This window comes from Enterovibrio coralii (genome assembly GCF_001559595.1).
GTDB classification, from domain to species: Bacteria; Pseudomonadota; Gammaproteobacteria; order Enterobacterales; family Vibrionaceae; genus Enterovibrio; species Enterovibrio coralii.
In genome coordinates this window covers 1-56,853 of record NZ_LNTY01000036.1, presented here as the reverse complement: position 1 = coordinate 56,853, position 56,853 = coordinate 1, and the positions used below count along the sequence as shown (strand labels likewise).

General features: G+C 47.9%; 58 protein-coding genes and 10 pseudogenes. 42 read left to right on the top strand and 26 right to left on the bottom strand.

Translation table 11 applies throughout. From position 1 onward, the window contains the following. Positions 1 to 11 precede the first annotated feature (11 nt). Positions 12 to 497 carry an acyl-CoA thioesterase gene (locus ATN88_RS15695; RefSeq protein ID WP_067417896.1) on the top strand — a complete coding sequence of 162 codons (486 nt, stop codon included), beginning with the start codon at positions 12 to 14 and terminating at the stop codon, positions 495 to 497. 170 nt (positions 498 to 667) lie between these two features. Next, a complete protein-coding gene (locus ATN88_RS15690) occupies positions 668 to 1,591 on the top strand; it encodes a DMT family transporter (RefSeq protein ID WP_067417893.1) in 924 nt (307 codons plus the stop codon). Between the two features lie 40 nt (positions 1,592 to 1,631). Here the strand turns inward: ATN88_RS15690 and ATN88_RS15685 are convergent, their stop codons facing one another. The 10 genes and pseudogenes from ATN88_RS15685 to ATN88_RS15640 all read right to left on the bottom strand — a co-directional run bounded on the left by ATN88_RS15685 (position 1,632) and on the right by ATN88_RS15640 (position 10,556). Continuing rightward, positions 1,632 to 2,522, bottom strand: coding sequence for a DMT family transporter (locus ATN88_RS15685; protein ID WP_067417890.1), 891 nt, complete (start codon positions 2,520 to 2,522; stop codon positions 1,632 to 1,634). A 198-nt stretch (positions 2,523 to 2,720) separates the two neighbouring features. Next, positions 2,721 to 3,170: a flagellar export protein FliJ gene (gene fliJ, locus ATN88_RS15680; protein WP_067417887.1), complete on the bottom strand. Its 450-nt coding sequence runs from the start codon at positions 3,168 to 3,170 to the stop codon at positions 2,721 to 2,723. Positions 3,171 to 3,179: 9 nt separating this feature from the next. Further along, positions 3,180 to 4,527: pseudogene (locus ATN88_RS15675) on the bottom strand (FliI/YscN family ATPase). Beyond that, positions 4,520 to 5,257, bottom strand: a complete 738-nt coding sequence (fliH, locus tag ATN88_RS15670) for a flagellar assembly protein FliH (RefSeq protein ID WP_067418052.1) — start codon at positions 5,255 to 5,257, stop codon at positions 4,520 to 4,522. The pseudogene ATN88_RS15675 and the gene fliH overlap by 8 nt, the downstream one beginning before the upstream one ends. Before the next feature lie 18 nt (positions 5,258 to 5,275). Next, positions 5,276 to 6,293, bottom strand: a pseudogene (locus tag ATN88_RS15665) (flagellar motor switch protein FliG). Further along, positions 6,256 to 8,004, bottom strand: a complete 1,749-nt coding sequence (gene fliF / locus ATN88_RS15660; protein WP_067417884.1) for a flagellar basal-body MS-ring/collar protein FliF — start codon at positions 8,002 to 8,004, stop codon at positions 6,256 to 6,258. Before fliF ends, ATN88_RS15665 begins: the two are co-directional and overlap by 38 nt. A gap of 3 nt (positions 8,005 to 8,007) precedes the next feature. After that, positions 8,008 to 8,370 carry a flagellar hook-basal body complex protein FliE gene (locus ATN88_RS15655; RefSeq protein WP_067417881.1) on the bottom strand — a complete coding sequence of 121 codons (363 nt, stop codon included), beginning with the start codon at positions 8,368 to 8,370 and terminating at the stop codon, positions 8,008 to 8,010. A gap of 12 nt (positions 8,371 to 8,382) precedes the next feature. Next, positions 8,383 to 9,713, bottom strand: a pseudogene (locus ATN88_RS15650) (sigma-54-dependent transcriptional regulator). Beyond that, positions 9,710 to 9,991: an OmpA family protein gene (locus ATN88_RS15645; protein ID WP_198158391.1), complete on the bottom strand. Its 282-nt coding sequence runs from the start codon at positions 9,989 to 9,991 to the stop codon at positions 9,710 to 9,712. Before ATN88_RS15645 ends, ATN88_RS15650 begins: the two are co-directional and overlap by 4 nt. Continuing rightward, positions 9,936 to 10,556, bottom strand: coding sequence for a hypothetical protein (locus ATN88_RS15640; protein ID WP_067417875.1), 621 nt, complete (start codon positions 10,554 to 10,556; stop codon positions 9,936 to 9,938). The genes ATN88_RS15645 and ATN88_RS15640 overlap by 56 nt, the downstream gene beginning before the upstream one ends. A 550-nt stretch (positions 10,557 to 11,106) precedes the next feature. Here ATN88_RS15640 and ATN88_RS15635 point away from each other — a divergent pair. The 21 genes and pseudogenes from ATN88_RS15635 (at position 11,107) to corA (ending at position 28,694) form a co-directional block, all read left to right on the top strand. Next, positions 11,107 to 11,910 carry a FliM/FliN family flagellar motor switch protein gene (locus ATN88_RS15635; RefSeq protein ID WP_067417872.1) on the top strand — a complete coding sequence of 268 codons (804 nt, stop codon included), beginning with the start codon at positions 11,107 to 11,109 and terminating at the stop codon, positions 11,908 to 11,910. A gap of 19 nt (positions 11,911 to 11,929) precedes the next feature. Next, complete coding sequence (gene fliN / locus ATN88_RS15630) at positions 11,930 to 12,289, top strand: flagellar motor switch protein FliN (protein WP_198158393.1); 360 nt, start codon at positions 11,930 to 11,932, stop codon at positions 12,287 to 12,289. 11 nt (positions 12,290 to 12,300) lie between these two features. Then, positions 12,301 to 13,059, top strand: a complete 759-nt coding sequence (gene fliP / locus ATN88_RS15625; protein WP_067417866.1) for a flagellar type III secretion system pore protein FliP — start codon at positions 12,301 to 12,303, stop codon at positions 13,057 to 13,059. 8 nt (positions 13,060 to 13,067) lie between these two features. Then, complete coding sequence (gene fliQ / locus ATN88_RS15620; protein ID WP_067417863.1) at positions 13,068 to 13,337, top strand: flagellar biosynthesis protein FliQ; 270 nt, start codon at positions 13,068 to 13,070, stop codon at positions 13,335 to 13,337. Then, positions 13,337 to 14,113, top strand: a complete 777-nt coding sequence (fliR, locus tag ATN88_RS15615; RefSeq protein ID WP_067417860.1) for a flagellar biosynthetic protein FliR — start codon at positions 13,337 to 13,339, stop codon at positions 14,111 to 14,113. The genes fliQ and fliR overlap by 1 nt, the downstream gene beginning before the upstream one ends. Beyond that, positions 14,110 to 15,236: pseudogene (gene flhB, locus ATN88_RS15610) on the top strand (flagellar biosynthesis protein FlhB). The gene fliR and the pseudogene flhB overlap by 4 nt, the downstream one beginning before the upstream one ends. 29 nt (positions 15,237 to 15,265) lie before the next feature. Then, complete coding sequence (gene flhA / locus ATN88_RS15605) at positions 15,266 to 17,359, top strand: flagellar biosynthesis protein FlhA (RefSeq protein ID WP_067417857.1); 2,094 nt, start codon at positions 15,266 to 15,268, stop codon at positions 17,357 to 17,359. 19 nt (positions 17,360 to 17,378) lie between these two features. Continuing rightward, on the top strand, positions 17,379 to 18,206 hold the full coding sequence (locus ATN88_RS15600; RefSeq protein WP_067418048.1) for a diguanylate phosphodiesterase: 828 nt from the start codon (positions 17,379 to 17,381) through the stop codon (positions 18,204 to 18,206). A gap of 143 nt (positions 18,207 to 18,349) precedes the next feature. Further along, on the top strand, positions 18,350 to 19,192 hold the full coding sequence (gene lafA / locus ATN88_RS15595) for a lateral flagellin LafA (protein WP_067417853.1): 843 nt from the start codon (positions 18,350 to 18,352) through the stop codon (positions 19,190 to 19,192). A 60-nt stretch (positions 19,193 to 19,252) separates the two neighbouring features. Beyond that, entirely contained in the window at positions 19,253 to 20,566 is a 1,314-nt protein-coding gene (locus ATN88_RS15590; RefSeq protein WP_067417850.1) for a 6-hydroxymethylpterin diphosphokinase MptE-like protein, read from the top strand. After that, entirely contained in the window at positions 20,559 to 20,816 is a 258-nt protein-coding gene (locus ATN88_RS15585) for a hypothetical protein (protein ID WP_067417847.1), read from the top strand. The genes ATN88_RS15590 and ATN88_RS15585 overlap by 8 nt, the downstream gene beginning before the upstream one ends. 274 nt (positions 20,817 to 21,090) lie before the next feature. After that, a pseudogene (gene fliD, locus ATN88_RS15580) lies at positions 21,091 to 22,427 on the top strand (flagellar filament capping protein FliD). Between the two features lie 10 nt (positions 22,428 to 22,437). Continuing rightward, positions 22,438 to 22,824: a flagellar export chaperone FliS gene (fliS, locus tag ATN88_RS15575; RefSeq protein ID WP_067417845.1), complete on the top strand. Its 387-nt coding sequence runs from the start codon at positions 22,438 to 22,440 to the stop codon at positions 22,822 to 22,824. After that, complete coding sequence (locus ATN88_RS15570; protein WP_067417842.1) at positions 22,808 to 23,128, top strand: hypothetical protein; 321 nt, start codon at positions 22,808 to 22,810, stop codon at positions 23,126 to 23,128. Before fliS ends, ATN88_RS15570 begins: the two co-directional genes overlap by 17 nt. Continuing rightward, the gene (locus ATN88_RS15565) at positions 23,122 to 24,153 is read left to right on the top strand and encodes a flagellar hook-length control protein FliK (RefSeq protein ID WP_067417839.1); all 1,032 of its coding nucleotides are present in this window, start codon (positions 23,122 to 23,124) and stop codon (positions 24,151 to 24,153) included. Before ATN88_RS15570 ends, ATN88_RS15565 begins: the two co-directional genes overlap by 7 nt. A gap of 20 nt (positions 24,154 to 24,173) precedes the next feature. After that, a complete protein-coding gene (locus ATN88_RS15560; RefSeq protein WP_067417836.1) occupies positions 24,174 to 24,674 on the top strand; it encodes a flagellar basal body-associated FliL family protein in 501 nt (166 codons plus the stop codon). Between the two features lie 10 nt (positions 24,675 to 24,684). Continuing rightward, positions 24,685 to 25,413 (top strand): FliA/WhiG family RNA polymerase sigma factor, encoded by a 729-nt coding sequence (locus tag ATN88_RS15555; protein ID WP_067417833.1) that lies wholly within the window; start codon positions 24,685 to 24,687, stop codon positions 25,411 to 25,413. Between the two features lie 9 nt (positions 25,414 to 25,422). Then, positions 25,423 to 26,280, top strand: coding sequence for a flagellar motor stator protein MotA (gene motA / locus ATN88_RS15550; RefSeq protein ID WP_067417830.1), 858 nt, complete (start codon positions 25,423 to 25,425; stop codon positions 26,278 to 26,280). Beyond that, positions 26,280 to 27,256, top strand: a pseudogene (locus tag ATN88_RS15545) (flagellar motor protein MotB). Before motA ends, ATN88_RS15545 begins: the two are co-directional and overlap by 1 nt. 109 nt (positions 27,257 to 27,365) lie before the next feature. Continuing rightward, positions 27,366 to 27,647, top strand: coding sequence for a hypothetical protein (locus ATN88_RS15540; protein WP_067417827.1), 282 nt, complete (start codon positions 27,366 to 27,368; stop codon positions 27,645 to 27,647). 180 nt (positions 27,648 to 27,827) lie between these two features. Next, positions 27,828 to 28,694 (top strand): magnesium/cobalt transporter CorA, encoded by an 867-nt coding sequence (gene corA, locus ATN88_RS15535; protein WP_232313297.1) that lies wholly within the window; start codon positions 27,828 to 27,830, stop codon positions 28,692 to 28,694. A 38-nt stretch (positions 28,695 to 28,732) separates the two neighbouring features. On the opposite strand, the gene ATN88_RS15530 is transcribed toward corA, so the two are convergent. The 12 genes and pseudogenes from ATN88_RS15530 to flgB all read right to left on the bottom strand — a co-directional run bounded on the left by ATN88_RS15530 (position 28,733) and on the right by flgB (position 38,797). Then, positions 28,733 to 29,773 (bottom strand): flagellin, encoded by a 1,041-nt coding sequence (locus ATN88_RS15530; RefSeq protein ID WP_067417824.1) that lies wholly within the window; start codon positions 29,771 to 29,773, stop codon positions 28,733 to 28,735. 17 nt (positions 29,774 to 29,790) lie between these two features. After that, positions 29,791 to 30,689: pseudogene (flgL, locus tag ATN88_RS15525) on the bottom strand (flagellar hook-associated protein FlgL). Positions 30,690 to 30,704: 15 nt separating this feature from the next. After that, positions 30,705 to 32,078, bottom strand: a complete 1,374-nt coding sequence (flgK, locus tag ATN88_RS15520) for a flagellar hook-associated protein FlgK (RefSeq protein ID WP_067417821.1) — start codon at positions 32,076 to 32,078, stop codon at positions 30,705 to 30,707. Beyond that, positions 32,079 to 32,690 (bottom strand): rod-binding protein, encoded by a 612-nt coding sequence (locus ATN88_RS15515; RefSeq protein WP_067417817.1) that lies wholly within the window; start codon positions 32,688 to 32,690, stop codon positions 32,079 to 32,081. Between the two features lie 11 nt (positions 32,691 to 32,701). Then, positions 32,702 to 33,823, bottom strand: coding sequence for a flagellar basal body P-ring protein FlgI (locus ATN88_RS15510; protein ID WP_067417813.1), 1,122 nt, complete (start codon positions 33,821 to 33,823; stop codon positions 32,702 to 32,704). Further along, complete coding sequence (gene flgH, locus ATN88_RS15505; RefSeq protein ID WP_067417810.1) at positions 33,823 to 34,491, bottom strand: flagellar basal body L-ring protein FlgH; 669 nt, start codon at positions 34,489 to 34,491, stop codon at positions 33,823 to 33,825. Before flgH ends, ATN88_RS15510 begins: the two co-directional genes overlap by 1 nt. A 48-nt stretch (positions 34,492 to 34,539) precedes the next feature. Further along, positions 34,540 to 35,325, bottom strand: a complete 786-nt coding sequence (gene flgG / locus ATN88_RS15500; protein ID WP_067417807.1) for a flagellar basal-body rod protein FlgG — start codon at positions 35,323 to 35,325, stop codon at positions 34,540 to 34,542. Between the two features lie 26 nt (positions 35,326 to 35,351). Next, a complete protein-coding gene (flgF, locus tag ATN88_RS15495) occupies positions 35,352 to 36,086 on the bottom strand; it encodes a flagellar basal-body rod protein FlgF (protein ID WP_067417804.1) in 735 nt (244 codons plus the stop codon). An 11-nt stretch (positions 36,087 to 36,097) separates the two neighbouring features. After that, positions 36,098 to 37,294, bottom strand: coding sequence for a flagellar hook protein FlgE (flgE, locus tag ATN88_RS15490; protein ID WP_067417802.1), 1,197 nt, complete (start codon positions 37,292 to 37,294; stop codon positions 36,098 to 36,100). 24 nt (positions 37,295 to 37,318) lie between these two features. Beyond that, on the bottom strand, positions 37,319 to 37,999 hold the full coding sequence (gene flgD, locus ATN88_RS15485; RefSeq protein ID WP_067417798.1) for a flagellar hook assembly protein FlgD: 681 nt from the start codon (positions 37,997 to 37,999) through the stop codon (positions 37,319 to 37,321). Continuing rightward, positions 37,999 to 38,433 carry a flagellar basal body rod protein FlgC gene (flgC, locus tag ATN88_RS15480; RefSeq protein WP_067417795.1) on the bottom strand — a complete coding sequence of 145 codons (435 nt, stop codon included), beginning with the start codon at positions 38,431 to 38,433 and terminating at the stop codon, positions 37,999 to 38,001. The genes flgD and flgC overlap by 1 nt, the downstream gene beginning before the upstream one ends. A gap of 2 nt (positions 38,434 to 38,435) precedes the next feature. Continuing rightward, a pseudogene (gene flgB / locus ATN88_RS15475) lies at positions 38,436 to 38,797 on the bottom strand (flagellar basal body rod protein FlgB). A gap of 78 nt (positions 38,798 to 38,875) precedes the next feature. Between flgB and flgA the strand changes: the two are divergent. The 13 genes and pseudogenes from flgA to ATN88_RS15420 all read left to right on the top strand — a co-directional run bounded on the left by flgA (position 38,876) and on the right by ATN88_RS15420 (position 47,547). Further along, a complete protein-coding gene (gene flgA / locus ATN88_RS15470) occupies positions 38,876 to 39,670 on the top strand; it encodes a flagellar basal body P-ring formation chaperone FlgA (RefSeq protein WP_232313295.1) in 795 nt (264 codons plus the stop codon). A 113-nt stretch (positions 39,671 to 39,783) separates the two neighbouring features. Beyond that, positions 39,784 to 40,314 carry a YbhB/YbcL family Raf kinase inhibitor-like protein gene (locus ATN88_RS15465; protein ID WP_067417789.1) on the top strand — a complete coding sequence of 177 codons (531 nt, stop codon included), beginning with the start codon at positions 39,784 to 39,786 and terminating at the stop codon, positions 40,312 to 40,314. 12 nt (positions 40,315 to 40,326) lie between these two features. Further along, a pseudogene (locus tag ATN88_RS15460) lies at positions 40,327 to 41,093 on the top strand (helix-turn-helix transcriptional regulator). 197 nt (positions 41,094 to 41,290) lie between these two features. Further along, positions 41,291 to 41,572: a flagellar biosynthesis anti-sigma factor FlgM gene (flgM, locus tag ATN88_RS15455; RefSeq protein WP_067417787.1), complete on the top strand. Its 282-nt coding sequence runs from the start codon at positions 41,291 to 41,293 to the stop codon at positions 41,570 to 41,572. 24 nt (positions 41,573 to 41,596) lie between these two features. Further along, complete coding sequence (flgN, locus tag ATN88_RS15450; protein ID WP_067417784.1) at positions 41,597 to 42,031, top strand: flagellar protein FlgN; 435 nt, start codon at positions 41,597 to 41,599, stop codon at positions 42,029 to 42,031. A 4-nt stretch (positions 42,032 to 42,035) separates the two neighbouring features. After that, positions 42,036 to 42,740, top strand: a complete 705-nt coding sequence (locus tag ATN88_RS15445) for a lytic transglycosylase domain-containing protein (protein WP_232313293.1) — start codon at positions 42,036 to 42,038, stop codon at positions 42,738 to 42,740. Between the two features lie 282 nt (positions 42,741 to 43,022). Further along, on the top strand, positions 43,023 to 43,748 hold the full coding sequence (locus tag ATN88_RS15440; RefSeq protein ID WP_067417781.1) for a basic amino acid ABC transporter substrate-binding protein: 726 nt from the start codon (positions 43,023 to 43,025) through the stop codon (positions 43,746 to 43,748). Positions 43,749 to 43,822: 74 nt separating this feature from the next. Further along, positions 43,823 to 43,972 carry a hypothetical protein gene (locus ATN88_RS26185; protein WP_198158389.1) on the top strand — a complete coding sequence of 50 codons (150 nt, stop codon included), beginning with the start codon at positions 43,823 to 43,825 and terminating at the stop codon, positions 43,970 to 43,972. Positions 43,973 to 43,977: 5 nt separating this feature from the next. Then, entirely contained in the window at positions 43,978 to 44,499 is a 522-nt protein-coding gene (locus tag ATN88_RS15435) for an amino acid ABC transporter permease (RefSeq protein WP_198158388.1), read from the top strand. Next, complete coding sequence (locus tag ATN88_RS15430) at positions 44,492 to 45,217, top strand: amino acid ABC transporter ATP-binding protein (protein ID WP_067417777.1); 726 nt, start codon at positions 44,492 to 44,494, stop codon at positions 45,215 to 45,217. Before ATN88_RS15435 ends, ATN88_RS15430 begins: the two co-directional genes overlap by 8 nt. A 151-nt stretch (positions 45,218 to 45,368) precedes the next feature. After that, the gene (locus tag ATN88_RS28640; protein ID WP_332308915.1) at positions 45,369 to 45,869 is read left to right on the top strand and encodes a DMT family transporter; all 501 of its coding nucleotides are present in this window, start codon (positions 45,369 to 45,371) and stop codon (positions 45,867 to 45,869) included. An 85-nt stretch (positions 45,870 to 45,954) separates the two neighbouring features. Continuing rightward, positions 45,955 to 46,212, top strand: coding sequence for a hypothetical protein (locus ATN88_RS28635; protein ID WP_332308914.1), 258 nt, complete (start codon positions 45,955 to 45,957; stop codon positions 46,210 to 46,212). 198 nt (positions 46,213 to 46,410) lie between these two features. Beyond that, positions 46,411 to 47,547, top strand: a complete 1,137-nt coding sequence (locus ATN88_RS15420) for an SPASM domain-containing protein (RefSeq protein WP_067417774.1) — start codon at positions 46,411 to 46,413, stop codon at positions 47,545 to 47,547. 74 nt (positions 47,548 to 47,621) lie between these two features. Here ATN88_RS15420 and ATN88_RS15415 read toward each other — a convergent pair. From ATN88_RS15415 to ATN88_RS15405, 3 genes and pseudogenes are all read right to left on the bottom strand, one after another. Continuing rightward, positions 47,622 to 48,783 (bottom strand): annotated as a pseudogene (locus ATN88_RS15415) (diaminopropionate ammonia-lyase). 73 nt (positions 48,784 to 48,856) lie between these two features. Further along, positions 48,857 to 49,249, bottom strand: coding sequence for a RidA family protein (locus ATN88_RS15410; RefSeq protein ID WP_067417771.1), 393 nt, complete (start codon positions 49,247 to 49,249; stop codon positions 48,857 to 48,859). A gap of 25 nt (positions 49,250 to 49,274) precedes the next feature. Continuing rightward, the gene (locus tag ATN88_RS15405; RefSeq protein ID WP_067417768.1) at positions 49,275 to 49,946 is read right to left on the bottom strand and encodes a helix-turn-helix transcriptional regulator; all 672 of its coding nucleotides are present in this window, start codon (positions 49,944 to 49,946) and stop codon (positions 49,275 to 49,277) included. 338 nt (positions 49,947 to 50,284) lie between these two features. On the opposite strand from ATN88_RS15405, the gene ATN88_RS15400 reads away from it, so the two are divergent. The 5 genes from ATN88_RS15400 to ATN88_RS15385 all read left to right on the top strand — a co-directional run bounded on the left by ATN88_RS15400 (position 50,285) and on the right by ATN88_RS15385 (position 54,664). Beyond that, positions 50,285 to 51,451: a M24 family metallopeptidase gene (locus tag ATN88_RS15400; protein WP_067417765.1), complete on the top strand. Its 1,167-nt coding sequence runs from the start codon at positions 50,285 to 50,287 to the stop codon at positions 51,449 to 51,451. A 75-nt stretch (positions 51,452 to 51,526) separates the two neighbouring features. Then, complete coding sequence (locus tag ATN88_RS15395) at positions 51,527 to 52,366, top strand: maleate cis-trans isomerase family protein (RefSeq protein WP_157490730.1); 840 nt, start codon at positions 51,527 to 51,529, stop codon at positions 52,364 to 52,366. Positions 52,367 to 52,491: 125 nt separating this feature from the next. After that, positions 52,492 to 52,929, top strand: coding sequence for an EamA family transporter (locus tag ATN88_RS28945; RefSeq protein ID WP_232313290.1), 438 nt, complete (start codon positions 52,492 to 52,494; stop codon positions 52,927 to 52,929). After that, positions 52,896 to 53,453 (top strand): DMT family transporter, encoded by a 558-nt coding sequence (locus tag ATN88_RS28940; protein WP_232313288.1) that lies wholly within the window; start codon positions 52,896 to 52,898, stop codon positions 53,451 to 53,453. The genes ATN88_RS28945 and ATN88_RS28940 overlap by 34 nt, the downstream gene beginning before the upstream one ends. A 59-nt stretch (positions 53,454 to 53,512) precedes the next feature. Beyond that, positions 53,513 to 54,664, top strand: coding sequence for a M20 aminoacylase family protein (locus ATN88_RS15385; protein WP_067417761.1), 1,152 nt, complete (start codon positions 53,513 to 53,515; stop codon positions 54,662 to 54,664). A gap of 82 nt (positions 54,665 to 54,746) precedes the next feature. On the opposite strand, the gene ATN88_RS15380 is transcribed toward ATN88_RS15385, so the two are convergent. After that, positions 54,747 to 55,424 (bottom strand): helix-turn-helix transcriptional regulator, encoded by a 678-nt coding sequence (locus ATN88_RS15380; protein WP_067418041.1) that lies wholly within the window; start codon positions 55,422 to 55,424, stop codon positions 54,747 to 54,749. A gap of 370 nt (positions 55,425 to 55,794) precedes the next feature. Here ATN88_RS15380 and ATN88_RS15375 point away from each other — a divergent pair, with 370 nt between their 5' ends. Continuing rightward, positions 55,795 to 56,763 carry a DMT family transporter gene (locus ATN88_RS15375; protein WP_067417757.1) on the top strand — a complete coding sequence of 323 codons (969 nt, stop codon included), beginning with the start codon at positions 55,795 to 55,797 and terminating at the stop codon, positions 56,761 to 56,763. Positions 56,764 to 56,853 lie beyond the last annotated feature (90 nt).

Here is a 56,853-nt window from a genome sequence, read left to right as displayed (position 1 = left end):
GTTTCATCATCATGAGTCAGGGAAAAAGAGACATTACGCTGCGCTTCTTGGCAGAGCCTGGAGATGTAAATTTCGGCGGTAAAGTGCATGGTGGTGCCGCCATGAAATGGATTGACCTTGCAGCTTACGCCTGTGCCGCAGCATGGAGCGGTAAATACTGCATCACGGCTTATGCAGGCGGTATTCGGTTCGTAGCCCCGATTCACGTTGGTAATTTGGTCGAGGTAAGTGCCAAGGTTATTTATACCGGAAAAACGTCCATGCACATCGCCATTGACGTTCAAGCAAGCGATCCGAAAGTGTTGAAAAATCGCCTCACCACGCATTGCATCGTCATCATGGTCGCAGTCGATGAAGAAGGCAACCCGACATCCGTGCCGAAATGGGTGCCAGACACTGACGAAGATATCGAACTCGAACAGTCAGCCATTCGTCTAATGAACATGCGAAAACAAATTGGCGAAGAGATGGAAGCGCATGTGAAATACTTGAAGTAGCATTCGCCAACACGGTTGCGGCAAGTTTTAGTCTAAATAAACTTGCCGTGATTGATTTATTCAAACGTAACTTCCGTCCTCTTAGACAAACATACCGTCCTTTCTGCACAAAAAAACTCTCCTATTTCGTTAGCATAAATCCTAATCGAACTTGGCAGGACACAAACGACATGAGAGCAGCCCTTTTATCCATGGACACCATGCTACAAGGTAGCTTGGCGATTCTCTTCTCTTCTGTTTTATGGGGAACAACGGGCACGGTTGCTAGCTTCGCGCCACAGGTAAGCCCGTTGGCTGTTGGTGCCTTTGCGATGGGTGTTGCTGGCTTGCTTCTTGGTGTCATGTACCGAAACGCCATCAAATCCGATTGGTATGTACTGAAAAACAGCCCACTACTATTAGCAGTAGGTGCCGTCTCTTTGGCGATATATCCCCTCGCGTTTTATTCGTCGATGCGAATGGCAGGGGTTGCAGTGGGCACTGTCATCTCTATTGCAAGTGCGCCCTTTTTTGCAGTGCTCATTGAGCAAATATTTGGACGAAAGCAAACACTCTCCACTCGCTGGCTGATCAGTGCCGTGGCAGGTACCGCTGGCATCATCATGCTTACGCTTGCCGAAACCGCGCATAGCAAAGGAGCAGCTGAAAATGACCAACTTATTCTGGGTGTGATATTGGGACTGGTTGCAGGCTTAACTTACACACTCTACGCATGGGTGGCGAAACAATTCATCAACCAAGGTGTCGAGTCAAAATCGGCCATGGGTGCCATTTTCCTCCTTGGCGCGTGTATCTTGCTGCCAAGCCTTTATTTCACCGGCAACAACCTGTTCTCAACCATGGAGAATACCCTTGTCGTCACCTACATGGCTCTCGTACCTATGTTTCTTGGGTACGTCGCATTTGGCTTCGGTCTGAAGTTTGTTAACGCCAGTAAAGCCACATTGCTCACCCTGTTTGAGCCTGTTGTTGCTGCCGTACTAGCCATAGTGGTGGTAGGTGAATTGATATCGCCAATAGGTTGGTTAGGCATGGCGTTGATTTCTGTTTGTTTGCTGTTGCAGGCAAGCGAGAAAGGCGAAACCGCACAATAAAAAAAGCAGAGCCGTTGCTCTGCTTTTCTAGCATGATTTCTTAGCGGTGTGCCTTTTTCCTCAACCACATTCTTAGCGGTTGCGCGCCACGGTAAATCAGAAGCGAAGCCAGAATCAGTGCGCATCCCATGATTTTATGGGCTGGCATGGCTTCGTGATACCAAACCACACTGAGTACAACCGTCCAAACTGGTTCCAAAATCATGATGATTGCCGCATTGGCAGGGCTTGCACCTTTCTGCCCCAACGTCTGCATCAAATAACGCAAACTTGTCGCTACCAGTACACTCAACGCGAACCATACCCAAATTTCCATCGGGATAGACGCTGGCCACGTTTCCTTGAGCAGCGACGCAATGGAGGCAATCACGCCTACAGAGAAAAGCTGTACACAAGTCAAAACGAGTGCTGGAATACGCTGCGCATACCGGCTGTTCACATTGAAATGCAATGCCAAGAAAACCGCAGCCAACAAGAACCAAATTTGGCTAGGCGACAACTGCCAGCCAACGCCGCCTAAAGACAGCATGGCAAGACCACATACAGCAATCGGCATTGATATCCAAAAGATACGCTGTGGTGCCTGTTTGAACAGTACCCAAGCCACCAGTGGCACGATCAGCATGGACAGACTCATGATGAACGCCCCCTCGCCGAGCGAGGTGCTCACTGACATGGCGTAAATCCAAAATAGCAACGCACAAGAAAGCAGACTGCCCACGCCCGACGCACGTATCAAATCGCCTTTATCGACCTTTTTTATCTTTGAAAAACAGAAAGGTAGCAGACATAGCGATGCCACTAGGAAGCGTAGTCCTACAAAGCCAAATGGCGGTAGTCCTTGAATGGCTTCTTTAGAAAAAATCCAACCCCAGGCAGCGAGAATTGTTACAACAAGCAAAATTAAAGACGCGCGTCTTTCCGACAACATGCAGCACCAGCAAAAATGAGTAGATAGAAGATTAGCGGCCGTATTATTTCATTGCTTGCACGGTTTTAACATGGATATTGTGAGATAAATCAGGTTAATTCAGTCGAGGATCAGCTTGCGTTTAAGCCATTTACAAGAGGGATTTATTGATGCTTTAAAATGCCAACAAGATAGCAACAATTCAGCATTGAATACTCTCTACAGCCTGCCCAGCCTTCGCCTTTTCACCCTCGCGTTAATTAACTCTTCAAGCTGTCGTTGTTCGCGTTTTGCTTGTTCATAGCGTTGACGAAGCGTCCAACGCTCCATCGCTTTCTCAAGGCCAAGCACACGCGCATGGCGATGCTCCAACTCTTTATGTACAGCATTACATTGGGCTTGTAGCACTGCCTGTTCTTGTTCGCAGTGCGTCAACATTTTCTGCAGCATGATGTCGACATGAGTAAGGTTCATCAAAGACGCGCTGTTAAGAGATGGGCCACTCGTCGCTGCCGCACCAGCTTGGTTTTTCAGTTCACCCAGCTGGTCCAATTTACTCTCGATGTGCGCATGACGTTGTCGCATGGAGGCTAACTGGACGCCGACCGTATCTCTTCGTTTCTCTTCAACTTTTTGCAGCTTTCCACATGCTTTTAGTTTGGCATCCATGCTCTGTCCTTATTGTGGCGATTGAAAAAGCTGTGCAAGTGATGTCAGGCTGGTGACATAGTCAGATTGTTCGTCCACGGCTTGGACCAAATAGTTTTTCAGAAGGGGATACAAGGAAACAGCTCTGTCGAGTTCGGGATCCTGCCCCGGCTGATATCCGCCTAATGGCAGAAGCTCTTTCACTTGCAGATAGTTTGAAACCATGGCGCGAAACTGATTGGCAATAGTAGTGTGAGAGCTTGGGTACATGCTGACATACAGCGACTGATCGACGCGTTAATGTCTATTGCAGGAAAGTGCCCTTGCTCTGCGAGCTGACGCGATAAAACCACATGCCCATCGAGAATCGCCCGTGCAGAGTCCACAACCGGATCTTGCTGATCATCACCTTCAGCCAATACTGTGTAGATAGCCGTCAAGCTCCCTTCTTGGTTTTCACCATTTCCCGCTCTTTCCAATAACTGGGGTAACAGGCAGAATACCGACGGCGGATAACCACGAGATGCAGGCGCTCGCCCAATGACAATGCAATTTCTCGCTGTGCCATCGCGTAACGCGTCAATGAGTCCATCAGCATTAGTACATCTTTACCTTGGTCCCGGAAGTACTCAGCAGCTCGGTGACAAAGCAACGTGGCACGAAGACGCATAAGCGGCGATTCATCGGCAGGTGCCGCAATAACGATCGCTTTCTTTCTCGCGTCTGGTGTCAGGTTTCGCTCGATGAATTCGCGCACTTCTCGTCCACGCTCACCGATGAGCCCCACCACAATCACATCCGCTTCCGTGTTTTTGGTGATCATGCCCATCAAGACGCTCTTGCCAACACCACTGCCCGCCATCAAACCAATCCGTTGCCCTTTGCCGATAGTTAGCAATCCGTTAATGGCACGGACACCAACATCCAACGGGGAATCGACAGGACGACGTTTTAGCGGGTTGATCGATTTTGGCTCAAGCGATACTCGCTCACCGCCTTTTATTTCTGGACCATCGTCGATGGCTTCTCCCTGGCCATTTAGCACACGGCCAAGCCACTGGCTGCTGATTTGAACCGTGCTGTCGCCCTCCAACGGAATCACCTTCGCACCGGCAAAAAGGCCACCAAGACGGCGAATTGGCATCAAGAAAGCCACATTGTGCTCAAAACCCACAACCTGCGCTTCAATCATGTCACCTTCGGCAGTTTCTACGAGGCAACGCTGCTCCAGCTTGAATCGACACCCTACCGCTTGCAGCATGAGGCCATTCACTTTGATCAGGCGGCCTGTCACACGAGCAATAGGCACAGAATCGAGTGAAGCAATCGCTTCACTCATTCGCTCTGACAACAGTTCGTGAGCCAGTGCCTTACTCACTCACCACCTCTTCTAATTCAGGGTGCACGTTGACTTCTTCCAGCAGGTGTTGCTTTACGTTATCCATGCAAGCTTGCAGCCTTGAATCGCAACTGGCATCCGCTTCTGCATCTTCTGTCACAAGATGCACACCACCGACTGGCAACTCAGTGTTGGCCACCAGTTTCCAGTTAGACGGTAAATCACGATTGATATTGGTGATACGTTCTAGATCCTGAGGGTTGAGATGCACCGTCACTTTCTCCGACTTGCCTGGCAAAGACTCTAGTGTTTCGTCCACCAGTGTCAGTATTTGCTGTGGCATCAAGGTCAGTTCGGCGCGGATCACCTGTTGCGCGACCTTTTGTACTAACTCGCAAATCATATGGCGTTGCTGCTGTTCGCGTTCTGTTTGCCACTCGGAAAGGCGGTGGAACAATTCATTGACTGGCGTAATAGCCTCGATGAAAGCCTGTTTGCCAGCGTGCTCACCAGTAACTAAACCTTTTTGAAATCCTTCATTTTGGCCTTCTGAAAAGCCATGCTGCTTACCCTGTTCAACACCTTGACGGAAACCTTCTTGATGACCTTGTTCAAGCCCTTGTTGGAATCCCGCTTCTAGTTGCTGCTGAATATCCAACTGCGCATCTTGCCAACCTGCATCCATGCCCAGTTCAGAAGGTGCAGCAACCAAAGGTTTCGCCAAAGGAGGAAAGCGATGCACACGATAGCCACTTGGGGGCACTTTCATGAATTTATTGGTCATGCCTTACTCCACCGTGACTTCTTGATACAACATCAGCTCAATTTCACCGGCTTCGCTTAGGCCACGAACCACATCCATGATTTCTTGACGTGCCGTTTCAACACGGCTCAGAGGCACAGGCCCTCTCGCCTGCATGTCGTCTTCCAACGCCTTCGCCATGCGTTGTGGCATAGAACGTTTGATCGCCTGTTGAAGCGTGATTTCGGCACCTTTAAGCGCAATACTCCAAAGCTCAATTGGAATTTGCTGCACCATTTTGTCGAGTGTTTCTTCACTCTGACGGCCAAGCACCATGAAGTCGAACATATTCTGCTCAATTTCATTCGCCACGGATTCATCATGAAGCTTCAACATTTCCATCAGTGTTGCACGGTCGCCTTCAAAGCGGTTGATGATGTCAGCCACTTGCTTAATACCGGACAGCGGTGCTGCCTGAGTCACGGACACTTGAGCGATACAGCGTTCAATCAAGTCATTTAAATCATGCACAACCTGATGGTCGATATCTTGCAATCTCGCAATGCGATAAAGCAGTTCATCGTGATAGTCCACTGGCAGATGCTTTAACACTGCCGAGGAGCTATCGGCAGGCAAGTAGCGAGAAAAATGGCCTGCATTTGTGGGTGTTCATTCGCAATGAAACGCGCCAGTACTTCAGATTCGACCCACTGCAATCGCTGCATGTTGTTTCGAATTTCATCGCCGTACAAGTTGTTCAGTAGGCTTTCGCCAAGTCGTTACCCAGAGCTTTACGTAGCGTATTCGACAGGTATTCTTTTGATGCACCGCGAATACCACTGTGCAGACGAAAGTCTTCGAAAAACTGTTGAATGATGGTTTTCGCACTGTCACTTTGAATGCCCGACAGATGCGCCATAGCGCGTGTCACTCGCTGCGTTTCTTCTCGGCTAAAGTGTTGAAGCACCTTCGCCGCCGCATCCTCACCCATGCCAAGCAACACCAGTGCGGTGCGCTCGACGTGATTAAGCTGTTGTTTCTGCTTTGACTGTGCTGTGTTCATTCACATTTACCCATTGTTTCAATATTTCAGCAACGCGCGCTGGTTCTTCATTTGCAATCAATTGAAGGTGCTTCAGTTGAATTTCCAACGGTGAACCCGGAGGTGGCAGCATTTCATTGCCCACATCCAAGCCAGAGCTCACAGCGATACCTTTTTCTGAAAGACGACGGTTAATCGCTTCTTCTCTCTCACGTTCTTCACGTGTTTGCAGATTTTCGTAAGTGATGTCTTCCGGCGCATCGGCAAACTCCAACTCTTTGTTGCGTCGGTCAGAGCCCGTGAGGTGCATGATGAGAGGGCGCAAGACGAAGAAAATCATCGCCATGCCTAGCATGCCGCCAATCACGTAGCGAAGAGGTTGTTGAATTGCCGAATCTTGCCACCAAGGCAATGCTGCAGGCGCATCGATCTCGATTGGCGTAAAGTTAAAGCTCATCAGGCTAATGCTGTCACCACGCGCGGCAGAAATACCCACCGCGTCAGACAACATGGTCGATATTTGGATGCGCTCTTCGTCTGTCCATGCAGTGCCGTTGGGAGCAACCGCCGAGTTTAATAGCACTGAAACGCTCAGTTTTTCGACCTGTCCTTGTTGGTATTGCGTACGACGAATGCTGCTGCCTACTGCATATTGGCGATTGATTTCAGAACGCGCATTGGTGTTGGTACTGTCTTCGGTTGGTACTTCACCTGTCACTGGCGGTTGATTGCTCAGCGAGCCCGGCATACCCAACGCAATTTGGTCGATAGAGTTGTTCTGAATAGTGTGTTCGTTACGCACCACAGGCGAGGTATCGAGGATTTCTTGCGTTTCCTCAACTTGGCTGAAGTTCATGTCTGCCGCGACCTGCACACGGAAATTCGCAGGACCCACAATCGGCGTCAGCATGTCAGAGGCACGTTGGATTACCTGTTTCTCAACACTTTTTTGATACTCCAAGTATTTTGCATTCACTTTCCCAGCTTCTGCCGAGGCAACGTCTGCGCTCAGCAATCGACCAAATTGGTCAATCACAGACACAAACTCAGCCTTCATTCCCGTTACGCTGCCGACGACCAAGTTGATGATGGCTTCAACCTGTTCAGGTTTCAGATCTTCTCCCGGTTTGATTTCCAGCATCACTGACGCAGAAGGGTTTTCGGCATTCTGACGAACAAACAAGGTTTGACGAGGAATCGCTAAGTGGACGCGTGCATTTGATACAGCGTTCAGCGAAATGATAGTGCGGACTAACTCCCCTTCTAGACCGTGTCTGTAGCGCGCCGTTTCCATGAACTGGCTCGTACCCAGTGAGCTGTCTTCTTTCAATGAATCGAGACCCGTTGGCAGTTTGGCTTTTACCCCTTTGGCAGCCAGCAGCATACGAATGCGCGCCACCTCGCCTTCTGGCACGAGCACTTGTCCGTTCTGCTCTTGCAATCGGTAGCTGATCCCTTCTGTTTCCAACACAGACACAATCTCGCCAATGTCGAAACGTTCTTGCTGAGAATACAGAGGTCGGAAAGTCTGAGACGAGCTCCATAACGCAACCACAATGATGGCGGCTACGATGGCTGCCATGACCGCTGAGAGCACGAGATTGCGTTGACTGCTAGACCAGAGGTTCTTGGCTTTCTTAACCCACTCGTTATCTGCTTTTGCGGAAGAGAATTGCGAAGAAGACGGAACAGATGTTGGGGACGTTGCTATTTGTGTTGAAATTTCAGACATGTATTACACCGGCATCTTCATGATTTCGTCAATTGAGCTCACCACCTTGTTACGCACTTGCATCAAGGCATTGAACGACAAACTCGCTTTTTGGCTGGCCACCATGGCACCGACCAAATCATCACTTTGCCCCAACTCAACCGCAGTCATTTTTTTGCTCGCATCTGATTGGTGTGCGTTAACCGCATCCAAGACATTCGAGACAGCTTGGGAAAAAGAAAGTGGCGCGTTGTTGGTCATCTCGACTCGATCGAGCGGGTTTGCCGATACCACGAAATCAGGTTGAACATGCTGTTTCATCATGTCCATCTTCGACAACATGAGCTGCTCGGCATTCATCGCATTGGTTATAGAGTTATTTGCCATGTTTCACCTCGTTTACGCAGCCGAACCCAGTGCCGACTGAAGATCAATTCCTTGTTCACGCATTGCCGCCAACTTGTAGCGCAATGCTCGAGTAGTGACGCCTAGCGCATCTGCCGTTTTAGTGCGGTTGCCACCAAACTGACGCAGCTTTTCCAAAATGAATTGGAATTCCGCATGCTTTTTCGCTTCCACATGACCCAAGTGCTCAGTGCGATGCAAGGGTTGGACTGAACATCCAGCGCCTTCAGGCAACATCAAGTCTTGCGCTGTCACAAAGTCACCATGGCGCATTACCAAAGCACGTTGAATCACGTTTTCGAGCTCTCGGATATTTCCCGGCCACTCGTATTGGCTGAGCGCAGAAAGGGCATCAGAGGCTAGGTGGCATTTGCTGCCGTCTTGGTATTTTTCAATGAAGAATCGGGCAATAGGGAGAATGTCCTCCTGACGCTCGCGCAAAGGAGGCCAATGCAATGGCAACACATCGAGACGGTAGTAGAGGTCCTCTCGGAACGTCCCTTTCTGCACTTCCAAGCGAAGGTCTTTGTTGGTGGCGGCGATAACGCGGATATCGAGCTGAATCGCTTTGTGGCTACCTACGCGTTCAACCTCTCGCTCTTGAAGAACACGCAATAGTTTGGCTTGAACCGCTGGCGACATTTCACCGATTTCATCGAGTAAAATCGTACCGCCGTTGGCTTCTTCAAACTTACCACTTTGTGATTGCAGCGCGCCTGTAAACGCACCTTTTACGTGACCGAACAACACTGCTTCTAGCATTGATTCTGGGATTGCCGCACAGTTAACAGCGATGAAAGGACCATGTTTACGGGAGGAGTGCTCATGGACATATCGTGCCAGCACTTCTTTGCCCGTGCCTGACTCACCCGTGATCAGCACACTCGCGCTCGTGCACGCTGCGCGATGCGCTAACTGTAAAACCTGCTTGCTTCGCCAGGATTCAGCAACGATGTTTGCCATCGGACGTCCCAAAGCCTCAACACGTTGCAATAGATTCAGCAGTTGGTTCGGCTCGAAAGGCTTTAACAGGTAATCTGTGGCACCTGCTTTCATGGTGTCCGCCGCAAGAACGCCTCATCTTGCTCAACAATCGCAATCGCGACCCCTTTGGTATCTTGTCTTTGGTGACATGCCACCCAGTCGCGAACACTCATGTCAGGCAGGTTAGAACTGACCAACGAAATCGTCGCTGATTCTCCCAATAAAGCACTGCGTCCCGTGCGCGCATGTTTTACGCTGTATCCTGCTTCTTTCAGCACATCAATGACAGATAGCGCAACGTGTTCGTTTGGCTCTACCAACAGAATGTCCGTTTTCTTCATTTTTGAACCTTTGCCGTTTCGTTGGTTGTTGTTTTTGTTGTGTTTGCTTTGTCTGCTTCGCTCGTCACACGGTCGGTGTCCATCACCAGCCTTAGTGTGACGCGTCGATTTTTTTGTCTGCCTTCTGCATTCTCATTGCTGGCAATCGGGTATCTTTCTCCGTGGGCTCGCACTTCCAGCATTGCTTTATCAATGCCCATAGATTCCAAAACACGGGCAACTTCATCCGCACGCGCTTTGGGACGTTTTAAGGTTTGCAACGCGACTGCCGATGGCATCCGTGTGACCATCGATCAGTACTTTCTCGACAGATGGGTCGAGCACAACGTAGCTGCGAAAGGCAGAAAGAATGTTTTTTTGTTCTTGGAGCAGCACTGACTGTCCATGCGCGAAAGTCAGCTCAAGTGTTCGTGCATCTTCATACGCCATTTCTGGCAGTTTTGCTGTGCATGAGGAAAACGCCGTGACAGCGTCACGGACTCTGATGCTGGGAATGACAAGATTCAACGCAGGGGCTTGCTGGTTCTGGAAACTGACCTGAATCCACTCTCCATTCGCAACATGGTTCACAAGCTCCTTAATGCCTTGGGAAAACACATAGTGGCCAGAACCGTTCTTCGCCGCAGAGGCTGAAATAAAACGTTTCTCAGCCAAGTTTTTCCAAGGAGGACTGATCGTGTAGAGGTTTGTGCCGTGGTAAGTGTTATTTTCTTTGGTTTGAATCTCGAAACTAATCTTATTACCCGGAAGAGAGCGGAAGTAAAACTTCCCATATTTTGTTTCCGCATGGGAAAGAGAACATTCGTACCACTCCCCTTGATAAAACCAAGAAGAGATATCCATTGGAATCACGATCTCATTTTTCCCTTCTGCCTGTACATCTTTTACGACTAGAGAAAGAAAAAATAAAGGCAATATTACCTTTAGATTCGATCGAATATTTTCAGTCAGAATATTACCCAACTAATTCGTCCTACAATCGATAAATAACTTTTCACTCATGGAATGAAGATCACAGCACCATGCTGTCCTTCAAGACACTTAAGCAAGCTAAAAGTAATTGATATTTATTAGTAAACGACCAGGTAAAGCCCTAGTTGCCTTTATTAATATTTATATTATTAGAGTAATTCTTGGCGAGTTATTAACATTATTGGTGTAAAAATGTCACTAAAACAAAACTCACCATTTGGATAGCACACCGGAAGTTACCTGCTATTTTATTTTTATAAAAGTGCTTCAATTAGGATAAAACGAACATGTGAACTAAGGTCACACTGTTAAAATCAATCACTAAAATCAAAATAAAAACCCTGTATAAACTGAGTCTCAATAAAAGCCACACCCATATTTCGGTTGTGTGTCTGTATAATTCTAAGTGGTAACTACGTTAATGGTAATGACAGCCCCATCGTCTAAACCAGAGTTTCAATCGGTCGATTTAGAACTGCTGGGTAAACCTATCCATACTGTTCGAGATAACCTTGAAGCGATTATTCACGCCTCCTGCCTATCCTTGTCGAATGCGCTACAAAGCTGGCTAAAAAGCAGTCTGATTGAAGTGACCTTAAATAGCGTCGCCCTCCACACCTTTCAAAACGGCAACGTTGAAAAAAGTCATGTCACCACCATGCGTCACTCAGGGAACGGCACGGCTTACCTAAGCATTGAACCTAACTTATTGGTGTCTCTGGCAGACCGCTTTTACGGTGCGACGATTGAGCGTGCAGAGCCAATCTTGACCAGTAGTGATATTCGACTGCAAGAACGCATTGCTAAGTTGGTGACTGCATGGATTGCGCCAGAGGAAATGTGGACAGTCAGTCCCTATGAGTTTGCAAACGGCATGGGGCTGCAGGCACGTTTTACCATCCAATTTGGCCAAAAGACCGGACACTTCTCTCTCACTCTCGAAGGGAAGCTCATCCACTCACTGATTGAGCAGCTTGGTCTAGAACGTCCAACCAATGTCGGAGAAGCATTCAACGACAAACTCACAACCACATCCGTGAGGTTGAACGTGCTGTTGAGCAAGAAAACCCTGCCATTGAGCGACGTTTTGTCCCTAAGCCCTAACGACATTTTGCCCATTGAGTTGCTTAACACCGTGCCCGTCAGCATTGGAAACGAGCAGCTATTTACAGGACGCGTGGCTGAGCAAGACGGCCAACTTGTATTGATTTTGAACGACGACTGAGGATTTTGACGTGAGTGCTATGCCTGAAACACCTTCTTTCAACGCCGATGACCTGAATTTTGATGATTTTCAGCTGGAAGATTTTGACTCGCCTGTCGCCGAAGCGGTGAAGTCCGTTCCTGAGCGTGATTTGAGCTTCTTTAAGAAAATCCCTGTGACCGTCACCCTAGAAGTTGCCAGTAAGGAAATTGCGCTGGGCGACCTGATGAAAGCCGGAGAAGGCTCGGTGATTGAGCTGGACAAGCTTAACGGTGAACCGCTGGATGTAAAAGTGAACGGGTCTCTGATGGGCCACGCTGAAGTCGTTATCGTGAACGAAAAGTACGGTCTCCGCTTGATCAATGTTATCGATTCAGCACTCGCGGGAATGGGTAAATAAGTTTAATTCACATGGTCATGTCTCGTCTCTTGCAATGGGCAGTACCTGCCCTTCTGATATTGTCTGTTGTTTCAGCCTTCCCCGCGTTGGCATCGGAATCTGGCCTCACGATTTTGTCGGTCACCGACGGTGACACTCAGCAAGAATACAGCGTAAAACTACAAATTCTCCTATTGATGACGGCACTGAGCTTTCTGCCAGCTTTCATTCTGATGGGGACCAGTTTCACTCGCATCATCGTCGTGTTGGCCATTTTGCGTCAGGCACTTGGCCTTCAGCAAAGCCCGCCAAACCGAGTACTGGTTGGCATTGCGCTGGCATTGACACTGCTAATCATGCGTCCGGTGTGGACGGACATTTACCACAACGCATTCAAACCTTACGACAAGGGTGACATCACGCTAGTACAGGCTTTCTCGAAAGCAGAAAAGCCCGTGCGTGATTTTATGTTGGCGCAGACACATCAAACCGCACTTGAACAAATGCTGCGGATTGCTGACGAGCCTTTAGACCAAAACGTTGAAGATATTTCCTTCGCAGTGGTGCTTCCGGCATTCGTTATCAGCGAGCTCAAAACCGCATTTCAAATTGGATTCATGTTGTTTATTCCTTTTTTGATCATCGATTTGGTGGTCGCTAGTGTGCTCATGGCAATGGGTATGATGATGCTCTCCCCCCTTATCATTTCGTTGCCGTTTAAACTGGTTGTCTTTGTTCTCGCTGATGGCTGGACAATGACAGTCGGCACCTTGTCGGCAAGTTTCGGGTAGTAACGCGCATGACTCCCGAACTTGTCGTCTCCCTTTTATCAAACGCCGTCTGGATGATCATTTTGATTGTCGGCGTACTCGTCGTACCCGGTTTGGTCGTGGGTTTGCTAATTGCGGTGTTTCAAGCGGCAACGCAAATCAATGAACAAACGTTGAGCTTTTTACCTCGTTTGATCGTGACGCTCTTGATGGTGATATTTGCAGGCCACTGGATGCTCAGAAAGCTGATGGAAATGTTCGCCTACCTGTTCGAAAACATCCCGGGAATGATTGGATAATGGCGATGACCTTTGCCGACCTTTCCGCGATACTCGGTCAACTTTGGTGGCCGTTTTTTCGTATTGGGGCTGCTTTTCTCTTCATGCCTTTTTTCGGTGATGGCCTTATTCCGTTATGGGTAAGAAGCCTGCTCGCATTGTCTATCGTCGTGATAACCGCTCCGCTCATGCCTACCATGCCTGCAGTGGATTTGTTTTCCTTCACCTCACTTTTTCTGGCATTCGAGCAGGCAATATGGGGTGTTTTCTTTGGCCTAATCTTGCACCTCTTTTTTGCCGTTTTCACCATGCTAGGGCAAATACTGTCGCTCCAGATGGGCTTGGCGATGGCCATCATGAACGACCCCGTAAACGGTGCTTCTGACGCCATCATTGGCCGTATCTTTCTGATTTTCTGTACCCTTCTTTTTCTCTCGCTTGAAGGGCATCTCATCGTTATCGATGTACTCATTCAAAGCTTCATCGTCTGGCCAGTTGGCTCTGGGATTTCGCACCTCTCGCTGCAAGGTGTCGTCAATATCTTCGGTTGGATGTTTGCAGCCGCATTGGCGTTAGCCTTACCGGCTATCGTTTCCATGTTACTTGCCAATATCAGCTTTGGTGTGATGAACCGAGCGGCACCGTCTCTCAATGTCTATGCACTAGGTTTCCCTATGACCATGCTATTGGGCCTGTTCAGCACCCTAATCACCATCACAGGTGTGCCAGACCGATATACGCAATTGGTACATGACACACTACGTCACTTGAACAGTTTTATGGCGGGGTCGCTATGAGTGAGCAATCCTCGCAGGACAAAACAGAAAAACCCTCGTCCCAAAAGATTAAAAAGGCACGAGACCAAGGACAGATCCGCGCGCGAAAGACTTCACTACCGCGATTATCTTTCTCGCGGTGAGCGTTTACTTCTATGCCAACCTTGATGACATCTGGCAGACAATCAATGGCGTGATGCGCTACAACATGTCACTGACCAAAGAAGATCTCGAAGACCCATTACGCGGCATTGAGCATGTTGGGCACAGCTTAGGCATCATCATCGACATTCTCTTGCCGATGTTCGTCATGATTATTCTCGCCGCGGTACTGAGCTCATTGATCCTTGGCGGTTGGATGTTTCGTCCGGCAAACGTTTTACCTGATCTCACCAAACTCAGCCCGCTCAAGGGCATCAAACGCATGTTTTCAACCCGTTCCTTGGTTGAATTGGTGAAATCCACCTTGAAGGTCACTGTGATTTCCGCCGTTCTTTACCTCTTTCTGAGCGACAACCTGCTGCCACTCTTGGGCATGCAGAACCTGCCGTTAAGCCAAGGTGTCGTGCAAATCATGGGGATCCTTTTTGAAGGTCTGTTGCTCATGGGGTTTGCCCTGCTTTTGTTTGGCGTCATCGATATTCCTTATCAACAGTGGGAACACGTGAAAGGACTTCGCATGACCAAACAAGAACTCAAAGAAGAATTCAAAAACAACGAAGGGCGACCTGAAGTTAAACAGCGCATTCGCCAAATCCAACAACAGTTTGCTCGCCGGCGTATCAACAAGGCTGTGCCAAATGCAGACGTAGTGATCACTAACCCAACGCATTATGCCGTTGCCCTGAAATACGACACCTCCATGTCTGACGCGCCTTTTGTGGTGGCCAAAGGCATCGATGAAACGGCCATGCACATTCAACGCATCGCCAGAGAAAACAATGTAGAAATCATTAATTCTCCCCCGCTTACGCGCGCCATTTATCACACAACGGCAATCGAGCAAGCCATTCCCAGCCAGCTCTATGTCGCCGTTGCGCACATTCTGACGTACGTGCTCCAGCTAAGGGCATTTCGTCAAGGAAGGGGCGACAAGCCCATGCCGCTTCCACATTTTTCTATCCCTAAACACCTTCAGCACTGAATGGAATGAAACACTAAGGACCACTCGATATGCTCAAACGGTTTAAACAATTCCAACAATCAGCCAGGGGACGACTCGTCATCCCTGTTGTGCTGCTCATGTTGCTGGCAATGGTCATTCTCCCGTTGCCACCACTCTTGTTGGACGCCTTGTTTACTTTCAACATTGTGTTGGCGATTCTCGTCTTGCTGGTCAGCACAACCGCGAAGCGACCGTTGGATTTTTCAATTTTCCCGACCATTTTGTTGGTTGCCACACTACTTCGCTTGGCCTTGAACGTCGCCTCAACCCGTATCGTTTTGCTAGAAGGTCATAATGGGCCAGATGCGGCTGGTAAGGTAATTCATGCTTTCGGTGAAGTGGTTATTGGTGGTAACTATGTCATCGGTATGGTGGTGTTCGTCATCTTGATGATCATTAACTTTGTCGTGATCACCAAAGGTGGAGAGCGTATTTCTGAAGTATCCGCGCGCTTTACCTTGGATGCGCTTCCGGGCAAACAGATGGCGATTGATGCCGACTTGAACGCGGGACTTATCGACCAAGAAACCGCCCGCCTTCGACGCAAAGAAGTGGCGAACGAAGCGGATTTTCATGGTTCGATGGACGGTGCATCTAAGTTCGTGCGAGGCGATGCTATCGCGGGGATGTTGATCCTGTTTATCAACCTGATTGGTGGTGTCAGCATTGGTGTGTTTGACCACGGCATGACAGGTTCAGAAGCAATGAAGACCTATGCCTTGCTCACCATCGGTGACGGCCTGGTTGCTCAGATCCCATCGCTGTTGCTGGCAACAGCCGCCGCAATCATCGTTACACGCATCAATGATTCTGACAACGACATGTCAGAAACGGTACGTAAGCAGTTACTCGCAACCCCTGCAACGCTCTACACCGTGGCGGGCATCATGTTTGTCATGGGTATCGTACCGGGCATGCCACATCTGGCATTCTTCTCTTTTGCAGCTGTGCTCGCGTTTGCGGGGTGGCGTCAAAGCAAAACGCCAGTAAAAGACGCGCAACTGGATGAAGTAGAAGCCATCTCCAAAGCCATGGTGCGTGAAGAAGAAACGCCGCTGAGCTGGGAAGACATTCCATACGTTCACACCTTGTCACTCGCCATTGGCTACCGCCTTGTTCATTTGGTCAACAAAGACCAAGGAGCCCCGCTTACCCAACGCATTCGCGGTGTGCGCAGAACCCTATCAGAACAGATTGGTTTCTTGCTCCCTGAAGTGCGTATTCGCGACAATCTGAGTCTTAAACCGAATCAATACACCATTGCGCTTAATGGTGAAGTCGTGGAGCAAGGCTTTATCGAGCCGGACCGTCTAATGGCGATTGCCGTGGGTGAAACCTACGGAGAGATTGACGGTATTTTAGGCAGCGATCCCGCCTACCAATTGCCAGCGGTTTGGATTGAACACAAAGACAAAGCAAAAGCCTTGAACATGGGTTATCAGGTGGTTGATGACAGCACCGTTATCGCGACACACATCAGTAAGGTGATGAAATCACACTTGGCCGATTTGTTTAACCATGATGATGTGGAAGCCATGAACCAACGCCTCACGCAACATGCGCCTAAACTCGCTCAAGCGTTGGGCGCAGCGTTGACGCCCGCACAGCAGCTTAAAGTCTACCGTCAGTTGCTGCTTGATCAAGTGCCGCTGCGTGACATCCGTGCTATCGCCAACACCATGCTGGAATCGTCCGAGAACACCAAAGACCCTATCCTCTTGGCAGCAGATGTCCGTTGTACGTTACGACGCACTTTGTTCAACCTGATTGCGGGACAGAAAAATGAGCTCTGCGTTTATACCTTGTCTGATGAGCTTGAAAAGATGCTGATGGCGTCCCTCCAGCAAGCACAAGCGAGTGGCCCCGTGATGCTCGACAGTTTCCCAATTGAGCCAAATATTTTAGGGCAGTTCCAACAAAATCTGCCGCTGATTCGCCAGCAACTCAAACAACAGGGCTTGGCACCTATCTTGTTGGTGATGCCGCAATTACGCCCACTGATTGCGCGATATGCACGTACCTTCACGCAAGGACTTGCTGTCCTTTCATACAATGAAGTCCCTGAAAATAAAAACATTAATGTGGTAGGTAACCTTGGCTAATTTCCCTCAGCTTATCGCAATGCGCCACACATTCAGGGCATTGATCAGAAAGCATGCAAAAACTGATGATGACAAATTGCTTTACGAGGCTTTGTCACAAAATGATGTTCATCATGTTTGTCAGGCGATTCGTGAAACACAGTCTGGTGAGGTCGCGTTTCAACACATGACTTTGCGCTTTGGAAGCAAAGGCGAGCAGAGTGTCTATCAGTTCGACTTGTCACAAGAGCTTAGGTACGCGCTGGATGTGTTCAGCTTGTACCTCGCGCTAAGGCAAAGTCGTTTTCAACTCGATACGTATCACCCTGATCTCATAAATAAAATTGTGGTGCCTGTCGATGCTGAAGCCCTGACATGGGCCAGTGGTCAAAGATTGCTAAACCAGATGATTAAATGCGATGCCGAAGCCTTTTCGTTTCTGATCCCATCACTGATCTTGCCGGAAGAAAAAGAAAGCCAGAGTGCCGTCGTACCCTTGTTGTCGAAGATGCGCGCGCATGCATCGGCACTTTGCTTTGATATTACCGAACCGAATAAAGATCTTTCTTTCATGGGGCAGTATTTACCTGACATGGTGAAGCTTGCGATTTCTCTTGAGCAAAAAGAAGACCGAGCGGCACTGTTGCCATTTATTCGCTTTTTTCGCTCACATCGACTTCCTTGGATAGCGGGTCGCGTCGCTTGCCAGAATGAGTTGAATCAATATCGCTTGCTGGGTGCCAGTCATTATTTCGGCTATTTCAGCGATATACCTACATCGATCTCGTTTAAAAGCTTCGAAAACTACGCCGATGAGCGCACTCAAAAACGGAGCGATAGCGAAGAAAGCAGCCAAACCGTGGAATAAAGATCACCGAATTGAACCAAAAACACGAAAAACGGTAATTTTTTAAATTAGTCAGTTAATCAACAACAATAAGCGTCCGCCTCTAGATAGTGAACAGGGAATATCCCGAAGCCTGTAAAGACAGTTAACCAAGGAGACTTACGATGGCTTTATCAATGCACACTAACTACGCGTCGCTTGTTACTCAAAACACGTTGAACAACACTAGCGGCCTGCTGAACACTGCGATGGAGCGTCTAAGCACCGGTTACCGCATCAACTCAGCAGCTGATGATGCAGCAGGCCTGCAAATCGCTAACCGTCTGGAAGCACAAACCCGTGGTATGAACGTTGCGATGCGCAACGCGCAAGACGGCATCTCTATGATGCAAACCGCGGAAGGTGCAATGGATGAAATGACCAACATCGTTTACCGCATGAGCGATTTGGCTACTCAATCTATGAACGGCTCTAACGGCGTTGATGAGCGTAACGCAATGGACGCAGAGTTTAAGCAGCTGTCTTCTGAGCTTGCAAACATCATGGAAAACACCTCTTTCGGTGGCAACAAATTGCTACAACAAGGCGCAGGCTTCGGCCAAACCACCAGCTTCCAAATTGGTGCGACCACGGCAGAAAAACTGACATTGAACGTTTCAACTGCACTGAAAAACATCAGTACCGCAATTACAGCTCTTGCTAGTATTTCTACTGCGGCTGCAGCATCAACGGCTCTGGCAAAACTAACCAGCACCGGTGGCCTTCTGCAAACTCTGGGTAATGCTCGTGCACAATTCGGTGCGAACATTAACCGTCTTGAGCACACCATCACCAACCTGGGCAACATGACTGAGAACACCTCTGCAGCAAAAGGCCGTATCACGGATGCAGACTTCGCAGTTGAATCTTCAAACATGACGAAGAACCAAATGTTGATGCAGGCAGGTACGACGGTACTGTCTCAGACTAACCAGCTACCAAGCATGGCAATGTCACTACTGCGCTAATACTCAGCTCTTCCAACCCCATCTTAGGATGGGGTTTTTTCGTTTGAATCACGGTAAACCATGACACCAATTTACTCCCAACACATAGAAACCATACGAGCACGTTGGCCAGATGTTGCCCAGAAACTGGATGATGCCTCAGTCGACACTTTGCATTTTGAAGTTATCGAAAAGAAGACGGTAACATTGACGGTCAACGGTATTCAGCTTGGGAGTGCCTACGACCCGATAGAAGAAGCCTTTCATTATCGAAGCCTCACCGAAGGAAGCGATTACCACGTTTGGGGGCTAGGAATGGGCAACGTGCCGACCTTGCTTTCGCATGATCAACATGCCTCTTCCATCAAGGTTTACATCTACAACGTCGCGCTTGCGAAGTTGGTACTGTCTTTGATCCCGCAAGCTTGGCTCAACGACCCTCGATTTACCTTAATCGTTGTCGAACAATCTGACAGCGATATCAACGCCCATGTCGCCAGTCTGACATGGCCGGGATGCATTATCATCAATGCAGACAAGGCTATCTCGCGCTTTTCTCACCAGTGGCTTTATTTTCGCATGGAAAACCGTTTGTTCGTTGCTCACGCCAATGCCAACTACTCACACAATGACGACAAATTCCTTCTGATTGAGGAAGAAAACAAGCCACTGCTGAAACGACTACAGTCCATCGATGTTTACATGCTATACCCTGTCGAAGACGCCATCTGTATTGGTGCTGGTCCTTCTCTGCTTAGCCATATCGAAGAACTCAAGCACGTTTACAACCGACCAAACAGACCGAAATTTATTGCTGCCGCGACAGCGTGCAGATGTCTTTTGGAGCACGGGATTAAACCTGATGTTGTCTTTGCTGTGGATATCGACATCCCGGATTCTTACATTCCGTATGACATTGCCAAAAACACTATCCTTGTTTTCGCAAGCAGGATGCCGAAGCGCATTTTCCAAAACTGGCAAGGTGAAAAATATTACTGCCACTTGGCAGAGCACACTTATGACCGTTTTGCAGAAACCTTACCTGTCGGCTTCAGACCTTTCGCCTTTGGTTCAGTGATTCACCCGCTTATCCATTGCACCTTGATGCAAGGTGCTAAGCGCGTGTCCTTTATTGGTTGTGACTTCGGCTTCCCCGGAGACATCATCCACGCTGGCATGGAAAACGATCCTAACGATCCGCATACAACGATGACTGAGCGCGTTGAAAACGGGCATGGCGAGCTTATCAAAACCTCTCCTGCTTACCGGATGTTTGGAACCGGCGTTGAAAACCTCATCAGTGCGTTCCCACAAACTACCTTTTTCAACTGGAGCCGAATGGGTGCCAAAATCTATGGCGCAAGCTACCTGAATGTGAGCGAAACGTATGACTGATAGCTTAATTTACTCAATGTTAACCAGAACATCAGACGTTTATTACTGTGGAGATCATCTTAGTGGCGACATCATGATGGCACAGTGTTTGAACCTGTTAAGCAAAACGTTCGCTGTAGAAACGCAACGCGGAAAGTTACTTGAAATATTGGCTGATATTAAAGAAGCGCGAGCCCGACAAGACTTCACCGCCTTGGGCGACATTTTCCGTCATGAAGTGATCCCGTATTTGTCACTACAATCCGAATGACACAGAAAAAACCTCCTCATCGGAGGTTTTTTTTCGAACCAACATCACCCTCCCCACCTAAACACTTCCCTCAATTCTGTCGCCTTACTAGGGCATACCTTTTGTGAAATCAATGGGAATAGGCGGAAGGCTCAAAGAGGAATGTCATTTTCCGCTTTGAGTCCATGCAACCAGTAACCCATTGATTTTAATTAACTCAACCACTGGCATACATCTTGCGAACTGTTGGCATTACAGCGTAAGCGAAACGGCGAGATAACGCGGAGACAGATCAATGAGCTCTTTAGACCCAATCACTATGGCGACCCAATTAGCCACATTTGACGTTGCGCCTTTTCAACAACGCTATCAAATGCAAGCGGACAAATACCAAGCGCAAATCAATGCGCTCGGTAAAGTTGAAAGTGCGCTTCGAGATTTTCGCAATGCCGTTAATGAAATGAACGGTTTTGGCAGCAGCATCATCAAGAACACTGCCACCACATCGCAAGACGGTTTCTTTACGGCGAACGCCGATGCGAGCGCACTTGGCGGTAACTATCAGGTGTTTGTTGAGCAGGTTGCATCAGCCCACCAAATGTCCGCCAACATGCCCACAGACATGACAGCAGACACCGAAATTCCAACAACCGGAGAGCTAACCTTTACCGTCAATGGCGAGTCCATGACGCTCGACCTGTCCACCGTGGATAAGGACGGTGATGGCAAGGCGACAATGCAAGATCTGGTGAAAGCCATTAACAACGACAGTACCAACCCTGGTGTTAACGCCACGCTGGTTCGTTCAAATGGTCAGACTCACCTAATGCTCTCTAGCACCGAGACAGGCGAAGCCAATCGCGTGCAAGTATCTGCAACGGGCACTGGTGCAGCGTGGTTTGAAGACAGCTTCACCACAGCGAAGACAGTCACCGAACCCAAAGATGCCGTCATTTGGCTGGGCGCAAAAGATACAGGCCTTAAGTTAACCAACAGCAGTAACACGTTTGAAGGTGTAATTGACGGTGTTGATATCACGGTGACAAAAGCCCAAGACGCTGGCGAAGCCCTATCACCATGACTGTCGGCGCGGATGCAGAAGCGACCAAGGAGCAAGTCACCAAGTTTATTGATGCTTACAACTCGCTTGTTTCAACGTTAGACAGCTACACCTCTCTTGGTGGTGAAGGTGAAGAACGTGGTGCGTTAGCAAACGATCCAACGCTTCGTTCTATTGAAAGTCAGTTGAATACCTTACTTCGATCGGAATTCAACGGCATGCGTTTGTCGGATGTGGGTTTGACATTAGATCGTTCGGGCAAGATGTCACTGGACGAAGATAAGTTTGCTGAAGCGCAGAAAAACGGCGGTCTCGCATTGGAACAAATGTTTAATGGAGACGGCAACTTGCTCGATAGCATTGATGGCTTGATGGAACCTTACTTGTCATTCGGTTCCGGCATCTTCAGCTCACGTAAAGAGTCCCTTCAAGGCAACATTGAACGCATTGATGACAAGCAAGCACAGCTCGAACGCAAGTACGAGATGTCTTACGACCGCTACCTCAAACAGTTCACTCAAATGAATCAAATCATGACCCAAATGAACCAAACCATGACGATGTTTGGTTAGGAGTAATTCCATGTTTCTAGAAAACGGCTACGACTCATACCAACAAGTCGATTTGGACGCGCAAGCCGCGTCCGCTTCCCCTCATCAGTTGGTTGTCATGCTGATAGACGGCGTGTTGAACGAGATAGAGAGAACTCGTGGGCACATTGAAGCAGCAAGGTTAGAGCAAAAAGGCACGAGCATTGCCAAGTGCATGAATATCCTCATTGGGCTCGATAGTGCATTAGATCTCGAAAATGGCGGCGAAGTGGCAGAAAACCTGCACCAACTCTATGACTTTTGCCAAATGGAGCTTTACCAAGCCAGCTTGCATAACGATCTTGAGCGACTCACCAACGTTGAGCGTGTTATGGCAAACATTCGCGAAGGATGGATGAATTTTGGTCAACACGCATAGTTACGCTGCAAACCAAATCAAAGCCCTTTCAAAGCACATCCATCACGCAGCAAACGCAGAAGATTGGGATGCTTTGAAACGCTTGGATTTGCAAGTTAGGAAGTTTTTAGAGTCACATCCTGAATACCTTTCCTCTAGTGCCCTTTCCCAAGAAATGGCGCAGCTAAAGCATGTCTATCAAAACGCGTTCTCTCAGTTAAAAAACAACATCGCCAAAATGGAAGTTGAGTTGAATGACATGCAAGCGCAACAAGAACGAGCAAAGGCATATCAAATGGCGATGACAATGGAGTATGCATGGTAGCTTCCCCCATTCAGTTGGCCACGACGACATCAAAAACTAACGATGTCGGATTTGGAAACATCAAACCCGCAAAAGGCTTCAATACTGCCGTTCAAGGAGCGTCAGCATTGCCGTTTTCTACGCAGCACCCTTTGCTAACGGCATTCACTCAAACAGAAGAGCCTGCCGAGAGCCTTGATGGCTCGATGACTTTTCTGCCAGAGCATGGGCTTGAGAGCACAGACCCCACTCTAATGATGGGTTTACCCGCAAACAACGCGTCAATACAAAACGCACCTGTTTCAAGCTTGACACTACCAAGAGCAATCGGCATGGGTTCAGCAACTGACACCCCTTTCGTTCAAACGCCATCCACCCAACCGATAGCGAGAAACACTGGGGAAGCATTGTCGTTACTTACGACACAGCAGACGTCAACGGACGCCTTGTCCACATCTCCTGCCCCAGTAACAACGAAAGTGTCTGACGCGTTGAATGCATTGCTGACGACTCAACCCTCGGTGATCACCAATATTACTGCGGCATCAGGTGTCAGCGCATCTCAACAAGCACAACACGTTCAACCTGCGCTCACGACCCTATCCCAACCAACCACTGAATGGGCACCCATTCGCGTGGATACACAAGGGGGAAAATGGGGTGAGCAAATGATGCAGGTATTACAAGACCGCGTCTCTTTCCAAGCTCAGCAAAACTTGCAAGAAGCCCGCATCCGTTTGGACCCACCAGAACTTGGCAAGTTGGATGTGATAGTCCGCGTTGAGGGAGACAGGCTGAACGTGCAGCTAAACGCAAGCGCGGTTGCAACGCGTGAAGCACTGGTACAGCTCTCAGAGCGCTTACGCGCTGAACTTCAAACTGATCATTTCGTGCATGTGGATGTCAACGTCGGTGCAGAACATCACCAGAAAAAACAACATGATGATGACGACGAACACGGAAGCATCTATGCAGCACGAGACGTCCAATCTGACAACGACACTCACGCATTTTCTTCTGAGCACTGGCTCAATGTTCACGCCTGATTGATGAAGAGGTACAGGTAATGACAAAAAAACAACTTCTCGCCATTACTGGCATCATGTTTGTCTCCAGCGCAATTGTTTCAGCGGCAACCGTGTTCGGCGGCGTGTGGTATTTACAACGCGCAACCCAGTCACAACCTGCAAACGAAGGGCTTTTCTCTTCGTTTGAAATGCCGACATTCTTTACCGAAGAAGAAGTCAGCCAAGGGCCAAGCTTTCATCCTTTGGAAAAAATTGTTCTTTCTATAAAAGGTAATAATCAAACCCACTTTGTGATGCTTGAACTGGCGATAGAGACCCGTTATCCAGAGCGAATGACGGCCATAGATAACTACATGCCTGTTATTCAAAACGCGCTGCTGAAGCTGTTTGCTGACATGCACTACAACGATCTTCAAGAAGAAGGTGCTATCGACAAGCTACAGTCTGACGTGAAAAACACCCTGATTACAGCTTTCAACAAAACCGATCTCGTAAGAGATATAGATGATGTTCTGCTGACCAAATACGTTGTGCAGTAAGGACGTATCTATGTTGGATATGGCCTTTAACGATGGATATACAGAGACCGAACTGAGTGTCAGCAATGCCGCGCCAGTTGATGAGAATAAGCTTCTGCAGAAGCACCAGATTCTCGTGAAGCGGATTGTTAACCAACTGCGTGCCCATGCGACGACACATTGCAGTGTCGAGGATATGCAGCAAATTGGTCTCATTGGCTTACTTGAAGCGGGTCGACGGTATGGAAACGTCGATGACCCGCAATTCCCTGCCTACGCTGTGTGCCGGATTCGCGGCGCGATTCTCGATGAGCTACGCCGATTAGACTGGCGTTCACGGAAAACACGTCAAGATGCCCATGAGCTGAACGATGTCACCCGAGATCTCATGCGATCATTAGGCAGACAGCCCACAGATGCAGAAATCATCAAAGCACTCGGCACCTCAGAGCAAGATTACTATGCAAGACTCAACGCCTCTCTCGCCGGCGAGATGCAAAGCCTTGATCAGCTGCTCGAAAATGGTGCCGAAAACCACATTGGAGATAGCTACGACGGTGTATCTCATGAGGAAGCGCGTATTAGCCTTGAGTCTGCGCTTTCTAAGCTGAACCAGCGCGACCAATTGCTAATGACCCTGTTTTACCAACACGACTTAAACCTGCATGAAATCGCTCTGGTGCTGGACCTGACACCTCCCCGGATCTGCCAGTTACACAAGCAGGCTCTGAAACAACTTAATCTCTACCTGACTGCCTAGGAGTCAACGATGCAAAAACTACTTGGAGCACTCATCATTTTGGGTGGTGTATTTGGCGGCTACGTCATGGCAGGCGGTAAGCTCGGGGCAATTTGGCAACCCGCTGAGTTTGTGATCATTATTGGAGCAGCTTTAGGCTCTTTGATTATTGGTAACCCATCCCATGTACTCAAAGAAATGCGCACGCAATTTGCCCGTATTCTTCGCCGTCCACAGAACGAGCGTGAATACTACATGGAGTTGATGGCATTGCTTCAATCTCTTCTTGAGGCCATCCGAAATGGTGGATTCAAATCTCTCGATAGCCATATTGAAAATCCCTCCGAAAGCGCAATTTTTCATCGTTATCCACTCGTGGCGAAAGATTATCGCCTTGTCGCCTTCATAACTGACAATTTGCGTTTAATGGCAATGGGACAAATGTCGCCTCATGAATTAGAGGGTCTGCTAGAACAAGAAATTGATGCGATAGAAACCGATTTATTGTTGCCATCTAAATCGTTGCAACGCACTGCTGAAGCTTTGCCTGGCTTCGGTATTTTGGCAGCTGTTGGCGGCATCATCATTACCATGAGTGCCATTGACGGCTCCATTGCCATGATTGGCTATCACGTGGCAGCAGCCCTCGTAGGTACATTCTTAGGTATTTTTGGCTGCTATTGCTGTCTGGACCCTGCAAGTAACGCCATGGCGCAGCGCGTAAAACGCGAGATGTCTGCTTATGAGTGTGTACGCGCAACCCTGGTCGCTTATGTGGCGAAAAAACCGACTTTGCTCGCGATCGACGCGGGACGAAAACACATTCAGCTAGATATCAAGCCCACGTTCAATCAAATGGAGCAATGGCTGGCTGAACAGGAGGGATAATGCAAAAGCAAGAACACGTCGTCTTCAAACGTGCAAAACATAAATCGCATGATGACTTTCATGGTGGTGCGTGGAAGGTTGCGTTCGCTGACTTCATGATTGCGCTTATGGCACTGTTTTTAGTGCTTTGGGTAATGCAAGTGGTCGACAAAGAAGAGCGAAAAGCCATCATGCAAACTTGCACAGTGCCAGCGTGTTCGACAAAAGCTTTGGTAACCCTTTTGATTCTTCACAAAGTATTTCGCCTATCGACTTGGCATCAGATTCTTCTGTGCCAAGTCAGCATAATTCGACCCACTCTGTAAGTTCGTTTTTTCAGGGCAATGGGAACGGCACTCAAACGGATTCTCTTATCCTTGGCAAGTTCGACACCCAAGAACAACTGGCCGCCCTTGCCAAGGTTGTAGAGGAGATGACGAAGCAAATCAACGCGCAAGGCAATGTAAACGTCACAGTCACGCCACAGGGCCTTCGCATCGTGTTGCAAGACGATTATAAGCAACACATGTTCAGCCGCGGCGGATCAGATCTAACGCCATTTTTTGAAGACTTGCTGCTTCTGCTCTCCCCGATTTTTGAACGGGTTACCAACCCGCTAATCATTAGTGGGCACACAGATGCAACGCGTTTCAAACAAGCATTCAGCTCTAAATCCAACTGGGAGCTTTCGGTCAACCGTGCGAACCAAGCACGGAAAACCTTGGTCGAAGGTGGCATGCCAGAAGAGCGCGTATTGCAGGTTACGGGCATGTCAGACCGAGCCTTACTCAATAGCGTCGACCCAGAATCATCAGAAAACCGACGTATTGAATTGTTCGTGCTTACCACACCAGCTGCAGAAATTATTGAGTCTTTGTTTGGCACGCAAGGAACGAGCGAATTAGAAAAAGCCAAAGACAAAGCACGCTTCAACCAACCCGTTTATCGCGAAGAGATCGTAAGGAGTGATGTCACCAACTCACCTGGACAAAGTTAGCAAGTAACCGCTTCATGTCGGGCAATGACGAGTACTATTCCGATTGTAGTAATGCCCGACATGCTTTTTCTCACTCACACTTTCTTTCATTGTCAGCACGTAATCGACCATGTCACGTCCAGTCTCATCATCAACTGATTCCATCAAAAAGGTTTTCCTGTGGCTTGTCGTCATCGACTACTGCTTGTTGGGGCTTTTTCTGTTTCTGCTGCCGGATTTAACACTGAGCGGCGGCACCATCATCAGTGCCTTATTGATGTTCTACAACCTGTTGCTGGCTTTCCTTTGTTTTCAGCGTCCTTCCCACCAGCATAGTCATATCATCTACCCTGTAATTTCAGCAACGTTGCTCGCGTTTGTTTGCTTTCTCTATTTTTTCTTCCTAGTGTGACGGGCGAACACCAACGTCTTGTCTATCTTGAAACTCAAGGCGTTATAGACCAACACTTATAGATAATGTCTTTCTTAATTCGGGGGAAGTCATGCTTCGTTTGTTCACTATTGAATCCGGCTACATCACTGAGATTCCCATTGAAGAAGCTCAGATATCACCACGCTTGTAGAAAAAGCCATGTGGATTGACGCCCATGAACCCACTGACAGCGAGCGCCAACTGGTGAGTTCGCTGCTAAAAATCGACCTTCCTGAATCTGACGATGTGGAAGAAATTGAAACCTCGGCGCGCTATTTTCTCGACAAAAGTGGCCTACATGTTCACTCGCTGTTTCTGGCTCCAAGTGAAGGTCGCCACAACACAGTGACCGTCGCTTGCATCCTACAAAGCCAGCGACTCATTACGATCCGTGAAGGTGAAGTGGCCGACTTCAGACTTCTGCGCTTCAGAGCGCGAAAACGACAGGTACGCTGTAAAGACGTAGAAAGCCTCTTAGTGACACTTCTCGAGCAGAAGGTCGAGAACCACGCGGATACCCTTGAGGACTTGCACAGAGAGTCAGAAAAGGTCAGCCATGCTGTTTTGGAAGACGACGACTCAGACCTTGAGGAAAGCATTGCGCACTTGGCAAAACTTGAGGACAGTAACGGAAAGATCAGGTTGTGTTTGATGGATACCCAGCGCGCGATTTCGTTCTTGCTGCGTCACCTTCAAAACCGCAACGAACACCGTGAAACCATGCACGAAATCAGCCGCGACATCGATGCCCTGATGTCACACACCACCTTCCTGTTCGACAAGATTAACTTTCTGATGGACTCCACGCAGGGCTTTATCAACATCGAACAGAACCAGATCATAAAGATCTTCTCCATCGCCGCCGTTGTATTCCTACCACCTACGGTTATCGCCAGTATCTACGGTATGAACTTCGAGTTTATGCCAGAGCTGCATTGGAAATACGGCTTCGCCTTCGCCATCACCCTGATGATCGCATCAGGCGTCGCACCACTGATCTATTTCCAAAGGAAGGGGTGGTTGTAGAGGCCTCCAAAAAGAAAAAGCGGCTATCTGCCGCTTTCTTATTTCAACAACGCCACTACACTGTGCCGCTTTACGTTTGCTTGCGCATTGAGGGCTTCAAACGTTTTTGTAAACTGCCCAGATGACGCTTGGAAGTTATCAAGCACCTTGTTGACGCCGTCAATGTCGAGTGACTTTTTTGCATCACGCAGTGCTGACATATCTGAAGACAGTTGTTGATGGAAAGCGCGCGCTTCACCAAAGCCAACGTGAACTTGCTGAAGATGCTGATTCACTTTGTTGATGGTTTGTTTGATCCCATCTCGGCTACTGAGATCAAAACTCAGCTCTGCGATCCCTTCAGGATCGGGCTTGATATTGAGCGCATTGGGCTGACCCGCAGGGAAACGGTAACCTTGTCCTGTCACCATCACCTTGCTTTGCATTTGACGGTAAGCACTCTCCTGCGCTTCAAACAGGATTGAACCGTCATTGCCCAAAGTTGCTCGCATTCCCATTGGAATAAGGCTTCGATCGAGCATTTTCAGGGTTTTCATTCCATCAGACTCACCATCAAAGTTGATCATAACTGATTGACCCTGAGGGAAGTCTAAACGGATTTGCTCAGCGCGTTCGCTTAAACGGTGGATGTTTAAGCCCGGAATGGCAAAGCGGCGAATGTCAGCACTATCAAGTTTCACTCGCAGTTCATTGTCCACCACACGCTTACCTTCATAGCGTGCTTGATTGAGAATCCTCTCAATTGCTTGCTTTCCTTGAGACAAACCGTCTTTTAGACCAGGAACGTTCTGTGAGCCAACCGAAAGCGCCTGCGTAAGGCTGCCTTTGATTTTGCTAAGTTCCTTTCCAACCAGTTGAAGGGATTTGGACGCGATTTGAACAGATGTTGCCTGTTGCTGGCCTTGGGCAAGCAGCATCTTAGAAACGGAATAGGCTGACGGTGCGTCAGCCTTTTGGATTGACGTTCTCGGTGCAACAACATTGCTTTGGTCCGACGAACGAGATGGAGAGATAGAAGTCTGCTCATGGCTCGTTAAACGAATGCCCTGAGGTCTTACTTCTACTGTGCTCATCACCATTAAAACTTACCTGTTACTTAGATTCGGTCGAACAAATTTAGGTCGTTGATTTTAACGTAGCTTGCTTGTGTTGCTTGCAATGCCGCGAGGTAGTTGTTGAGGCGAACAGACGCTTCACCGTAATCCAAGGCAGAAATGTCACTATTCACCTTATCCACGAATAGCTTGTTTTCGCTGTGAGTGCTTTCCATCAAATCCAAATTATTGATGCGACCACCCACTTCAGTCATCGCGCCAAGGACGTTACTGTGCGTACTATCGATAGCACCTAAGGTCGCATCGACTTCTGCTTGGAAGTTGTCCGTTGGGTTTTTGAACTCTTCAATCATGGCGTCAATTTGGTTGAGGACATTGTTACCGCCGCCCAAATCCACGATGTCCGCGGCAGTCATGTTGGACTCCATGGTGACACCCTTTGAGACAGTCACAACGCGCTTGTCGCTGTTGCCATCAATCACGTAACCGCCACCGGCATTAGAAATTGCTGGCGCATTCGTATTGGTGCCCGAAAACAGGTAATTGCCTTCTTCATCTTGTGCGTTAAATGAAGAAGCAATGGAGTCTCTAAGGATCTCTAGTTCAGCAATCATACCTGCGCGGTCATCTTCACTTAAAGAACCGTTAGAACCCCACAGCACCAGTCACGCATGCTTTGAAGGCTCTCTTCAACAGAATCGAGATGAACCTCTTGGCTCGACAGCGTGGTGTTCACGTTTGCGATGTTAGTTTGATACTGAGCAATAGCTGCGCTTTCACGCTCTAGATTCAGCAGTTTGATAGACGCCATCGGGTCATCTGATAGTTTTGTGAGTCGATTGGACGTCGACATTTGCTGCAGCACATTTCCCAGCCCAGCGTTATTTACTTGAAGGCTGGACAGCATCATTTGGCTGAATTGGTTGTCACTAATGCGCATGATTAACCTTTATCCTTAAAAAAGTTGAAGCACAGAATTGAACAGCTCGTTCGCCGTGCTGATCACTTTCATGTTGGCGTTGTGCACATTGGCAAACATCATGAGGTTGCCCGCTTCTTCATTGCTGCTAACTGCACTCACGTTATTGCGTTGCGTGAGTGCTTGTTTATTCATCGCGGCTTTCGCTTCATAATCCGCGGCAGCTTGGCGTGATTTAATCGCAGTTTCACCCACCATCGCGGTGAAGGCATCGTTTAAAGAGACGTTGCCAAAGCCAGTCACCGATACGGGCTTATTACTCAACGCAATCAGATCCTTCAACACATCACTGTTACCTGGGGTACCGTCCGAGGAGAACGCCAATTCTTCCGCAGCAATATCAGTTATGGTCAGGCTATCTGCGGGATTGTTCGGGTCGTAAGTAAATAGTGGCGTACCAGCATCACCATTCAGGTCTTTACCTGTCGCCAGCACAGCATTGACTTCATCAGCCAATGCTTTCGCCATATCGTTGATAGCAACCTGATTCGGCTTCAATACCGAGACCTGATAGTCATTCAACGCACCCAACTCGCCGCCGACAGAGTCGTTCACCGCAAAGCTTTGATTGCCAAACTCCACATACAAGTCAGCCATATACGCATCATCAGAATGTGGCATAGCTTTAAGCTGGCCAGCTTCGCCACCCATGATAAGTGGCTGACCGCTTGCCAGCGTAACTTGCAGTGAGCCGTCCGATTGCTCCGTCGTTTTAATTTCCATGACTTTGGAAAGCTCGCCAATCAGCATGTCTCGGGTATCTAAAAGCTGGGCTGCACTGCCACCTGTGCCCTGCGCTTCCATCAGTTGTTTGTTGATGTCAGCGATGTTGTTCAGCAAGCTGTTTGCATGGGACACCGCTGCATTGCGTTGGTCATGCATGTCTTTATGCTGGCTGTACATCGCATCATTTAGCGCATTGAAACGACGAGACAAGGCTTCCGCTTCATTGATGATTTGCTGGCGAAGTGGCTGAGATTCAGGTTTCGTTGTCGCTTCATTCAGGGCGGCGAAAAGCGAGTCCAGTCCTGCTGACAGGCTAAAACCGTCTGCACCCAGCGTATTTTCTAAATGACTCATGCTCGACGCATAGTGCGAAGCATAAGAGGCTGTGCTGTTTGTAGACCAAAGCTGCTTAACCAGAAAATCGTCTGTTACGCGACGGATACTGGTGACCTCAACACCCATGCCCGCACTTAGTTTGTCAGACACCGAGCCTCCCACGGAGGCCATGAGTGCTTGCTGACGGCTATATCCTGGCGTATTGATGTTGGCAACGTTTTGCGCCGTTACGCTGAGCGCAACGCTGTTCGCATTTAGGCCAGACATGGCGATATTCACGAGGTTCATTTAGGGCTCCAGTGTTCGAATTAGCGGTTGAGCAAACGCAGTGCTAGATGCAACTTCAACCTGCTGTCTTGTTATATTGGCGACCTCAGAGACGCGATTATTAAAGGATTCACAGCCATTAAACCCAGGTGCGATGTGTGATTGTGATCTTGATTCCGCTTTAATTACACAGGACTCATCATTCGCTGCTGGGGCGATCAACTCCTTCAATACAGCCTGCTTTTGCACTTCTGCATCAGCAGAGTTTATGGCGTTTGTTTTGTCGGTTTGAAATGCTACAGGTGATGCCATTGGCCCCAATTGTTTAACCAACATCTCGGCAATTCCTGCGTGCTGCTTTTTCGCCATTTCAATCGCCAATTGCCCGTCATACATATCGCGAAAAACACCATATTGCTGACTGGAAAACGGGCTATTTTCATCCGCCAGCGCGTCACTGCTGCTGCGCATTTGACGAAGTACTAGCTGCAAAAACATCGCTTCAAATTGGCCTGCCACTTGCTCCAATGCCCCTTGCTGATCACTGCTGTGTTTAATATTGGTCAGGGCTTTGTTGTCGTGATACATCATGGAAGACCACTGTGCTTGTTCTTTAAATCCGTCTATGTTCATCTGCATGCCCTTTAAATCACCACCAGCTCAGCATTCAACGCGCCTGCCTCAGACAATGCTTGCAAGATGGACATCAAATCTGTCGGTGTGGCACCCAAGCTATTCACCGCATTCACAATGGTGCTGAGTTCTGTGCCTTTTGGCCAAATCACCATTTGCGCCTCTGCTTCATCGATATCGATTTCAGAATTATCGACAGTGACAGTTTCACCATCTGCAAACGCATTCGGCTGACTGACTTGCTGGGTTTCAGAGATGGTGACCGTCAAGCTGCCATGACTCACTGCGGCCTCCCCCACTTTCACGTTTTGACCAATCACTACCGTGCCAGTGCGTGAGTTAAAGACCACGCGCGCTGGCTTGCGTCCCTCGACCACGCTCATTTCTTCCAGCATGGAAAGCATGATGACACGCTGCTGCGTATCTTTAGGGGCTTGCATTTCTATGCGGCCGTTATTGATTGCCGTTGCGACATTTGGCCCAAAGGTATCGTTTATCTCACGCGCAATGTTCTTGGCTGTAGTGAAGCTTGCTTTGCGCAAGTTCAGCGTGATGTTTTCTTTGGTATTGAAGTCAGAGGCAATTTCACGCTCCAAGGTGGCCCCATTTGGAATTCGACCCGACGTAGGCGTGTTCACTGTAGTTTTCGAACCGCTGCGACCTTCAGCCGTGAGTCCTCCAACAACCACATTGCCTTGCGCCACGGCATACACTTCACCATCGATACCGCGTAACGGGGTTAATAGCAGTGTCCCGCCACGTAAGCTTTTCGCATCACCAATGGATGACACCACCACATTGAGCGTTTGTCCCGGCCCTACATTTGGTTCCACCACCGCAGTGACACTGACAGATGCAACATTGCGAAGTTTCGGGTCGGAGTTAGCGTCAATCTGAACACCGAATTGGCGCAGCATATTGGTGATCGATTGAGACGTGAACTTCACCTGATTTCGGTCACCTTGACCATCAAGACCGACAACCAGGCCATAACCCACTAACTGATTTTGTCGAATACCTTGGATGTCGACCAAATCCATAATGGGGATTTTAGTTTCCGCAGACGCCGTCGTTGCTAACCCCAGCGATAAACACATCAAAAGTGAAGAAAAAAGGGTTTTACACTGCATCATTAAAACGGCATCCATGGAGAATTGAAGAACTGGGTAAGCCAACCGGAGGCGTTGCTGTCTGCCAACGCACCACGGCCTGCGTAGGTAATGCGTGCATCACCGATGCGCAGAGATGAAATCTGGTTGCTGCGGTTAATATCATCAACGCGAACAATGCCAGTCAGGCGGATAAATTCGTCACCTTGGTTGAGACGAAGCCACTTTTCGCCACTGATACGAAGGACGCCATTTGGGAGCACTTCATGCACGGTCACTGTGATGGCACCTTGCAGTTTGTTGCCCTGTGAGCTTGAAGCACTGCCATCGAAATTCCGGTCTGCATCTATATTCACCGCCGCATCAATGCTGCTTGAGCCAAACACGGGCGCGACAAAGCCAACACCCGCATTCTTGTTGTAGCTGGTGTCGGCTTTTTTGCTTGATTCGGTTTCTTCAGAAAGCAACACGGTCAGGATATCGCCAACACGGTACGCGCGGCGATCCTGAAACAATGTCATGGTGTATTGGTGACGATAAAGACTGCCGTCCTTGGCTTCTGGGAGTGAATAGTCCAATACAGGCGGCGCGTAGTCCTCGCTGTCTGGCTTAGGTGGCGTAAACTCAGGACGTGCAGCGCATCCTGCCAGCCCGAGCAACAGCACCATCCAACACTTACCAAGGCGAGGCATTGCGCCTCTCGTCTTCTTTACCATGTCATTACACCTTTTGCGCTGCCGTTACACTGACTGAGCAACAAACTTCAGCATGTCGTCAGCCGCCGAAACGACCTTCGCATTCATTTCATAAGCACGTTGCGTGGTGATCATGTCAACCATCTCCTCTACAACTTGCACATTCGATCCTTCCAGCGCGCCTTGCTTGATACTGCCAGCACCGTCTTGACCTGCAATTAACTCTTCCGCCAACCCACTCGCTTCCGTTTCACGGAATAGATTTCCGCCAACAGCTTCAAGACCCGCCGGATTGATGAATTTCGCCAAGGTAATTTGACCAATATCTTGCGGTGCAGGGTCGCCAGCGGTTGTTACAGTCACGCGGCCATCTACACCGACAGACACTGACAGCGCGTTATCAGGAAGCTGAATTTGAGGTTCCAACGGCAGGCCTTGGCTGTTCACCATCAAGCCTTCTGAATTCACGTGAAATTGACCATTTCGCGAGTACATGATTTCGCCGTCAGAGTTTTCAATTTGAAAGAAACCCTGCCCCATCACAGCCAGGTCTAACTCTTGGCTGGTGTTTTGCGTGTTGCCTTGGGTAAACACTTTTTGTGTTCCTACCACACGAACACCGCTACCTAACTGCACGCCACTTGGCAGTTGGTTAATGTCATCGACCTGCGCACCAGGCTGACGTTGAATGCTGTAAAACAAGTCTTCAAACACCACGCGGTCACGCTTAAAGCCCACCGTGTTCACGTTCGCAAGGTTGTTTGAAATGGCCGTCATTTTAGTGTCTTGCGCGGCCATCCCTGTTTTACTTACCCATAAAGATGAGTGCATGTTTACTACTCCTTTTTAGACAGCGATTAACGCGCTGCCATCAATTTGTTACCTGCCTGCGCAAGGGTTTCTGCGGTTTTCATCATGCGAATCTGCATTTCAAAGTTGCGGGTCAATGACATGACGCCCACCAGCTCATCAATGGCTGATACGTTACTGCTTTCAATGTGTTCCGACGCCACTTGAACCATCGGATCAACATCAAATGGCTCACCATCAAGGCTATGCAGCAGACCATCACTCTCTTTTTGAAGCTGATTGATTTGAGGGTTAACCAACTTGAGCGTACCGACCTGCATTTCTGCGCCACCGCCTGGCGGCAGAATGGTCACCACACCGCGCTCACTGACTTCCACTTTTTCGAATTCGGGCAATACCATTGGGGCACCGTCTGCACCCACTACCGGAAACCCGTTCACATTCAATGCACCAAAGTTATCCACTTTGATGTTACCAGCTCGCGTGTAAGCTTCGTTGCCAACAGGGGTTTGAACGGCAAAGAAACCGTCGCCCATGATGGCAACATCCAGTGGCCTGCCTGTTTTCACTGCATCACCCGCGTCAAAACGGGTCATCGCAGAGTTGGTCACTGCCAAGGTTCGGCCATCAAAGCCAGAACCTTGCAGTTGCATGCTTTGCACGCGTTCCATGTCTGCACGAAAGCCTGCCGTATCGGCGTTCGACAAGTTATTCGAACGCACGTGTTGGGCTTTTAAAACGCGGCTGGCACCTGAAGCTGCAGTAAATAGCAAACTGTCCATGTCGTGCTCCGTTAGATGGCGTTAAACAGAGCCTGAGTTAACTGGTCGCTGGTCGAGATGGTTTTTGCATTGGCTTGATAGTTGCGCTGCGCCGTCATCAAATTCACCAACTCGCTGGTCAGGTCGACATTAGAGCCTTCCAGTGCACCCGGAGTTAAACCACCTAAGGTGCCAGAGCCTGGAACACCGATAATTGGCGAGCCAGAGCTGTAACTTTGCGTCCAACCTGAGCCATTCACGCTCGCCAAGCCTTGTGGGTTAGCAAAATCTGCCAGCACTACCTGACCTTGAAGCTGAGACTGACCATTGGTGTATGTCGCGTAAACCATGCCGTTATCTTCGACGCGAATGCCCGCCAGATCGCCAGAGGTGTAACCGTTTGGATTGTTGGTGCTCACACCAAAACTCGCGCCAAATTGGGTGCTGCCCGCCAAGTTGATATCAATGCTCACTGGGTTCGCACCCGCGGCAGGGAAAGAAATGTTGTAAGCCCCTGTTGGCGTGTTAAGCGTGCCATCTGCATTGAACGTGACATCGATGGTATCAACTGGGGTTGGGCTACCATCTACCTGCACATTTACTTCCCACGCATTGTCTGCCGTTTTGGTGAAGTACTGCGTCACGGTGTGAGAATTACCCAGAGAGTCGTAGACTTTTGAGGTGTAGGAAGAGTTAAACGTGCTGGTATCATTTGGGTCAAACGGCGTTGCAGTCAGATCAATCACTTCAGCACTTGCATCAAAGTTAGCGACAAAATCCAATTTGTCGGTTGCCTTAGCAGCCAGTGAAGATGTAGACACTTGCATGTCACCGACAGAACCGGTCAGCAAATTGCCATTGCCGTCGACACTGTAACCTTGAAGCTTGGTGCCCATGTTTGACACGATAAAGTTGTCTTTGTCTGTGCCAAACACGCCTGCACGTGTATAGACCTGCTGTCCTGCCGAATCTTTGGTGACAAAAAAGCCCGTACCGTTGATAGCCAAATCCATCGAACGACCAGTTCCAGACACTGAACCATTTTTATCAAAGTTTTGCGAAATCGACGCCACTTCAACACCACCTGGCTGCATGCCGTTATACACAGCAGCAAATTCTGTGCGCGCACCTTTAAAGCCAAACGTTGAAGCGTTCGCAATGTTGTGGCTGATGGTGTTCAGTTCTGTGTTGGTCGCATCCAGACCACTCAGTGCAATATTAAAACTCATGAATTACCTCTGACTTGTGCTTGGTTATGCGCCAAACTGCGTGATTTGATAGAAAGGAACGTTGCCGACACCGGTAATGTTGACCAATGCTGCCCCGCCTGTACTTGGAATTCTGACTTGCTCCACTTTGCCAGCCAGCAAGATGTTCGGGCTGTCCTGCCCTTCTTGTACTTTCACCGACACGGTGTATTCACCCGGCTTGAGGCCCAACTCAGCGGGGTCAATCGAGAAATCAACATCCCCTGCTGGATGCGCGCCCAACGGCACTTCTTTGGTCTGCCCGTAAGCATCTTTCACCACCAGCGTGACTTGGTTAGAAGCATGAGCAAGTTCGATTTTTCCGTTTTGCACGTCTTCACCTAGCTCAAACTTGTCGCTGGAGACATACACGGTTTCACCCACCAATCCCGCCGTGGAAAGCACCTGCATGTTGTCGAGCAACACCATGCTGTTTTGCATCAAACCCGACATGTTCTCCATGCTCTGCACCTGAGAAAACTGTGCGAGTTGGCTGACATACTCGGTGCCATCAAGTGGGTTAAGCGGATCCTGGTTTTGGATTTGCGCCACCATCAAGGTGATGAATTCGTTTTGAAGAGATGAAGAACTGTTCATGTCGATTGGGTTGTTCGATACGCTTGCTTCTTCGCTGTGTGCATTAACTGGCGAGTCCGCCGTTAACGCTGTGTAGTGCGCAATACTCATTAACTGCCTTGTCCCAGTTTTAGCAGCCCTTGCTGCATGCTTTTCACATTCGCCATGACTTCAACATTGGTCTCAAATGAACGCGTGGCTGACATCATGTCTGCCATCTCTGACACCACGTCGATGCCTGGGTAATAGACATAGCCTTCATCATTTGCCAACGGGTTGTTTGGCTCAAAGCGCTTCTCTGCCTGATTTTGTCCTTGAACCACGTCCACAATACGAACCTCTGCATTGGGATACATGTTCTCGCCAGCCACCAATTGGGTATTGCTGTATACGGTTGCGAAAACAGGTTTTAGTGCCTTGTAGGCATCGTCTGGATTCGCAGAAACCGCGTCGGCATTCGCTAAGTTACTGGCGACCGTGTTCAATCTGACGGTTTGTGCGGTCATCGCAGAGCCTGCGATGCTGTAGATATCGGTGAAAGCCACGATTAACGTCCTTCAATCACTTTTGCCAGCCCGCTGAATTTCATGTTGAGAAACGTCAGGCTGGTTTGAAAATCCATGTTGTTCTGAGTGAACTTTGCTTGTTCAACGCCCAGCTCAACCGTGTTCCCGTTTTTACTGTTCTGATAAGGAATCGAGTACTTGGCAGAAATCTGCATTTGAGGGAGCGGTTTCCCAACGCCAGATGGCGATAGCTGACTCATCACAGTGGTAAAGCTCAGGTCTCTGGCGAGATATCCCGGCGTATCAACATTCGCTAGGTTACTCGCGAGGACTTTGGTAGCTGGACGCGAAAATTTAACGCCTCTGGATGCACACCTAACGCATTGTCAAACGTGATTGCCATGCGTCTCTCCTTCATCGTGTTTCGAATACTGAGAGAAATAAACAATTTGCATGCCAAAAAATAAAACAAACAAATACAATGACATACAATAAAGAATGGAAGCCAAACTTCCGCTTATCGGAAGTTGAAGCGAGCAGAGGGAAATGGCGTATTTCCATAGGATGCATCATGCTGTCGATGCTTTTTATACCGCCCTTGGTTTCAGCAGAATCCGTCGAAAAAGTGGATGAAAATGCCTTCAGATCTTGGCTATTGGAAGCCCACAAGCAAGAAGTCGCAGAGGTCGCTCAGTCTCACAATTGGCCTGACTATTCCTTAGACAGCACAATTCGAGTCCCCGCTTCTGTCGGCCACCTTCCGGTTTGTAAAATGCCGTTGAATACAGAGGGAAGAGACCATCAATCTCTGCCAATCGGCAACCTTAAACGCGCCGTATCCTGCAGCGATAAGAACTCGTCATGGCGAATCAACGTGGCAATAAAAAGTGCAATCACTTTGCCTGTGGTGTTTCTCAATAAAAGCTTACAGCGTGGTGATGAAATCACACCTTCTGCTCTAACCATCAAAAAGCACACTCTCAGCAAAGGTTATCCATTCTTCACTAACAAAGAAGATGCCATTGGCTTGCGCACTATTCGCAGACTGCGCAGCGGAAACGTACTAAATGCATCACACCTTGAATCCGTGCCACTTGTTATGAAGGGCAATGAAGTCTTGTTAGTAGCCAGCAAAGGGGATTTTCAAGCATCAATGAAAGGTGTCGCACTGGAAGAGGGTAAGAAAGGTGAGCAAATCGATGTACGTAATTTGTCATCGAACAAAGTAGTACGCGCAGTGGTGACAGGAAAGAACACCGTCAAGACGCAGTTCTAGAAAACACAGAAAAGCTCATTTTTACCTATAATACCACCATCATTGAGCGTTAAAGTGAATTAAACATTACCTTAAAGCACTAAAGTGCTCTCACCAACACAAGGAGAGCCATCATGAAAATTAAATATATTGTTCCTTTTATCGCGGCCATGACGTTTGGCGCGCATGCCATGACACTGACCAGCAATGACATTCAAGAAGGCAGCCGTATGAGTGATACATTTGCTTTCCAAGGATTCGGTTGTGACGGCGACAATGTCTCACCACAATTAAGCTGGCGTGGCGCACCAAAAGGGACCAAAAGCTATGCGATCACCGCTTATGACCCTGACGCACCAACGGGAAGCGGATGGTGGCACTGGGTAGCTGTTGATATTCCAGCCTCTCAACATAGCGTAAAACAAGGTGCATCCGGCCATATACCTTCGGCTATCGAAATGAAAAATGACTACGGTACGCAAGGCTTTGGTGGTGTATGTCCACCGAAAGGCGATGGCATGCACCGTTACCAATTCACCGTTTGGGCACTCCCAACTGAAAAGTTAGCTCTACCAGCCAATCCGTCGAATGCGCTAGTTGGTTACATGCTCAATAGCACTGCGTTGGACAAAGCAACACTGACCGCAACCTATGTAAATGAATAAGGAAACAACGCGATGAAACATGTCGTGCAGACAGGACAATTTCGTGGTCAATCAAAACAGCCGCTGAGAAATGTCTATATCTATGCACCGACTATCATTTGGGTCAACAAAGGCAGCAAGCAACTTTGGTGGATGATTCATCGCGTGGCTACACGCCAAGTGACTGGTTGGTGATTCCCGCCAGTCACTACCTCACTTTCGTCAATCTCCCTGAGCACGCAGATTTTTATTCACGCACACTCACTTTTTTTGAGCCACCATCCGACGAATTGCTAACCCGCTCTCGGCAAAAAGCCGATCAAGCGGAGCCGCGTGTCGAAGTCACACCACAACTCGCGTTTTGCTTTAACACCCTTTTCAGCATGGTTGAAAAAGGGCTGTCTCAAGACGCCCAACGGCATTTCCTCGAGGGGTTTTATACTGAGCTTGCGGAAACGAATGCGCTGCATTTGCTTTTCCCAGGTGGCAATCGCTCAATGAAAGAGCGCGTTGCGCAGTACCTTAGCGTTAACCCTGGCGACCCTCATCCTATCGATACCGTTGCACAGCATTTTTCCATGAGTCGAGCAACATTGACTCGTAAGCTCACTGCGGAAGATGCATCATTTCGTCAGGTGCTGACACATGTGCGAATGGTATATGCCCTGTCCTTGATGCAAGAGTACGGTACGCAAATTGATTTGGCGTTGAAATGTGGATACCAATCTGAAGCGCGTTTTTCTCTCAAATTCAAAGAGACGTTTGGCATCACGCCAAGGCAGTACATCAAAACGCTCTAGCTCCATACCACGCATCTCAAACGGGTATTTTTTGACTGAGGTTGGCATTTTTCGTCGCACCTACTCGGCAAAGCCTGCACTTTTTGTGTAAAACGGCTAAACGACAGAAAAATCTCTTCTGGTATTTAATGCATTCGTCGTAATGGTCGCATTCATCCAGTAAGCGTTGAATTACCTGATGAATAAGGACGATTACCATGAAAATCGATAAAGTCTCCAGTGGCCATGTTCCACAAAGTTCGCTTCAACAAGCATCGAACAAACCACTTGAAACACCAACTCGTCCTGCCCCTGTTGAACCACAAGTTAGCGTGAATACTGCGGCTATCGAACAAGCACAGAAAGACATGTCTTCGTTACCCGATGTCGACATGGCCAAAGTGGATGCCATTCGCAATGCCCTTCACCGTGGTGAACTCAGCTTGGACATGAAAGCGTTATCGCAAGCTGTGATGAAGTTTCATACCGGAAGAGAATAATCCACACGCCAACAAGGACTCCATATGGCACCGAATGCAACACAGCTTATCCAGTACTTTTTGCAAACCGTCAGTCACGACATCAAACACTATGAGCAGCTACTGGATCTTTTGAAACGCCAACGAGTCCTCTATGTTTCCTTTGACGCAGTTGCGTTGCAGGAAAACCTTGCCGCGCAACAACCGTTGTTGAACACCCTTAAAACCTCATCGCGACAGCGACAAGATTGCTTAAAGCAACTCGGGCTTGAGGATTCGAACAGAGGCGTTTCTCGCCTGCAAAACGCATTGCCTTCCGCGTTGAAAAAGAAAGCGATGGTGCAATGGGACTCGCTTCAGCGCCTTGTCGAGCAATGCCAGCAATACAACAATGACAATGGGCAAGTATCCGCTTCTTTCCATGAAATGATTTCTGGTGTGATCAAGCCTGCCGCAGATATCTACCACGAACAGCCATAAGCCCTTGCTCAACGTCTTCCTCAAGCGTTGCACGCTCATATTGGCTCTGGGTGTTTGCCTCATCAGCACCCCAAAACCATTACTAGCCAAACCTTTGCCAGAAGATGTGTCAAAAGAGCATTCAATCCTCGCGCCTTACCAACAACAAATAGAAGCACGATTTAACGCCTATTCACCGCTTGTAAGCCACATTTTAAAGCAGCTAAAAGCACTGGGCTTACCGGAGCAGTTTGTTCTCATTCCAATGCTTGAATCTTCATTCAATGCCAATGCCATTTCCCACGCCAATGCGGCAGGATTGTGGCAACTCATTCCTGCCACCGCAGAGCGATTTGGTTTGAATGTCACGGAAGGAAAGGATGAACGTTTTGATGAATTCGCAAGCACAGAGGCGGCGTTGAAATATCTCGCTTTCCTTTACCGAAAGTTTGAAGGCAACCAGACGCTAACACTGGCTGCGTATAATGCAGGGGAAGGCCGCGTGCAGCGTGCTATTCAACGCCAAAAGCACACTCATTTCTCTTCGCTATCGCTTCCCACAGAAACCAAAACATACGTCGCACGGTTTTATGCATTAGCGTCTCTGCTCGATATCGACGCATTGCACCAGCATCATTTCCAGCCATTCTCACTGTTTACAAATACACCATCCAAAACCACTCAGCCTTTAGTGGATTTCTCTTCTTTACCACCGTTGATATCTCTCTAAATAAACCCATTCACAAAACATATACCTCACACTAAAAATAACCTTAAAAACGAATAATTCATCATCAACACAAAAATTACCCTCAAAGAAAAACCTCTTAAAAATCATCATAAATCACTTATATATAATCAGTTATATGAGATTAAATAAATTAAACTTAAGATATAAAACACCACAATAAGTGAATAATTTAGCATTTTTAATGAATTTATATTTACACAATAAAAAGAATTGGATTATAGTCATCAACAGGTCATAACGTATTCATTTAGAGAGCAATTTATGAAAAAAATCATTGCGGTACTTGGACTCTCGTTAGCAGCACTGACGGGTTGTGGCGAAGAAGAAAATGTTCTGGTCGTCGGCACAAACGCATCATTTCCTCCGTTTGAATATATCGGTGGTGCAAACGGTGACGAGATCATGGGATTTGATATCGATATCGTTAAGAAAATTGCCGAGGACAGCGGCAAAACACTGAAAGTGGAGGACATGTCGTTCGATTCTTTGATCGTTGCACTTAACGCGGGCCGTATCGACATGGTCGCGGCAGGCATGACTATTACCCCTGAGCGCCAAGCCAATGTTGACTTCTCTGACCCTTACTATGAAGCGACTCAGGTAGTTGTTACTCAAAACGGTGACACCAGCATTCAATCTATCGATGACCTGAAAGGTAAAAAGATCTCCGTTCAGCTTGGTACTACGGGTGACATCATGGCGAAAGAGTTTAGCGACCAGGTTGTTGCGTTCAACACGGGTTTTGAAGCCATGATGGAGCTTAAAAATGGCCGCGTTGATTTGATGCTTTTCGACAAAGCTCCTGCGGCTAACTTGCTGAAGAAGAACCCAGAACTAGAGCTTCAAGAACTGCCATTCAACCCTGAGTACTACGGTCTTGCGGTGGCGAAAGGTAACGTTGAACTGCAAAAACAAGTCAACACTACACTTGCAGCAATGAAAGCCAATGGCGATTTCGACGCCCTGCTGACCAAACACATTAAGTAATTCCCCCACCAGTGGTCATCGCAGGTACTTCCCCTTTCCTGCGATGACCGCACAAAAATGAAGTAGCAGTATTGATGCAAGCAATTATAGATTCGTTATTCACCCCCATCGGCTCCGATGGCATGATCGGTATCTTACTGATCCTAAACGGCTTAAAAGTCACGCTCATGGTGACCTTCTTTGCATCATCCTTGGTTCCATTCTTGGCGTTTGTACAACGCTGATGAAAATGTCTGGCAAGTGGTATCTAACTTGGCCTGCCAATATCTACGTTAGCGTTATTCGTGGCACGCCAGTCGTCGTTCAGCTTGTGATCCTTTACTTCATCGTTCTTGCATCTTTGGACGTCGATAAAATCACTGCCGCGATCATTGCCTTTGGTTTAAACAGCGGTGCCTATATTTCAGAAATTATCCGAGCAGGTATTCAGGCTGTCGATAAAGGACAAATGGAAGCTGCTCGCTCACTCGGCCTTTCACACAGCCAAGCTATGCAGGATGTTATTTTCCCACAGGCACTAAAAAACATCCTTCCGGCACTAGGTAATGAATTTATTGTGCTGCTGAAAGAGACTGCGGTAATCGGTTTTATCGGTGGCGTAGACTTGATGCGCGCTGGGGAAATCATCCGAAGCCGTACCTTTGAAGATGTCGCCCCGCTCTTTACCTGTGCGATTATCTACTTGATTCTGACGTACACCTTTACGTTCCTTTTAGGCAAATTTGAAAACAGGTTGAAGCAAAGTGATTAGAGTTAACAATCTTCAAAAAAGCTTTGGGGAACATCAGGTTCTAAAAGGGATCACTGAAACCATCAACCAAGGCGAAGTGGTCAGTGTTATTGGCCCATCAGGCAGCGGAAAAAGCACCTTCTTGCGTTGTTTAAATCTTTTGGAAGTGCCAACAGGCGGCGACGTATTTATTGATGACGACGCGATCACCGCACCGGGTGCTGACATCAACAAGCTTCGTCAACGTGTGGGCATGGTGTTTCAGAACTTTAATTTGTTCCCACACAAAACTGTTCTACAAAACATCACCATGGCACCCGTCAAACTGGGGGTTTTGGCACCGGCTGATGCGGAAAACAGAGCCTTGGAACTGCTTGCGCAAGTTGGCCTTTCAGACAAAGCAAACGCCTACCCTTCGAGCCTTTCTGGCGGGCAAAAACAACGTGTAGCAATCGCGCGCGCACTCGCAATGCAACCAGAATTGATGTTGTTTGATGAACCAACATCGGCACTAGACCCAGAAATGGTTGGCGACGTGCTGGACGTGATGAAGTCGCTGGCAAAAGCAGGCATGACCATGGTTATTGTCACCCATGAAATGGGCTTTGCCCGTGAAGTCTCTGACCGCGTATTGTTTATCGATGGTGGCGAGATAGTTGAAAGCGGTCCGCCAGAACAAATTTTCAGTGCACCTGTCCACCAGCGTACACAGTCGTTTTTAAGCAAAGTGCTGAGATAAAACTGCTTAGTTACTCGCAAAACCGCCGACCTTTGGCGGTTTTGTTTTTTCATGCTTTTGAATTCAATCAGCAAATCATTCAGACTTTGCCCCACCACGCACTGCCGCAAAGGACAAGGAGTCCGTCATCGTCTACAAAGCGGTTTTATGGATGTCCGTTGCACTTGGTTCGTTTTGCCTTATGGCCGTTGCAGCTAAGGAACTCAGCAGCGAGGTCGACACCTTTCAAGTTCTCTTTTTCAGAAGCCTTATTGGCCTACTGGTCATTACGACCATCATTTTTGCATCGCGAAATACAGCCTCCCTGCTTAAAACCCAGCGCATCAAGTTACATGGCCTTCGCAATTCGGTGCATTTTATCGGGCAAATGGCATGGTTTATCGGCATTAGCTTGTTACCGTTAGCGGAAGTTTTTGCTCTGGAATTTACCGTCCCACTTTGGACAGCATTGATTGCCGCGTTGTTCTTAAAAGAACGTCTTACGCTTAAAAAACTGCTTTCGATAGCATTCGGATTTGCCGGTGTGCTCATCATCGTCCAACCAGGCGTTAAAGCACTTGATATTGCCTCTCTCGAGGTCCTAGCTGCAGCTATTGCTACGCCATTGCCCACACATGCACAAAATCGCTTTCCACCACAGAGCATCCACTAACCATTTTGTTTTACATGAGCCTTATCCAGCTACCAATTGGTCTAGCACTGGCTCTGCTCAATTGGAAAATGCCGGAAGGGATTCAATGGTTCTGGCTCACCGCCATCGCGCTCACATCATTATTGCTCACTTCAGTATCGCCAAAGCTATGCAAAATGCAGAAGCGACAGTGGTAGTCACCATGGATTTTCTCCGCTTACCACTGATCGCTGTGGTTGGCGTACTGTTCTATGCCGAGCCGTTTGAAGTCGCGTTGTTAATGGGGGCAATGTTGATGTTATGCGGGAACTTAATTAACACACTTCATTTAAGAAAAAGCATTAAAGGAGGACAAAGAATATAAACTAGCACACCAATTTTTCACACCTCAATTAACTTACAACATTGTAAGTTATACCCATCCCTCTCATTTTATTTACATCCGATCGCATTTGATAAAAATAAAATAATAAAAAACTGAGACAAAATTAATAATGACAAATGAAATCATGCTTAATCACAAAAAGTTCAATAATGAAAATACATTTATAATAGGAACACTATGGACATATCGATTACGGAAGATGAAGTTAATGTAGTAAACGTATTAAATAATGAACCAATGCTCTGTAAAGTCCCCTTCAATCAAATCTTGGTGACACCCAACGCTGATGTATATTTATGCTGTGGCTCTCATATCATTAACATGCCTCCCAGTGCAGGCAACCTATTAAGAAAAAGCGGCCGAGAAATTTGGAATAACGAGATCTACAAAAAGTTTCGTATGTCATTTGCTGACGGAAGCTTTCGTTATTGCAACACAAAGACATGCTCAGCTGCTGCTAAGCGACATGACCCTTCTTCACGATTTATGATCCACACAGTGAGTGAGATTGAAAACGATGAAACCCTGAGAGATAGCAACTTTCAGGATTATATAGACGCTCCGGAATCTTTTGATGGCTCGTTAAGAGGCATGCCGACTCGTCTATACCTTGGAATGGATAACAGCTGCAATCTAAAATGCCCTTCTTGTCGAGAAAAGCTAATCATTGAAGACCACCGTAATGGCCGTTTAGACAAGCTTTATGAAAATCTTAGAAGTATCACAAAAGCTGTTGAGTATTTAGAAATTGATGGAGCAGGCGATGTATTTGCGAGTAGTTGGTACCAACGGTTTCTCAAAAATTTTCCAACCGAAGATTTTCCAAATCTAAAAGAAATCGGATTTAGGTCAAATGGGCTACTCTGGACGAAAAAAAACTGGTATCGAATACATCCTTACTTTCGGTCTAAAATGATTAATGCACTAATATCAGTGGATGCAACGACTGAGGAAACTTATAAGAAAGTTAGGGGTGGGTGCTTTCATAGTTTAATGGAAAACTTGGACTTTATTCACTATCTCTTGAAAAACAAAGAAATCAATTGCATAAATCTTATAATGGTTTATCGAAAAAGTAATTACAAAGAGATCCCTCAATTTATAGAGTTAGGGAAACGACTTAGTGCCAGTTATATTGTTATTAATCCTCTTCAAGCATGGGAAGAGTCTGCTTATGTCATTAACGGTCAATATGACGACGAAGCTATCCACCTTCCCACCCATCCAGAGCATGATGCATTCAAAGACTGTCTAAACACTCATGGTGTTAAAAATGGTAAGGATGGCGAGATGTATGTGGATTTTTCTTGGTAATCCAATCTAGATTGCCAATTACGCAAAAAGGAGACCCAATGGTCTCCTTTTCTATGTGCTTGCTATACCAACAATTACAGCGCGTATTCGCTTTCCCACACGATACGGCGGTAGCGGTCAGGTTGGTGTCGCCTTCGGTGCTGAACAGCAGGACAACAGACTCTTCATTCAAACCCATTTGCTCTGCAAACGTTTTGTGGGTGTCGTCTTTCAGCAGAAGGTATAACAGCCCCATACAAATCGCGCCGGACTCACCGCTGGTGACTGTCTCGTCACCTTTCAGTGGGTTGCCTAAAATACGCATACCCGTTGCCGCAACCTTATCTTCGACTGATGCAAAGGTATAGCTGCAATCACGCAGGACTGGCCAAGTGACCGGATTTGGCTCGCCACATGCTAGACCTGCCATGATTGAGCTTAGATCGCCGGTTACATTTACCATCTCGCCTTCTTGGCAGAACGGAAAATACAATCCGCTGCGGCAGGCTCAGCGATAATAGCTTTGAAGCTCTCTGCACCAAGCTTATCTGCCAGATAGCCCAGTACACCGCCAGCCATTGCACCTACACCTGCTTGCAACATCACATGGGTCGGTAGCTCGGTAAGTTGCTCAACCGCTTCATCAGCCATGGTCATGTAGCCTTGAGAGATCCACGTTGGGATCTTTTCATAGCCTTCCCATGCTGTGTCTTGAACCAGCATCCAACCATTTTCATCTGCCGTTTGGCTTGCCAAACGTACCGTGTCATCGTAGTTAACGTCTGTCACGATACACTCTGCGCCTAGACCTTTAATACGATCAACGCTTGCCTGTGGAGAGCCTTTTGGCATATAAACCACGGCTTTTTGTCCCATTTCTCTTGCTGCCCAAGCAACACCGGTACCGTGGTTGCCTGCCGTTGCCGTTGCAAACACCAGTGGTTTTTCCAGCTTGGAAGCAACGGTTTTCAGGTCAATGTCACTGATATCAACGCTCAGGTGTTCAGCCAGTTGGCGTCCTAGCGCATAAGAGCCACCCAACACTTTAAATGCATTCAAACCAAAGCGTTTTGATTCGTCTTTCACCAAAATGCTTTTTACGCCCAAACGTTTAGCCAGGTGTGGCAATGACACCAATGGTGTTGGCGCGTAACCTTCAATTTGTTGGTGAAACGCGCGCGTTTCTTTCGCAACATCGGCAGAGAACACTTGGCTTGTTTGGCCGGTATAGTATTTATTTTCAGTGACTTTCAACATGGCAGCTACTTCTAACAAGAGAATGGGGATGCGGGTTCACCGTTGAACCCGCCGATGAATCTAAAACAAGTGATTAGCGTTTGATGAACGCAATGGCTTCAACTTCTACAAGCGCATCTTTTGGCAAACGCGCAGCTTGTACACACGAACGCGCTGGTGCCATCTCAGTACCGAATACTTCAGTATACACTTCGTTAAATGCGGCAAAGTTTTCCATGTCAGACAAGAAACACGTGGTTTTCAACACAGTATCCATTGAAGCACCTGACGCTTCCAGAATCGCTTTTAGGTTTTCTAGAGACTGACGAGATTGCTCTTTGATACCACCTTCAACGAAAGCCATGGTCTTTGGATCCAGTGGCAACTGACCAGAAGTGAATACGAGGTCTTGGAAACCCATTGCTTGAGAGTACGGACCGATCGCAGCTGGTGCAGATTCTGTGTGGATTTTTGTTTTTGTTGTCATGATGTTTTATCTCTTTCTCAATAATTTACGACTTAAACTCGCGCAAGTATTTGTAGATAGCGTGGCGAGTGATACCTAACCGTTCTGAAACAATGGCTGTTGCTTCTTTCAACTCGAAAATACCGCCTTCAAACAGTAATTTCGTGATTGCTCTGTTCTTACTTTTGGCGTTAATTGAAAGGTCTTTTTCTACTTCTGACGTTGCATGATCTAACGCTTGAGCGATGACATCATTAGCACATGCACTGAAGTTTTCGCTCACCGACATAGACGAATTTGTCATGTCTGGCATCAGGGTCTTGATGATTTCAGGAAATGGAAAAGACAAGTTCATGTTGATACAGAACATACCAATAGGTTTGCCCTCTTCCCCCTCTAGAATACAGGTCGTGGACTTTAGCAAAGAGCCATCTTTGCTCTGAGCAAAGTAGCTTTTTGGGGTTACATTCCCTGACTTTTCAAACGCGCTAAGCATGCGAAGACCCAGATCAGTAATAGGTGAACCCACTTCCCTGCCGGTGTGATGACCGTTAACAATCTTTACTACAGATTTTTCCAAACTTTCAAAGGAGTGAATGACCACTTCGCAATGTGGCCCCACAAAATCTGCGATGGTGTCAGCTAAGCGAAAATAGGCCGCCAGCTTTTCGCGATCATTAGATGTAAATTTTGTGGTTAATTCACTAATACTTATCATGGTGACTGACGTTCCAATGGTTAACTTAAGTTAACTTCAAAAAGTAGAGAAATCGCATTTCTCTCAAGCCAAACAATTAACTTTCGGTAACTATCTGACGCCAATTTTGCGTTTCAATCAACAGAAAAAACCACCAAAGTTTAAATATGTTGACCGAAATCACCTTTCAAAACAAAGAGAGGCCACTTAAGTAAACTTTAGTGAACCGCGAGAGAATGGTCACATTATTTAACTCAATTATTCGTAAACTGCACACCATAACGTTACCGATAGTGAACGCAACCTCAAGAATAGTTCACTTTGAGTAACTAAAATATTGAGTGTAGAAGGATACTGAAATGATTGATTATCTAGCCCGTGGCTTTGAAGTAGCAGAATTTGAACAACGTACCGCTCGTGCTCAACAAATGATGCGTGAGATGAAACTGGACGCAATGATCCTGACTACTGAACCAAACGTTCGCTATTTCACAGGGTTCTTCACCCAGTTCTGGCACAGTCCAACACGTCCTTGGTTCGTTGTTATTCCAGCGGAAGGTAAGCCAACAGCAATCATCCCAGAGATCGGTGCAAGCGGCATGGCAGGTACCTGGGTAGATAACATCATTACTTGGCCTTCTCCACGCCCAGAAGATGACGGTATTAGCTTGGTCGCAAGCTACTTGAACTCACTTCCATCGCGCTTTGGTCGTGTTGGTGCAACGCTGGGTATCGAATCACACCTGCGTATGCCAGTGAACAACTACTTGAAACTGACCACCATGGTTAGCAAAGAGTTTGTTGACGTGTCACTGCAAATGCATGAAATCCGCCAAGTTAAATCAGCTGCAGAAATCGCGAAGGTAAAAGAAATCTGTCGTATCACTAACGTTGGTTTCGCAAAAGTACCTGAGTACGCGAAAGCGGGTATGACTGAACGTGAAATCTGTAAGCAATTCCGTATCGACATGCTGTTGGAAGGTGCTGATGAATGTCCTTACATCATCGCAGGCTCAGGCCCAGACGGTTACGACAGCATCATCATGGGTCCCACTGACCGCGTGATCGAAGATGGCGACGTACTGATCATCGACACGGGTGCAAAACGAGACGGTTACTTCTCTGATTTCGACCGCAACTGGGCATTTGGCTCAGCAAGCGAGCAAACCAAAGCAGCATATCGCGCCGTTTACGAAGCTACTACGGCTGGCTTTGAAGCTGCCCGTCCGGGTGCCACCACGTCAGATATCTACAACGCGATGTGGAAAGTGCTGGAAGCGAATGGCGCACTGGGTAATGACGTAGGCCGTTTAGGTCATGGTCTAGGCATGGAACTGACCGAGCGACCATCTAACACTGCAACCGATAACACCTTGCTAAAACCAGGTATGGTGATGACGCTGGAACCAGGCATGGTTTACGCGCCAGGCAAATCAATGGTCCATGAAGAAAACATCGTGATCACCGAGAACGGTGCTGAGTGGCTAAGCGAACGCGCTGAGCCAGAACTCATCATCATCAAGTAAAAAAAAATCTAAAAACTAAATAAGATTTTGGGCCGACGTTCCCCCTGTGTCGGCCCCTTTTGGACGCTGTACCCTATGAAGACTGTAGAAGAATTTAAAACATTCGAAATACCACTGACCTACCAAGCTGCACCTCGCATCAATCGCACGCACATCGGTTTAGTGCAACTTAGCACGGACCATTCGCTCGAGATGGATTGGGCAAAACTGATTGGCACACAAGCCGCTGTTTTCAGTAGCCGCGTGTTTTACAGCAGTGAAATGACGCCTGAAGCACTGGATAACATTGCCAATGGCATCAGCGAAGCATCCGATCTGATTGCTTATGGCTTGCCAATGGATGTCATGGCGTTTGGCTGTACATCTGCATCCATCATTATCGGTGAAGACCGCGTAGCAGAGTTACTGACGAAAAACCGTGGCGACATCCCAGCGACTAACCCTTGGACGGCGGCACAGGCAGCATTCAAACGTCTTGGTGCGAAGAAGATTGCGGTTTTCTCGCCATACCCAACAGATGTGAACTTTCCACTCTACCAACAGCTGACCAAGGCAGGATTTGAGGTGGTTCGTCTGGGTTCTTTGGGCATCGAACGCGATACTGACATTACCACCGTATCACGCGAATCCATGTTGGAAGCATTGGAACAACTGCTTCCAGACTCAGGTGCTGACTTAGTGTTTATGTCATGTACTAACCTGCGTGTACTCGACCACATTCAAGAAATCGAAGATCGTTTCGGCATTCCTGTCGTTTGCAGTAACTCCGCCATGTTCTGGCATGCGATGCACCTAGCAGGAAACATCGCGTCATGCCCGGGCTACGGCCGTTTGCTCAACCTAGACGCCTCACCATACCCAATGGTTAACACCCGTAAAGACGGTGAAGGCGAAGGTGTCGAAACCGCGGCGTAATGTCGCAACAGAAAACAAGATTTAGCTCTACCGGTTACTGAGCACTCCCATTCCTCTCTATCACAGGCATATAGATGCTTGCGGGCGTGCTCATCTCAAATTTATCGATTTAAAAGGAAATAGATATGAACCGTACAGCAATGGGTTGGGCAGCAGCGATTTTCGTCGGCTTACTGTGGGGTATTCCATGGATTGTCGGCACACCAATTCTCGAAGTTATGGATGCGCAAGTCCTCGTTTGGGCGCGCTATACCGTCGCATTTATCACTCTAGCAATCATTCTTAACGTCGGCATGGCATCTGGGAAACTGGAAAAGAAACGTGACTTCAAACTGAATTGGGAAAACCGTCACGACATTATCTGGACTGCAGCGTGTGGCATCATCGGCCAAGGCGCATTCAGCTTCCTGTCATTCCTGTCTTTAGATTACATCACTGCATCTGAAAACGGCGTGATTCAAGGCTTGATCCCAATCTTGATCTTAACTGTTGGCTTTGTTCGCATGGCGCACGCTTTAACAACCTACAAATGCTGTCGGCACTTGGTGCCTTCGTCGGCGTAGCCATTCTGGTTATGGATCCGAACTCAGAAACTAACGGCTTCAACATCGGTCACCTAATTTGTTTTGGTAGTGCAGCAAGTTTCGCAACCATGGCCTATGCACGTGCTGAACTGGCAGAAAAGTACGGCTCTGTCGCGACCATGTTCCACCAGTTTGTCTTCGCTTCAATCGGCTTTGGTTTGTACCTACTGTTCACCGGTGCTGACCTGACGTCTGCATTGGGTATCTTCAGCTCTCCACTGCGCATTGCATGTATCGTCATTCTGGGTGTTGGTATCTCGGGCATCAGCTACCTGATCTACATTTATGCGATGGAACGTGTCGGTGTTGACGGCACAGGTATGGCACTGAACCTAATGCCACTGTCATCGTTTGTTCTGGCCGTCTTCGCGCTGGGCGAGTCAGTGACCCCAATGCGTCTGCTGGCAATCGTTGTGGTTATCGGTTCAATGATGATGTTCATGAAGTTCGGCAACGATAAAGCGAAAGAAACAGAAACCCAATTAGAAGCTCAAAAAGCGTAAGTTAAGTTAGTTACACGGCGCAGCTAGACGCTGCGCCCACTTTATAATGAGGAACACCCATGACCATTAAGCAACTCGTAACTGAATGGCGCCATCACATTCACAAGCATCCTGAATTCGGTTTCGAAGAGGTGATGACATCAGAAATGGTCGCAAACAAACTGGAAGAGTTTGGCATTGAAGTTCACCGCAATATCGGCAAAACCGGCGTTGTAGGTATTTTGAAGTGTGGTGATAGTGACCGTTCTATCGGTTTGCGTGCAGACATGGATGCACTTCATATTCACGAAAAGAACACTTTTGACCATTGCTCAGTACATGAAGGCGTTATGCATGCTTGCGGTCATGACGGCCACACAGCAATGCTGTTGGGTGCTGCACATGAACTGGCACGTACAAAAGATTTTGATGGCACTGTGTACTTCATTTTCCAGCCAGGAGAAGAACACGGTGTTGGCGCAAAGGCCATGATTGCAGACGGTCTCTTTACGCGCTGGAAGATTGATGAAGTGTACGCCATGCACAACCTGCCAGGTATTCCTGCGGGTCATTTCGCAACGCGCCCACATTCATTAATGGCGAGCGAAAGCAGCTTTGAGATTGAAGTTATTGCCACAGGCGGACACGCTGCAATGCCTCACATGGGCACTGACCCTATTGTGGTTGGCGCACAAATTGTAACCGCCATGCAGACCATCGTTTCGCGTAACCTGAGTGCGATTGACGAAACTGCGGTTATCTCGGTCACCGAGTTTAAAACCAACGGTACAGTAAATGTCATCCCTTCTCGCGTGACCATTAAAGGGGACACGCGTAGCTTCACCGATCAAGCATTGCATAAGATTGAGAAAGCGATTGAGCGCGTTGTCGCAGGCCAATGTATGTCTGCTGGCGTGGAATACACCTACAAGTTCAATAACAGTTTCTTGTCGACCATTAACAGCGCGACTGAAACAGAGCACGCGGTAAAAGCGGCTATCAAAGTCGCAGGTGAAGACAAAGTAAATGGCAGCTGTGCGCCGTTCACCATCAGCGAAGATTTCTCTTTCATGCTGCGTGAACGCCCAGGTTGCTACATTTTGGTTGGCAATGGTGTTGGGGAATGTGGCGGTACGGCATTGCACAACCCGTTCTATGACTTCAACGATGAAATCCTGATGTCAGGCGTACAGTTCTGGCAGACATTGGTCGAAGATCGACTCAATAAATAATAATAACGGAAATACCCTACGAATTTGCGCCCATCCGGTGGGCGCTTTTTTCGTTTTTATTCAGTTCAATACCTTGCTGTACTTAAGCCTCTGACTTGTACTCGCGAAGGTATTTGTAAATCGCATGACGGGTGATCCCTAATCGCTCAGATACGATCGCCGTGGCCTCTTTTAATTCAAAGATACCGTTTTCAAACAGCAGTTTGGTTATGGCTTTGTTCTTACCTTTCGGCGTAATGGAAACATCACCTTCTACTTCAACGATTGCTTGGTTTAAAGCCTGGTCAATCACGTCACCGGCACTTGCACTAAAGTTCTCGCTGACTGACATTGACGAGTGCGCCATATCTGGCATCAGGGTTTTAATGATCTCAGGGAATGGGAATGATAAGTTCATGTTGATGCAAAACATGCCTATCGGTCGCCCTTCTTCACCTTCCAAAATACAAGTTGTCGATTTCAGCAACGCGCCCTCTTTACTCTCCGTAAAGTAACTTTTGGGTGTCACATTGCCCGTTTTCTCAAACGCACTGAGCATGCGCAAACCTAAGTCCGTGATAGGAGAACCCACTTCGCGCCCTGTGTGATGACCATTAACGATTTTTACAACCGACTTTTCCAGGCTCTCAAAGGAATGAATCACCACTTCACAATGGGGACCAATGAAATCAGCAATGGTGTCGGCCAAGCGAAAATAGGCCATCAACACGTCGCGGTCCTTCGGCGTAAACTTCGTAGACAAGTCACTGATACTGTTCATGAGCACCATATTTAATTTAGTTAACTAATGTTGACTATATTGTCATGCGTCGATGCCCAATTTTCAACCTATAAAATCATCATCATTCACTAAAGCAAACTATCCGACCTCATAACTCCTTGTTTGACACTCATTAAGTTCAGTTTGGTTGACCAAATTCACTACTTTGAACAATGGAGTGCAATTTCAGTTAACTAAATTAAACCGCAAGCTATAGGTCACATTATTTAACTGAGTTATCAGTAAACTTCCCTTCATCCGTTAATCGGCACTGACAAACAAGTAATTCGTAGCAACAAACATGAATTCATCGTCAGTACCAAACATGTTTAACCGACCGAATCCCTACAAATTTAAATAAGGAATGACAATGCAGAATCGTCAAGGCAATGCCCTTCTAGGATGGATAGCAGCAATCTCTGTCGCGGTTATCTGGGGTGTCACTGGTGTCGTATCTAAACCTCTTTCTATGGCGGTTGACCCGCTAACTCTCGTCTTTTTTAGATACGTGACCGCAGTGATTGGCCTTTCCATCATTTTCTATTTCACGAAGAAGAGTGCATCGTTGAGCGAAGACTTAGGCTCCTCTTTGCGTATTGAGAAGAAGGATTATCTGAAAATTGCGCTTTGCGGCATCATTGGGCAAGGTGCATTCTCTTTGTTTAACTTCCTCTCTCTTTCGCACATCGGTGCGACCGAGAATGGCGTAATCCAAGGCATGCAGCCATTCGCGACCGTATTCTTCGGCATGATGTTCATGAACTTCCGAATGAACAAGGTGCAGTGGGGCGCATTTATTGTGTCAGCGCTATGTATCTATGCCATGAGCGTTGGCCCAACAAATAACATTGAAGGCGGTAATCCACTTCTTGGCTACGCCTACGTAACCGGCTCTATGCTTTCACTGGCATGGACAGCTCACCTTCGCGCAAGCTTGGCTAACAAGTACGGTTCGGTCGTTTCCATGCTGTACCAATACATTTCTGTTGCGGCATTGGGCATCGTAGTTGTAGTCGCGATGGATTTAGATCTTTCACAAATCAACATCATCCTTTCAAGCCCACTGTTGATCGCACTGTTGGTGTTCTTGGGTACGGGTATCTCGGGCGGTAGCTACCTGATCCAACTGTACTCGTTCAAACAAATCGGTGTTGAAAAAGCGACGATGGCACTAAATCTGATGCCATTGGTAGGCTACGTTGTTGCAGTAATGACGCTGGGTGAAGAGTTGGTGTTCAGCAAGACTGTGATTGTTTCAATCATCGTAGTTGCGCTCTATGTGTTCACCAAGTATGAAAACAAAGAGCCGCAGGTTGAACTGAAAACTCAAAAAGCCTAATCACGAAAAACTTAAAACAACACCAAGAAAATCCCTGACTCCCTTGCGCCCATTTCGGGCGCATTTTTTTGTTCCAAATTCAACGCACAC

Bases quoted from the DNA above. Each gene is read 5' to 3' on its own strand.
- ATN88_RS15695 (WP_067417896.1), top strand. From the start codon at position 12: ATGAGTCAGGGAAAAAGAGACATTACGCTGCGCTTCTTGGCAGAGCCT.
- ATN88_RS15690 (WP_067417893.1), top strand. From the start codon at position 668: ATGAGAGCAGCCCTTTTATCCATGGACACCATGCTACAAGGTAGCTTG.
- ATN88_RS15685 (WP_067417890.1), bottom strand. From the start codon at position 2,522: ATGTTGTCGGAAAGACGCGCGTCTTTAATTTTGCTTGTTGTAACAATT.
- fliJ (WP_067417887.1), bottom strand. From the start codon at position 3,170: ATGGATGCCAAACTAAAAGCATGTGGAAAGCTGCAAAAAGTTGAAGAG.
- fliH (WP_067418052.1), bottom strand. From the start codon at position 5,257: ATGAAAGTGCCCCCAAGTGGCTATCGTGTGCATCGCTTTCCTCCTTTG.
- fliF (WP_067417884.1), bottom strand. From the start codon at position 8,004: ATGTCTGAAATTTCAACACAAATAGCAACGTCCCCAACATCTGTTCCG.
- ATN88_RS15655 (WP_067417881.1), bottom strand. From the start codon at position 8,370: ATGGCAAATAACTCTATAACCAATGCGATGAATGCCGAGCAGCTCATG.
- ATN88_RS15645 (WP_198158391.1), bottom strand. From the start codon at position 9,991: ATGCCATCGGCAGTCGCGTTGCAAACCTTAAAACGTCCCAAAGCGCGT.
- ATN88_RS15640 (WP_067417875.1), bottom strand. From the start codon at position 10,556: ATGGATATCTCTTCTTGGTTTTATCAAGGGGAGTGGTACGAATGTTCT.
- ATN88_RS15635 (WP_067417872.1), top strand. From the start codon at position 11,107: ATGGTAATGACAGCCCCATCGTCTAAACCAGAGTTTCAATCGGTCGAT.
- fliN (WP_198158393.1), top strand. From the start codon at position 11,930: ATGCCTGAAACACCTTCTTTCAACGCCGATGACCTGAATTTTGATGAT.
- fliP (WP_067417866.1), top strand. From the start codon at position 12,301: ATGGTCATGTCTCGTCTCTTGCAATGGGCAGTACCTGCCCTTCTGATA.
- fliQ (WP_067417863.1), top strand. From the start codon at position 13,068: ATGACTCCCGAACTTGTCGTCTCCCTTTTATCAAACGCCGTCTGGATG.
- fliR (WP_067417860.1), top strand. From the start codon at position 13,337: ATGGCGATGACCTTTGCCGACCTTTCCGCGATACTCGGTCAACTTTGG.
- flhA (WP_067417857.1), top strand. From the start codon at position 15,266: ATGCTCAAACGGTTTAAACAATTCCAACAATCAGCCAGGGGACGACTC.
- ATN88_RS15600 (WP_067418048.1), top strand. From the start codon at position 17,379: ATGCGCCACACATTCAGGGCATTGATCAGAAAGCATGCAAAAACTGAT.
- lafA (WP_067417853.1), top strand. From the start codon at position 18,350: ATGGCTTTATCAATGCACACTAACTACGCGTCGCTTGTTACTCAAAAC.
- ATN88_RS15590 (WP_067417850.1), top strand. From the start codon at position 19,253: ATGACACCAATTTACTCCCAACACATAGAAACCATACGAGCACGTTGG.
- ATN88_RS15585 (WP_067417847.1), top strand. From the start codon at position 20,559: ATGACTGATAGCTTAATTTACTCAATGTTAACCAGAACATCAGACGTT.
- fliS (WP_067417845.1), top strand. From the start codon at position 22,438: ATGTTTCTAGAAAACGGCTACGACTCATACCAACAAGTCGATTTGGAC.
- ATN88_RS15565 (WP_067417839.1), top strand. From the start codon at position 23,122: ATGGTAGCTTCCCCCATTCAGTTGGCCACGACGACATCAAAAACTAAC.
- ATN88_RS15560 (WP_067417836.1), top strand. From the start codon at position 24,174: ATGACAAAAAAACAACTTCTCGCCATTACTGGCATCATGTTTGTCTCC.
- ATN88_RS15555 (WP_067417833.1), top strand. From the start codon at position 24,685: ATGTTGGATATGGCCTTTAACGATGGATATACAGAGACCGAACTGAGT.
- motA (WP_067417830.1), top strand. From the start codon at position 25,423: ATGCAAAAACTACTTGGAGCACTCATCATTTTGGGTGGTGTATTTGGC.
- ATN88_RS15540 (WP_067417827.1), top strand. From the start codon at position 27,366: ATGTCACGTCCAGTCTCATCATCAACTGATTCCATCAAAAAGGTTTTC.
- corA (WP_232313297.1), top strand. From the start codon at position 27,828: ATGTGGATTGACGCCCATGAACCCACTGACAGCGAGCGCCAACTGGTG.
- ATN88_RS15530 (WP_067417824.1), bottom strand. From the start codon at position 29,773: ATGGTGATGAGCACAGTAGAAGTAAGACCTCAGGGCATTCGTTTAACG.
- flgK (WP_067417821.1), bottom strand. From the start codon at position 32,078: ATGAACCTCGTGAATATCGCCATGTCTGGCCTAAATGCGAACAGCGTT.
- ATN88_RS15515 (WP_067417817.1), bottom strand. From the start codon at position 32,690: ATGAACATAGACGGATTTAAAGAACAAGCACAGTGGTCTTCCATGATG.
- ATN88_RS15510 (WP_067417813.1), bottom strand. From the start codon at position 33,823: ATGATGCAGTGTAAAACCCTTTTTTCTTCACTTTTGATGTGTTTATCG.
- flgH (WP_067417810.1), bottom strand. From the start codon at position 34,491: ATGCCTCGCCTTGGTAAGTGTTGGATGGTGCTGTTGCTCGGGCTGGCA.
- flgG (WP_067417807.1), bottom strand. From the start codon at position 35,325: ATGCACTCATCTTTATGGGTAAGTAAAACAGGGATGGCCGCGCAAGAC.
- flgF (WP_067417804.1), bottom strand. From the start codon at position 36,086: ATGGACAGTTTGCTATTTACTGCAGCTTCAGGTGCCAGCCGCGTTTTA.
- flgE (WP_067417802.1), bottom strand. From the start codon at position 37,294: ATGAGTTTTAATATTGCACTGAGTGGTCTGGATGCGACCAACACAGAA.
- flgD (WP_067417798.1), bottom strand. From the start codon at position 37,999: ATGAGTATTGCGCACTACACAGCGTTAACGGCGGACTCGCCAGTTAAT.
- flgA (WP_232313295.1), top strand. From the start codon at position 38,876: ATGACATACAATAAAGAATGGAAGCCAAACTTCCGCTTATCGGAAGTT.
- ATN88_RS15465 (WP_067417789.1), top strand. From the start codon at position 39,784: ATGAAAATTAAATATATTGTTCCTTTTATCGCGGCCATGACGTTTGGC.
- flgM (WP_067417787.1), top strand. From the start codon at position 41,291: ATGAAAATCGATAAAGTCTCCAGTGGCCATGTTCCACAAAGTTCGCTT.
- flgN (WP_067417784.1), top strand. From the start codon at position 41,597: ATGGCACCGAATGCAACACAGCTTATCCAGTACTTTTTGCAAACCGTC.
- ATN88_RS15440 (WP_067417781.1), top strand. From the start codon at position 43,023: ATGAAAAAAATCATTGCGGTACTTGGACTCTCGTTAGCAGCACTGACG.
- ATN88_RS26185 (WP_198158389.1), top strand. From the start codon at position 43,823: ATGCAAGCAATTATAGATTCGTTATTCACCCCCATCGGCTCCGATGGC.
- ATN88_RS15435 (WP_198158388.1), top strand. From the start codon at position 43,978: ATGTCTGGCAAGTGGTATCTAACTTGGCCTGCCAATATCTACGTTAGC.
- ATN88_RS28640 (WP_332308915.1), top strand. From the start codon at position 45,369: ATGTCCGTTGCACTTGGTTCGTTTTGCCTTATGGCCGTTGCAGCTAAG.
- ATN88_RS28635 (WP_332308914.1), top strand. From the start codon at position 45,955: ATGGTTCTGGCTCACCGCCATCGCGCTCACATCATTATTGCTCACTTC.
- ATN88_RS15420 (WP_067417774.1), top strand. From the start codon at position 46,411: ATGGACATATCGATTACGGAAGATGAAGTTAATGTAGTAAACGTATTA.
- ATN88_RS15410 (WP_067417771.1), bottom strand. From the start codon at position 49,249: ATGACAACAAAAACAAAAATCCACACAGAATCTGCACCAGCTGCGATC.
- ATN88_RS15405 (WP_067417768.1), bottom strand. From the start codon at position 49,946: ATGATAAGTATTAGTGAATTAACCACAAAATTTACATCTAATGATCGC.
- ATN88_RS15400 (WP_067417765.1), top strand. From the start codon at position 50,285: ATGATTGATTATCTAGCCCGTGGCTTTGAAGTAGCAGAATTTGAACAA.
- ATN88_RS15395 (WP_157490730.1), top strand. From the start codon at position 51,527: ATGAAGACTGTAGAAGAATTTAAAACATTCGAAATACCACTGACCTAC.
- ATN88_RS28945 (WP_232313290.1), top strand. From the start codon at position 52,492: ATGAACCGTACAGCAATGGGTTGGGCAGCAGCGATTTTCGTCGGCTTA.
- ATN88_RS28940 (WP_232313288.1), top strand. From the start codon at position 52,896: ATGCTGTCGGCACTTGGTGCCTTCGTCGGCGTAGCCATTCTGGTTATG.
- ATN88_RS15385 (WP_067417761.1), top strand. From the start codon at position 53,513: ATGACCATTAAGCAACTCGTAACTGAATGGCGCCATCACATTCACAAG.
- ATN88_RS15380 (WP_067418041.1), bottom strand. From the start codon at position 55,424: ATGAACAGTATCAGTGACTTGTCTACGAAGTTTACGCCGAAGGACCGC.
- ATN88_RS15375 (WP_067417757.1), top strand. From the start codon at position 55,795: ATGCAGAATCGTCAAGGCAATGCCCTTCTAGGATGGATAGCAGCAATC.